The following is a 57671-nucleotide window of genomic DNA, read 5'->3' as shown; positions in this document are numbered from 1 at the left end:
GCGACCGCCGCGGTCGTCAGGATCGGCACAGCCGAGGCGACCGAAAGGAGCGCTATCCCCAAGAGTCTCGCAGCCAGGACGATCGCCCCAAGGCCAAGCGGCTGCGCCCCGGCCGAACTCACCGCCAAGCGCTTATCGAAGGCCTGCCCGAAGATCAACAGCCGGTGGCGGAGCGAATGGTGCGCGAGGGCGTCAGCTCGGTAGAGCAGTCTCTGCGCGACCAGCGCAAGAAGGCCCGCGATGCCGCCAAAGCCAAGAAGGAAGCGGACGAAAAGGTCGCCGCCGAAACCGCAGAAGAAACCGTAGACACTGAAGCATCAGCCCAAGAAGCCGCCGAAACCGCAGAAGAAACCGCAGACACTGAAGCAGCTGCCCCGACCATAGAGGAACCCGCGGAGGCGAAGTCGCCGGCCGAATCCCCGAAACCAGAGCCCGCCGACGACTTCTTGAGCGTTGCCGGCAAGCTGCTGTCCCGCATGCGCGCCGCTGAATGGCGTGATCGCGCCGACGCCGCGCTGGCCGGTATCCACGACATCGACCTGCGCGACCTTCGTTCGGTGGTAGTAGCCGCCGAGGCCGGAGCGGCCGACGAGGAAGCCAAGGCGATGGCTGAGGACCTTCGCACCAAGCTCACCGAGCGGGTCGACCGAGAGCACGCCGAATGGCTGGCTGAGGTGGCCGCCACGCTGGCCGACGGCCGCATGGTCCGAGCCTTACGGCTCAGCTCACGACCCCCTAAGGCCGGGGTACCCCTCCCCCAGGACATGGTCACTCGTCTGACTGAGGCAGCCAGCGCCGCTCTGACCAGCGATACGCCGACAAAGCGCTGGACCACTGTCCTCGGCGCGGTGGCATTCTCACCAGTACGCCGAACTGTGCAGCCCCAGGGCATCCCGGAAAAGCCCGACAAGGAGTTGGTTGACGAGGTAACCAAGCTCTCCGAGCGGGTTCCCCACATTGCGGCCTTGTTTGGGGTGGAGCCCACTCCGCCACCCAAGCGCGGCCGTCGGGGCGCGGGGAAGCAGGCCGCTACCTAGGGATCACCTGGTGGTCGGTCAGAAACTGGTGCAGGCCATCAACCAAGTCCCACTGTCCAAGCTCTTCGAACGATACCCAAGCGGCGTTCGATGCGTCGGTTCCGGCCACGGGTATCGCGTCGGGGTCAACCGCCACCCAGAAGTCCACCACCACATAGTGACGGCGCCGTCCGATCAGTTCGATCCAGCCCACGGCATCTCCCGCTTCCCCGTCCAAGCCCGTTTCCTCTCTCAACTCCCTTTGGACAGCATCAGCCAGGGTTTCTCCCCGCTGCACCCGACCTCCGGGTACTGACCACAGCCCCTCACCCGGCGGGGTGCCTCGACGAATGAGCAAAATGGCGCCGTCGCGCACCGCCACTGCGCCAACGCACAGCTCCGGCCCGTTCATTCCTCTTGGTCTTGTTCGAGGCGGGTGTGGACGATCAGCGCGTGAGCAGTCATCTTGAACGTCTCGAAAAAGTTCTTGGCCTCGCGGTGACCTGGCAGCACAAAGGCGTCCATCGCCGTCAACTGCTCCTCTCGGGCCCATTGAGCCAGGGCATTGAACAGCGACTCCCCCACGCCCACCGACCGGGCCTCGGGGGTGACGAACAACTCCTCAATCCGGGCAATGGGCGACCCGTCTTGGCGGACTATCCGACGAGCCCAGCTGTACCCCACCACAGCATCCTCCCAGACGCCGGCCAGCACGATGGCCCCGGGGTCGGCCATCAGCTCCTTCAGGTAGTCTTCCAGCGGCTCAGGAGCGGCTTCGGCGGCCATCCAGCGCGCCCCCCCTCGGTAGTCTCGAGCCTCGCGACGGGCTTCCCGGGCCAAGTCGGCAATCGTGCCAATGTCTCCGCGGCGGGCTGGCCGGGCTGTGCCCTGCTTTGGCCGCTCCCCCACCGCTCAGCCCGACTTCGGCTCAGCCGTGTTGTCGCTCGACTCTGACGGCGTCGAAGCGTGGCCTAAGGCCATGCGACCAAGCAGGCGCGCCGCCTCCACTTGCCGCCGACCCCGCTCCGCCAACTCCGAGGGCGGCGCGCCTGCCGAGAGGAACAGCCCCACAGGGGCATAGAGGACGGTATCCAGCAGCCGGTCCAGCGCCTCCCGAGAGGACTCAGCGCTGTCGGTAGAACTCACAGCCGGACCAGCGATGGGCAAGGCTCCTCCCCCGATGGGCAGCGGGGATTGTCGCGAGGCCCGAACTGGCTCGAGCTGACGATCAGAAAACACCCTTCGCAGGTCCACTCGTTATCACGTTTGGGTGCCACCTGACCTGAGGCCTCCGGGGACGGTTCAGGCGTCTCCTCGTCCTCGTCCTCATCGTCTCCGGCCGCCAATCGATCCTTCAGGATTGTGTCGAGGTCGGCCTCCACATTGTCGGGATCAATGTCCTCGCCATCGCCGTCATCGTCATCGGACATGGTTGCATTCCGAACCGGACCGTTCTTGCTGTCCTCTTCCTCTTCCTCGATTTCCTCGTCAAGGTCGTCGTCAAGGTCCTCGTCGAGGTCGTCGTCGATCTCGCCGTCTTCGATGACGGCATCGAATCCCTCGTCGAGGTCGTCGCCAACTTCGTCGCCGAGGTCGTCGATGTCTCCATCCTCGAACTCTTCGTCCGGAATCTCGTCGTGTTCGTCAGGGTCTGTCATGCTCCCCTGCTACCTCCTCAGGCATACCGATCAGCGCGGATCATAGACACCATTACCCCGGCCATGTGTGGTCTTCCTGGAAGAAACATTTTCTCATCCGAATGGAGCTCTCGGGCTCACGCCTGTTCTCGTACTTGACGCCGCTCCTCGGCGCGGCGCTCAGCATCAAGACGGCCCAGCGGAGGTTCTTCGCTGAGATCCACAAATCTCATCATTTCAGCCACCGCGGCATGGCCGGCCTCGTCGCGAATCAGACGCCACATCTCTTGTCCGATCCCTCGGTACACCGAATGGCCTTGCGGAGTGGTGCGCAATTCGATCAGGTGCATCGCCGCCCGAGCGTTGATGCTCATCGCGAAGCGCACCTTGTAGGCAAAGCTCACTGCATAGGAAGCCTGCTCGGGGAAGTCTCGATTCAGTATGTCGTACAGAGCGGCCGACCGCTCCATAACCTCGTCGAAAACCGGGGCATACCCCGAAGCTTCCACCGATTCGGGACGAGTGAACCCGTGTCGAGGACTGAGCTTCTGCCATTCCAGGGTCAGCATGCGGTGCCGTTGCAGATCCCGGAAGGCGCCGTAGTCTGCCAGAACGTCGAACCGGTAGAAGGGCCGTTCCAAGGCCCGTCCCGGCTTGTGACGCCGGTTGCTCCGGTCACCCACGTAGGCGCGCACCACCGAAAGGCGGTCTTCCACTCCCATCGCCTCGACCTCTCGCTCCAGCTGTTCCTCGGGCAGGTGGGTATAGGGATACAGCATGGAGGCCACCATCTTCTCTTCTGCATCCGGGTCGTAATCCACCAAGCGAACGATCGGGGCATTGTCAGCAACCATGTCGGCCGGCAGCAGAAAGGCGACCACGCTCTCCATCGACTCCTGAACGTCGCCCATATAGCTGGTCCATACCACTCCTCGATCCTCCAGATCCACCCGCTTCAGGAAGGATGGAATTACCTTGCGCAGCTCGGTCAGCATTAGATCGGCATAGGCCTGAACCTCGGGGAGGTCATGAGCCCGCATCCGCAGCAGCAACAGCTCATATGACTGACCGGTGCCGTAAATGCCCACGTTGGATACCGTCGCCGCGGGCAGCACCCCCCGAACCGAATCCAATGCCTTGGCCCGAACCGCCTGGCGATAGGCGAAATCGGAGGAATCTGGATCCCTTGGGGTGTGCTGGCGGAAGAACTCGGTTAGAGCGGGCAGAAGTTCGCCATAGGCCTCGAACATCCGATCCATGTCGCCCACGTAGCGGCCCGACAGAGGTGACTCTCCGACCTCGGGATCGCGGTAGTACCGATATCGGCCTCCGATGCGAGCCAGGTAATCGATGTATCGGGTGGACTGCTCCAAGTACGACATCAGCCGACCCCACTCGAGCACCTTGGTCAAGATGTTGGAGGCTTGCTCGCAGGCCAGATGGACACCGCCCAACTGGGCCACCGAGTCATCCCCGTACTCGAAAAAGACCCGGTCATATAGCTCCTCGGCCCGTCGAAGTCCCACCGTGGCATCAATGCTCACGTCACCGCTGATGTCCAATTCGCCGACGAATTCGTCCAAGAACAGCCGCCGGAGCGATTTCGCTGAACGGCTGTAGCGCGCGAACAGCGCTCCTTTGACCACCTCCGGCAGGTTCACCAAGGCGAACACCGGCTGGTCCAGATTGGTGAAGTACCGGCGGAGGATGTCCTCTTCCTCAGCGGTGAACTGTTCGGCGACGTACTGGCTCATCTCAAGAGGGCTGTTGCTGATTGGAGTTCAGCGGCGGAGAGAACATCTCAGGCCCGGGCATGGGCCAACTCTTCGGCCGCCCTACCAAGGACGTCGGGATTCAGCCACAGATCTGCGACCGTCATGGCCATGATCTTCGCCCCGTCGAGCACCGCTTGATCACCGCTCGGCGATTTCGCATAGTGGGCAAACTCCGGGGTGTGGATGGCCACATCATCGGGGGCCACCTTGATCATGGGATGGATCGAGGGTACGGCGTAGCTGACGTTTCCCATGTCGGTGCTGCCCACCACCGAGTATGAGGATTGCGGCTCGCTCACCACCCGTCCCTCTGCCGCGGCATTCCGGGCGTAGAGCTCCAGCATGGTTTCGCTGTTGATCATGTCGGCGTAGATGGGCGCTTTGCACTGGCACTCGATATCTACCCCAGCGGCGGTGGCACCGGCCTCGAGACAGGCCACCACCCTCTCTCGCAGCTCAGCCAGGCTGTCGAGTTTTGGCGATCTGACGTACCACTCCGCGGCCGCATCGTGGGGAACGATGTTCGGCTTGTCACCTGCTCGGGTGAAAATGCCGTGGATGCGCTCGTCGGGGCGTATGTGCTGACGGAGCGCGGCCACATTCATGTACCCCAACACCGCGCCGTCGAGGGCGTTTCGTCCCTTGTGGGGCGAGGCAGACGCATGGGCCGACTGGCCGGTGTAGGTCACCTCCAATTGCTCCACCGCAATGGCGCTCATAAGAGTGAGCTCATGGTTGGCGGGATGAACCATCATGGCCGCGCTGATGCCATCAAAAGCGCCCCGCTCAAGCAGGTAGCACTTGCCTCCGCCGCCCTCCTCCGCGGGAGTGCCGACAATGCTGACGCGTCCCCCAAGCTTTTCGGCCATGGTTGCCGCGGCCAGCCCGGCCCCCAAGCCAGCGGCGGCGATGACGTTGTGGCCGCAGGCGTGCCCGATCTCGGGCAGAGCATCGTATTCGCATATCACCGCAATATGGGGCCCGTCTCGGCCAGCCCTTGCCACGAAAGCCGTATCCAGGTCGTAGGCCGATCGCTCCACATCAAGGCCTTCTTCTTCCAAGACGGTACACAACAAGTCGTGGGCGGCATGCTCTTCAAAGCAGAGTTCAGGAGTCTCGTGGATCTGGTGGGAGACGCTGAGCAGACGGGCTGCTCGAGCATCCACCTCCGAGGCCATCTGCTGCTTGGCCACATCGGGTGTCACGGGCCGAATGCTAGTTGCCTTCCTGTCTTCCATTGCGTATCTGCCAACGCGGTGATCAGACCACCACGGTGAGCGCGGCCGGCTCCACCCGGATAGACAAATTGGAGGCCCGCTGGACCGGCTCCCCGTCCAACTCCACCATCAGCGGCCCCTGGAACTCGACTTGGAACGCGCCCGCGCGATGGCAGCGAATTTGGGGGTGGGGCAAGTGGTCCCCAGTGCCGACCCTTCGCAGGGCCCGCAGCCGATCTCCGGTCGACAAATGCCCGTGGGAGATGTCCAGCAACCCATCGCCGGGGTGGGCTTTGGGACCCAGATTCCAGGTCCCTCGCCAAGCCGCATTCATGGCCACGAGAGCCTCACCAACCCACCCCTTCCTCCGGGCAACAAGATGGGCGCAGAACCAGAATAGGCGACCGTCCAGCAATACGGCCCCCAGATCCACATCGAACCGCCACGCCTCCGGTGAGCGAATTGCCTCGGCATCGCCCCGACCTCCGAGCGTACGACACAAATCTCCTCCCAGCAGCCCGAGTTCGGGCAGCGGGCGATTGGTCCGGCGGGCCCCCTCTATCAGCCTTCGGGCTTCGGCATCGTTGTCAACTACCATGCCGTTGAGTCCCAACCCGCCGGTTTCGCCCCAGTCCTCCCCTCGACGGATTGGCATGTCGCTCAGTCTTCGCTGGGGGAACCAGCCGGTGTTGCCTCAAGGGCATTGGCGTCGGCCTCGTCGGTTGTCTCGCGGCGATCGCGGCGGTCGCGCAGCCAGCCAACGACGATTGCCGCCTCGTAGAACAAGTACATGGGCACCGACAGCACCATCAGGGTGAACGGGTCTCCGCTGGGGGTTATCACCGCCACGAGGGCCACAATGCCGACAATGGCGAAACGCCGCCACCGAATGAGCTGCCGGTAGTGGATAATCCCCGCGAACTGCAAGAACACCAGCAGTATGGGGAACTCGAAGCCAATACCGAACGCGGCCATCATCTTGATCACAAAGGACAGATATTTGGCCGGCGAAAAGCCGGTAACCAGGTCTTCGCCTCCGATGGTGGCCAGAAATTTAAGCGCTCGGGGGATGCTCCAATAGGCCAGGCCAGCACCAAGAGCGAACAGAAGGGCGCCGATCACGGTGAATGCCGCCGCGTGGCGACGCTCACGAGGGTACAGACCGGGCTGTACAAACCTCCACACTTGCCAGAGAATGATCGGAATGGCCAGGGTCAGCCCGCCGTAGCCCGCGACGGTCAGCCGAACGGAGAACGGCTCCAGCGGATCAAGCACCAAGAGCTCGCATCCTCCGAAGAGGTTTTGTCGGGCAGCCTCCTCAACCACGGCCTGTTCGGGAACAATGTCGCAGTAGGGCTGGACCATCAGGTCCAGGATCTGGGGATAGAGCACCCAGCAGGCCACGGCCCCGGCCGCCACCGCCAAAATGCACTTGATGAGTCGCGACCGCAGCTCAACAAGATGCCCCATCAAGGGCATGGTCTCGTCAGCCGAGCGGGCGCGGTCCATCCCCGTGTCGTTCACGGGCTGCTTTGCGGTTGGTCGAAGGACTGTGTTGCTCCCGGACCTTCCTTCTCACCGTCGGTAGTCGCTCTTGGCTCGCTTTCTTTGCCGCTGGCCAGCTTGTCCTCTTCGACGGCAATTCGGCCTCGACGGCGGGCTTCCTCCTCAATGGGCTCGTCGAGGGCATTTTGCAGTTCTTGCTGGAACCCGGTGGAGATCTTGCGCACCTGTCGGATTACATAGCCGATCTGACGGGCCGCTCCGGGCAGCTTTTCAGGCCCCAAGACCACAAGGGCCACCACCACGATCACCGCGATCTCAGCCCATCCGAGGTTGCCCACCCCCAGAGGCTACCGCTCTACTTGCTTTCTGAGGTTGTCCGAGCCCAAGGCAGCAGCCAATGATGAAGGCGTGCCTCCCCGGATATCTCCGCTTCGAATTCCGCCTCTGGGATTCGCCCATCGGGGCGCTCGAGCCCACGAGCGGGAGAACACCCTGGCTGCCTTCTCGCTTGCGTTGGAGATGGGAGCTGCCGGTCTGGAGAGCGATGTCTGGGTGACCGCAGACGGCCAGGCGGTGCTCGACCATGATGGCCTGGTTCGCTCATCCCGATGGCGTCGAAAGCGTCCTGTCTCTGATTGCCGCCGCGACGAACTGCCCGACCACATCCCGGCCCTGGTCGAGCTCTACAGCGAGTGCGGCGCCAACTTCGAGTTATCGCTCGACTTGAAGGATGCCGGGGCAGCGTCGGCGGTGGTCGAAAGTGTGGACGCGGTCGCCGCCGACACCGGCGAGGCACTCCGAGAGCGCCTGTGGCTGTGCCACCCCGATGTCGACACCCTGGTCCTTCTGCGGAAGCAATGGCCTGATGTGCGCCTATGCAATTCCACCCGGCTGAGCCGCATGGCCGGTGGGCCGGAGCGGCGAGCTGCGGTGCTAGCCGAATCCGGGATCGACTCGGTGAACCTCCATCAGACCGACTGGACCGGTGGCCTAGTCACATTGTTCCACCGGTTTGGAGTTATGTGCTTCGGATGGGATGCGCAGCAGCCCCGAGTGCTCAACGAATTGCTGGATATGGGAATCGACGCGGTATACAGCGACCACGTCGACCGCATGAGGGTGGCATTGGAAGGCTGGTATCCTGAACGGCGATGAGCGAGCGTGCCGCTTTCCTCAAAGCACTGGTTACTCACAACAGACAACCCTTCGACTTGACCAATGTTGCGGCAACCTACGGCAACGGCCACGTAGCGGTTCAGGGCGTCACCTGCCAGTTAGACCACGGCACTGCCACCGCTCTAGTCGGCGCCAACGGTTCGGGGAAGACCACCTTGTTGCGTTTGTTGGCTGGCCTCGCACAACCATCGGAGGGAACCATCGAACCCCGCCCATCCGAGAAATCGGTGGCGTTGGTACCTCAGCAGCATGGGCTGCGAACGTGGATGCCGTTGAGAGTGTCCGATGTGTTGCGGATGTCCCGCTTTCGGGACCGAGGTCTCATTAGGCGCTTTGGGCCAGCGGATCGGATCATCATTGAAGACGCGGCCGAGCGCATGGAAGTAGCCGATCTGGTGAATCGCCAGTTCGGAGAGCTGTCGGGAGGCCAACGCCAGCGGGTGATGGTGGCCCAAGCCTTAGCCCACGACGCCGATGTTCTTCTGATGGACGAGCCCATCACCGGCTTGGACATGCCTAGCCAGGAATCGATTATTCGAACTATTGACGATGAGCGCAGGCGGGGGCGGATCGTGGTCATATCAACCCATCACATGGATGAGGCCGAGCTCTGCGACCAGGTGCTTCTCTTAGCCAATCGGATGGTTGCGGCAGGAACACCCGGCGAGGTGCTTACCAACAAGAATCTCCAAGCAGCCTTCGGCCTCCACATGGCCCACGGCGACGAAGACGACTGTGTGTTCCACGGAGAGCACGACAGCCACGAGGGCGGTGTTCCCCACGTGTTCAACGACCACGGCCACGGTCACGAGCACTTCGACCGTTAGTGGTCTGCCTCAGCTAGAGGCGGCCGAAGTCCGTCATCGGCCACAGTCTCAGGAAGGCGTGGCCTACTATCAGGTCCTCAGAAATGGGGCCGAATGTCCGGCTATCGGTTGAGTTCGGCCGGTTGTCGCCCATGACGAACACCTCCCCGGCCCCAATCAAACATCCCTCGTCCACAATTGCCGCGCACCCGGAGGGCGTCTTGCCGGTAGTGATTCCCGACGATTCCAGATAGGGCTCGTGGAGCCTCCGCCCATCGATGTACACGTCCCCTTCGACGAACGCGATTACCTCGCCCGGCAAGGCGATCACCCTCTTTATGAGATCGTCCTCTTGGCGGCCACTTACCCCCCGGGGCCGCTCAAACACCACCAAGTCCCCACGATCGACGTCGCCGATGTCGTAGCCCAGCTTGTTCACCAGGACTCGGTCGCCGTTGCCCAGCGTGGGCTCCATGGATGTGAACCGGATGTAGTAGGCCTGGAAAAGCACAGAGCGCAGTATCAGGGCCAGTACCAGTGCACCGGCCAAGACCGCCACCCACTCCGCTATGGCACGAGCCGTGGACTTCTCCTTCTTGTCGTTCTCAGGGACTTCCTCGCCATCGGAAGTTGCTGAAAGGCCCCCCGGGGCCTCCGGCTGGTCGATACTCATGGCCCGCGTTTCCCCTAGCGGTACCGGGCCAGCACCCGCTGGGCGGCGATTCGGGCTTGGTCTGAGGCAACCGGCGGATCAGCTCTACGCAACTCGGCCTGGGGTCCGAGCTGGAGCAACAGCCGTTCCAGCCGGCTGATCTGGCTCACTGGCATTGTGGCATCGATCTCTCCGCTGTCCAGGACTACCTGCTTCTCGGTCGGGTATTTCTCAATTGCCCAAGAAGCGCCCGGGGCCAGACGCAGCACAACCCGGGGGTCGCTCGACCGGGCCTCAAAGGCCGACGGCTGGCGAGTCTCATCAGGCGGGTCAAAGAATTCCTCCAGCGCTTCGAGGGATCTGATTCGGTCGATGCGGAACACCCGCACGCCCCCGGCCTTCAGGCAGTTGCCCTGCAAATACCAGTTGCCCATCTCAGAGAAAACCCTGTACGGGTGGACGATGCGATCGGACTCCTGCCCTCTTCCGAAGCTGAAGTATCGAATTCGAACTTGGCGGCGATCGGCGACCGCACCCAATAGCGGCTCAACCCATTCCCCGGCTGACTCCCCCAAGCTCACCGCCAAATCCTCTCCGACACTCACTCCGAGGCCCGCAGCCAACTTGGCCAATCCGCGGCTCAGCGGACCATCGGGATCGGCATCGGACAGCAAGGCCTCTCCGGCCCCAATCAACCCGAGAGCCTGGCCGGACGTAAGCCGCAGCGGACGGGAGAAGTAGTCGGCGTTGCTGATTGCCACCCAACCGCCGTTGTCCTCTTCATCCAAGCCCATCACATTTATCAGCTCGTCAGGGGTGAAGGGGTGTAGCCCCACCACGAAAAGAACCCTCACTAGATCCTCTCTCAGCTCTGCCTCCGGATAGTCAAACCGCTGGGAAATCTCGTCTAGCTCTGCCCCGCCCTGAGACATAACCCAGGGAACGAGCTCCAGCATCCGCCGCAGGCGATCCCCCGCGCTCAGCCGGCTCAACGGCTCAACTCCTCGAGCCAGGCCACCACGCCAGCACGCAGTTCCGGGGGGCTGACGATCTCAGCGTGTTCAAGGAACTCCAAGACCAAAGAGCGAAAGGCATCTGTGCTGCGGACCACAACCTCGAACACCGCCGAGCCGTCGCCCTCTTTCGCCACCGGTTCTTGTCCGAGGCGCCGAGCGGCCCAGACTGCCTGCTCCGGGTCGACTCTAAGGCGGGCACTGACCGGTGCTTCGGTCCCAAATTTCCAAGGCTGAATGGGCACCCAGCCAGCAGCGTCGTCGGGCTGCTGGAAGCCGCCGGAGGGCCCCAGGGTCACGTCGCTTTCGATTCGGTCCACCCGGAAGGTGCGCTTGTCGTCGCGCGAGCGGTCGTGGCCCACCACATACCAGTGCCCCTGATCGAAGGCCAGGGTCCACGGCTCAATGGCGCGATCCTGCCCGCCGTAGGCGAACCCGGCCACTCGCTGTTCGGTGACTGCCTGGAACAGGTCTGCCAGTACGGGATGAACCGGCACCGCAGCCAATTCAGCCTCTGTCCCCTCCCCCACCCTCCCGCCCAGCTTCCACAGCGCCTCTGAACCGGAGACCCCGTCGAATCGGACTGCGGTGGCCGCCCGGTGCAAGGCGGCGAGTTCGTCAGCCTCGAAGTCCATGTCCGGCAGCGAGTAGTCCTGCTTGCGGATTCGGTATCCCCAGGTCTCCCGTTCCTGACCGGGCACCGGCCCGGAAATGACCGGGATTCCGGCGTCGGCCAACTCGTTCATATCTCGATGAAAGGCCCGCTTGGCGGCCGCCCCGTTCTCCGGATAGCCAGCCGAGTCGGCGCCGCGGGAGATTCCCACCCTCTTGTGGATCTCTTCGATGGAAAGAAAGCGAGGCGTGTCAATCAGCGCGGCAATGAGTCGAAGCAATCGCTCCAGCCTGACCTGCTCCGGTTTTCTTCTGGAACTGGCAGCCATCAGCGCGACGAAGACTTCACAGGGATTCGATCAGCTTTTCCACCCGTTCGTCGTGGGCTCGGAACGGATCTTTGCAAAGGACAGTTCGCTGTGCTTGGTCGTTCAGCTTCAGATGCACCCAATCCACGGTGTAATCCCGTTTGCGCTCTTTCGCCCTCCGTATGAACTCTCCCCGGAGTCGGGCCCGGGTGGTGGCTGGTGGGTTCTCCACTGCGTGGCTGATCTCGTCGTCCACGCACATCCGTTCGGCCATGCCCCGGTTCTGCATCCGGTAGAAGAGGCTGCGGGATCGATTCACATCGTGGTATTGAAGATCTAGCAGGGCCACCCGAGGGTCGCTCAGCCTTAGATCGTGGCGCTCCCGATACGCCTCCACAAGGTGGAACTTCATCACCCAGTCGCATTCTCGACTCAGGCTCAAGGGATCATCGGCGATTCGGGTCAGGCAGTGCTCCCACATTTGCAGGGCCTGCTTGTCTTGCGGCTCCAGCTCTCGACTGTCGGCGTACTTGAGGGCGCGGTCGAGGTATTCCGACTGGATCTCCAGCGCGCTTACCTCACGGCCGCTGGCCAGTCGTATCCGCCGCATGCACGTGGGGTCGTGGCTGATCTCTCTGATGGCCCTGATCGGATTGTCCAGGGTCATATCCCGCAGAGCCACCGAAGGGTCCTCCAGCATCCGCAGCAGAATGCTGGTCGCTCCTGCTTTCAAGAAGGTGGCGTACTCGCTCATGTTGGAGTCCCCCACGATCACATGCAGCCGCCGGTATCGCTCGGCGTCGGCGTGGGGCTCGTCTCGGGTGTTGATGATGGGCCGGGAACGGGTGGTAGCGCTGGAGACCCCCTCCCAGATGTGCTCGGCTCTTTGGCTTATGCAGTAGGTGGCTCCTCGGGCGGTCTGGAGTACTTTGCCTGCTCCGGCATAGATCTGGCGGCTGACCAGGAACGGGATCAGCACCTCGGCATATTCGGAGAAGTCATCCCGGCGGCTGGTGAGGTAGTTCTCGTGGCAGCCGTAGCTGTTTCCGGCCGAATCGGTGTTGTTCTTGAACAGATAGATGTCTCCCTGGATGCCCTCTTCCCGAAGCCGCTGCTCCGCGCTCTCGATGAGGGTCTCCAAAATGCGCTCGCCGGCCTTGTCGTGGGCTACCAGGTCGTAGACCGAGTCACACTCAGGGGTGGCGTATTCGGGATGCGAGCCCACGTCCAGATACAGCCGGGCCCCGTTGACCAAGAACACATTGCTGCTGCGCCCCCAGGACACAACCCTTCGGAACAAGTAGCGGGCTACCTCGTCGGGGCTCAGTCGGCGGTGGCCCCGCAGCGCGCAGGTGACGCCGTATTCGTTCTCGATCCCGAAGATCCGACGCTCCATGCCTATCCGCTTCCCATGCCGGAAGTCCGCCGTTCCATCAGCCCAATAGCCCAGTCAGCTCGTCGCCTTCGATTCTCTGGAACGCCCGCCTCCCGGTCTCGCGCACCAGGATGGCCACCTCGAGGTCATCGGCTTCCAGCGTCCGCTCATCGGTGGCCAGCGCTGCCGCCGCGGCTTGGACCGCATCGCCGACCGGCCAGTCCCGGTCGTAGGTCTCACCCAGCCTCTCGGCGATGGAATCGGCCTCACCACCTAGAACGGTGAAGCCCGATTCGTCGTTCACCGTACCGTCGTAGAGAACGTGGAACATCTGATCGCCGTCGGCATCGGTAGCCACCTCAGCCACCAGGATTTCCACCTCCATCGGCTTCATTTCGTGGGTAAAGGTCTGGCCCAGCACTTGGGCGTACTGGTTGGCCAAGCTCCGGGCATCCACATCCTCACGGCTATAGGTGTAACCCTTGAGGTCGGCGTGGCGCACGCCGGCAATGCGGAGCTGGTCGAACTCGTTGTAGCGGCCCACACCGGCGAAGGCGATGCGATCGTAAATCTCACTGACTTTGCGCAATGTATTGGAGCGGTTCTCGGCGCAGATCAAGATGCCGTCGCGAACGCTGAGCGCAGCAAGAGCCCGGCCGCGGGCAATTCCCTTGCGGGCGAAGTCGGCCCGATCCTTCATCAGCTGCTCGGGCGCTACGTAAAAGGGCATGGTCACTGTGAATTACCCCCTTGGTTCTCCAGACTGGTGAGGAGGTCGCGGAATCGGGTTTCGACTTCCTCATCGGCCACCCGCTGGAATCCGTCGGCCCCGATGACTGCCACCACCGGATAGATCCCCCGCACCAGATCGGGTCCGCCGGTGGCCGAGTCTTCCTCAGCGGTGCGGAACAAGGCCGAAACCGCCAAGTCGATCATTTCATCGGCATCGGCTTCCGGCCGATAGCCCAGCTTTATCACCGTCCCCGCGTGAAGGCTCCCCGAACCCCCCACTGCATATTCCCGCTCCTCGTAGCGGCCGCCGGTGACGTCGTACTGGAACAGGCGACCGACTTCGCGGTTGGTGTCATAGCCGGCGAAGAGCGGGACCACCGCAAACCCCTGCATGGCCGCTGGCAGGTTGTTCCTCACCATCATGCCGAGCTGGTTGGCCTTGCCGTCCAGGCTGAGGGCTTTCCCCTCCACCTTCTCATAATGCTCGAGTTGCAATTGGAACAGCCGAACCATCTCCATGGCAGGCCCAGCGGCACCGGCAATAGCCACCCCCGAGTAGTGGTCGGCGGGGAATACCTTTTCGATGGTCCGGTGGCTTATGAGGTGTCCGGCGGTTGCCCGGCGGTCTCCGGCCATCACCACCCCCTGGTGGCAGCGAATGGCAACCACCGTTGTGGCATGGGAAATGGCCATGTCGGCAGCCGGGACGTCGGGAACTGGCGGTACCAGCCCTGCGGACCGCACCAACTCCGCAAAGTTGGGGCCCGGGTCACCCCCGGCTTCAAAGAGGGGCAACGTCACAGTTTGCAGACTACCGCTACTGCCCGCCCTTTTGGATATAAGACTTGACGAAGTCCTCGGCGTTGGATTCCAGCACCTCGTCGATCTCGTCGAGCAGCTCGTCGAGTTCCGCCTTTAGCTCATCGCCTTGTCCCGAAGTTGCAGGGGCGTCTTCGACCTCCGATTCCTCTCGCTGAGGCGCCGGCTTCTTGATCTGCTCTCGTTCTGCCATCTCATCCCCCTGATACCCGGATGTGTGTCGATCACGATATCGCGCTGACCCGGAAGTGAGGACAATTTAGCGGGAGCCCGGCTCCCGCAGGCGGGTCAGCAGCTCGCCGGCCGAATCGCAATCAGCCAGGAGTTGGCCCACATGTTCCACCGTGCCTCGGGTGGGTTCCATCATGGGAACCCGTCGCAGCGGTTCGTCGCCCACATCGAAAACGATTGAGTCCCAGTTCGCCGCCACGATGCTGGGCGCCCACCGTTTGAGGCACTGGCCTCGGAAGAAGGCCCGGGTGTCCGTTGGGGGATCAGAAATGGCCGAACGGGCATCGTCGGCTGAAATCAGCGATTCCAATCCCACACGCGCCGCCACCGATCTCTCTGGCCGCAAGTCGTGGTACTGAAGGTCGAGAGCAGCCAGCCGAGAATCGTCGGGCCGCAGCCCATGGCGCTGCGACAAACCTTGAATCAACCGATACTTGGCTACCCAGTCCAGTTGGTCGGCCAGACTCATGGGGTCGGCCTCCAAGGCGGCCAACACCTGCTCCCACCGGTCGATCACCATTTCTCCAACGGGGCCGCCGACTGCATCCAGCCCATGGCTGTCGGCGTACTTCCGAGCCTGGTCCAACAGGTCCCATTGGATTTCCAGGGCAGTTGCGGCAGTGCCGTCGGCCAGTTCCAGAGGCTTAGTCAAGCTCACGTCGTAGGAGACTTGGCGCATGGCCTGCACCGGCGTTCGAAAGCGGAACTCCCGGGGCAACACATTGTCCTCGACCATGGCCAAGACGATGGCGGTGGTTCCCACCTTTAGAAAGGTGGCCACCTCCGACATGTTGGCATCGCCGGTGATGACGTGCAGACGGCGATAGTGCCGGGCGTCGGCGTGGGGCTCATCCCGGGTATTGATAATGGGCCGCTTGAGCGTGGTCTCAAGGCCCACCTCCTCCTCGAAGAAATCGGCCCGCTGAGTGATCTGGAAGGGCACCTCTGCAGTCGTCAGTCCGGGGGCTTCCGAACCAACCTTGCCTGACCCGGTGAAGATCTGACGGGTAACCAGATGGGAGGTTGCATGAACCACTATTTGGAAGAAGGGGGTTGTACGAGCCATGAGGTAGTTCTCATGGCAGCCGTAGCTGTTTCCCTTGCCATCAGAGTTGTTCTTGTAGACCACCAGTTCCTGGCCATGGGGCAGCAGCTGAGCGGCTGCCTCCATAGAACGGACCAGGATCAGTTCACCCGCCTTGTCGAATCGGGTCACGTCCAAAGCGTTGCTGCACTCTGGAGTGGACAATTCGGGGTGGGCATGGTCCACGTAATACCGGGCACCGTTGGTCAGCACGGCATTCACCAGGTGCGTCTCGATTTCGGGGGCCAGCGACCCCAGCGGGGCTATGCCTCGGATGTCGTTTCCGGGCATCTCGTCCTCGAAGTCCCAGTTCACTCCGGCGGCCGGTCCACCTTCCCCGGTGCGCTCCACCTCTGCCAGATAAGAGTTGATGAGCAGCGATGACGCAGCGATCGGATTGGCGTCCTCGGTGCCAGTGTGGGCAATCCCGTACTCGGTCTCAATACCGCAGATCTTGGGAACCGCCATGCTCGGCACGCTACATGACTTGAACTGATAGTCGGGCGGTTATCGAGATTAGAGATATTGGCCGGGGCCTATTGCCTCGATTGAGCGTCCGCCCTGGCTCGACTCCTCGTCGGACAGCAGCGTGCGGACAAACACGATCCGCTCCCCCTTCTTGCCCGAGATCTTGGCCCAGTCGTCGGGGTTCGTGGTGTTGGGCAGATCTTCGTGCTCGCGGTACTCCTGGTGAACCGAGTCCAGCAGATCGTTGAGATGGATACCTGGAGACCCGCCCGCCAGCAGACGCTTGATGGCCAGTTTCTTGGCCCGGCGAACCACGTTCTCGATCATGGCACCGGAGGCAAAGTCCTTGAAGTACATGATTTCTTTGTCACCGTTTTGGTAGGTGACCTCCAAAAACTGGTTGCGCTCCTCTTCCAAGAACATCTCGGCCACCGCTTGCTCGACCATGGCCTGGATGGCCTTGTCTGGATCCCCACCCCCCAGCCCTTCCACCATCTCGACGGCAATGGGCAGATCGGAGGTGAGATAGCGGGAGAAGATGGCGCAAGCCGCATCGGCGTCAGGACGCTGGATCTTGATCTTCACATCCAGACGCCCCGGCCTCAGAATGGCTGGGTCGATGAGGTCCTCGCGGTTCGACGCTCCTATCACAATCACGTTTTTCAGTGCCTCTACGCCGTCAATCTCCGCCAGAAGCTGAGGTACCACGGTGGACTCCATGTCAGAGCTGATACCAGTGCCCCGAGTGCGGAAGAGCGATTCCATCTCGTCGAAGAACACAATTACCGGCCAGCCCTCAGCCGACTTCTCCCGAGCCCGCTGGAATACCAATCTGATCTGGCGCTCGGTCTCTCCCACATACTTGTTGAGCAACTCGGGTCCCTTGATGTTCAGGAAATAGGACCGGGCCTCTCGGTCGGAGCTCATCTCGGCCACCTTGCTGGCCAGCGAGTTGGCCACTGCCTTGGCAATCAGAGTCTTGCCGCAACCGGGCGGGCCGTACAGCAGTATGCCTTTCGGTGCCGGCAGCTGGTACTCGGCAAACAGATCATGGTGTACGAAAGGAAGCTCGACCGCGTCGGTAATCTGCTCGATCTGCTCGTCCAGTCCGCCAACCTGCTCGTAAGTGATGTCGGGCACCTCTTCCAGCACAAGGTCTTCGACTTCGGGGCGGGGCAGGCGCTCGACGAGCAGGCCTGACCGGGAATCCATCAGCGCGGTGTCCCCGCTCTTCAGAGGCTGGTCGATCAGCTCGGTGGCCAGCTCCACCACCCGCTCTTCGTCGGCCCGTCCGACAATGAGAGCCCGCAGGCCACCGGCCAACAGCTCCTTGATGGTCACTACCTCGCCGGTGCCGTCGCCTACCCGGGACAGAACAACGTTCAGCGATTCGTTCAGGACCACCTCTTGGCCCCGGCTCAGCTCCTCCGACTCGATCTCCGGGTGAAGCGCAACCCGCATTTTGCGACCCCCGGAGAACACGTCCACCGTGCCGTCGTCGTTTCGGCCCAGCAGTGTCCCATAGGCTGATGGGGGCTGCGTCAGCTTGTCCACTTCATCCCGAAGGGCGGAAATGTGCTCGCGGGCCTCGCGCAGCGTGTAGGTGAGCTTCTCGTTCTGAGAGACGGCTTTGGCCAATTGCCCCTTGGTTTCCAGCAACCGCTCTTCCAGGGTGCGCACTCGTTTCGGAGCGTCTTGAAGCCGCTGGCGAAGGACAGCCACCTCTTCTTGCAGCGCCTCAACCTGCTCTGTCGGAGGGACCTCCTCCTGTGGCCCTTCCGCTGTCGCTGCTGCCTCGCCGTCTGTCATACCAACCCGACTTTACACGCCATCACCTGCCTTGCTGATGTGAGGTCCCGGCCCGACTCGTTCCTGCCCAGGCCAATTCCCGCGGTGTAGAGGAGATCGGCTGTGCGTCGGTTACACTGAGAGCGCAGCCAGCGTCTACCATGCTTGCCGTCCGCTGTCAGCCAGGAAAGGGCCCCAGCACCGATGCAAATGAAGGTTTGGATCGATCAAGATCTCTGCACTGGTGACGGTCTCTGTGAAGAGATCGCCCCCGATGTCTTCACTCTGCTCGACGATGGTCTTGCCTACGTGAAAGAAGGCGACAAGGTTTTCAGCGAGCCGGGGGGAGTCGAGGGTCTGGCCATCGTCCCCGAAGGTCAGGAAGAGGCCACCATCGAATCGGCCGAAGAATGCCCTGGAGAGTGCATCTTCATCGAGGTCTAAGCCTCACGTTCCAGTTCTCGGCGCTAGTCCGCGAGTCGCCGAGCAGAGGTAACAAAGCCGGTATGGCCCACCATTCGATGCTCGGGCCTCACCGCGTCGCCCTTGATGTGCCAGTCGCGGTGGAGTATCTCCACAGTAGACACCGATGCCCAAGGACCGGGCTCGCAGGCTTCACGCAACTGCACCGCTTGAACGATGCTCGGCGTGTAGGCCACCAGGATGCCGCCGGGGAGTAGAGAGCTCTCCGCATGGGGTATCACCTGCCAGGGCTCGGGCAAATCCAACACCACTCGGTCCAGTCCCTCGGCCTCGATCCCCAGATAGCAGTCCCGGATCTCTACCTGGTAGCTGTCAGCAGCCTCAGGGCCGAGAAAGCTGGTCACGTTCTCGATGGCCCGTTGGGCGAAGTCCTCTCTGATTTCGTAGCCCATCACCAACGCGCCGGCTCTCACCAGGCTCAGTGACAGCGCCCCTGACCCCACACCCGACTCCAGCACTCGTGCGCCGGGAAAGACATCGGCATGCATGAGGATGGCCGCACTGTCTTTGGGATACACCACCTGTGCTCCCCGGGGCATCTTCAGCACGTAGTCACGCAGGGTGGGACGCCAAACAGTCAGTTCGGCATTGCGGGTCGTTCGCACCTGCATGCCTTCGGTGCCACCAATCAAATTGTCGTGGGCCACCGAGCCCGCGTGGGTGTGAAAATCGCAGCCCTCAGTCAGCGTGGCCAGATAGCGGCGGCCCTTCCGGTCGGTGAACAGGACCATCTCGCCGGCCTGGAGCACTCGGCTCACTGTGAATCGTCGGACAGATGGGAGATGTGCAGGCTCTCACCAGGGCGAAGTTCCTCAACGAGCACTGTTCGCATCCGACGGGTGCTCGCCACCCGGCTCAGCAGGCGGAGACCCCATGCAACTCCCCCCAGGAGGAGCCATACCCGGCTGCCTCCCATGATGCCGCGTCGAATGGCTTGGCGGCGTAGATACCTCAAGGGATCGGGCATGTTGATTCAGACTCGGCGGACTTCGACCACGGTCCGGCTGGCGCGGCCGCGTCTGCGCCCCAACCAGAAGGCCAGCACCGCCAAAATCACAAGAGCCACCATTCCCGCTCCCAGAACCGGGGTGCGAGCCGCTTCCGCAGTGTGGTCCAAGCCCCCCTTCAACTCCTGGAACTTGTCCCTGATTTCGTCCCGGTCGATTGGACCGCGGTCCAAATTCACATCACTCACGAGCGGTCTCCCTTCGATAGCCGAGCTCTGATCACAACCGCCGCGGCCAGCACCACCACCACTCCGGCGAGCACAACCACGTAGGGCAAAGCGCTCATGTTGCCGTCGAAGACACCCGAAGCCTCAGTCTGGAGCAGGCGCAATCCGGCAATGACCAAGAAGACGAGGCCCACGCCGATGCTCAATGCACCGAGAACGCCGAACTTGAGCGTCTTGGCGAGTCTCGTCAGCGGCGTCAAGATCTCTTGGCGGGCATATCCGATCAACAGGTCTTTCAGCTCTTCGACCACCTTTTTGGGCAAATTGCCGTTCTTGGCGGCTGTTGAACGTTTCGACAATTGTCCTCCTGTAGGTCTTTCCGGCAAGTAGCCAGCCTATCCCGGCGGAATCCGCTACCCCATTTCGATTCTGGCCCGAATGATCTCTTCGGCATCGGCCAGGAATTCCGCCAGCAGACCCAAGCGATGGGCGGCGCTGTCCGCCGTCAACAGCCGCTGGCGGTCAAATGGGCCCATGGGCGACAAAGACGCAAGCTGCCAAACGGCGGTCGAGGGGTCATCGGACACATCAAGGGTTGCCGGGGGCCCGGGAGCCCCCAATTCGGACTGCAAGGCCAGTACTCGGCGCCACGCGGCCGCTACGGGGGGCAGACCAGCGGCCACTTCTGCCTCCGCGTCGCGGCCAAGCTCGGTATCGGGCCAGTCTTGAACCTCGGCCTGAGGATAGGGATCGTCCTCCAGCCACTGGGAGACCTGAATGCGGCGCATGCCTTCGGCAACCAGACCCCACCGCCCATCGGGAAGCTCTTGGGCGTTGATGATCCTGGCCGCGGTTCCGGTGTCGGTTCGGGTGTCTCCACCGCCGACTTCACTGCCTCGTTCAATCAGCACCACGCCGAATTCCCGGTCCCCTTCCAAGCAGTCCTTTGTCATCTGCCGGTACCTGGGCTCGAAAACGTGGATAGGCGCCACCATCGTGGGCAACATCACCATGCCCAGTGGGAACATCGGCATCGTCGGGGTTTTGGTCATGACGAGAACATCCGCAGGGTGGTGGTTGTCTTGGTAGCCCGCACAACGCTCGGTGCCGTCAGCCGACTTGGAGCGGTTCGAGGCCGATGTCGTCGAGGCTCGGCTTCGCCCTCAGGGTGGCCAGATGCCGGACGATGCGGTTCTCCAGATCCCGAAGCGCCTTATTGTCGGACGCGTCTTGCTGGTTGGCGATAAAGGCGAATGTCATCTCCTGGCCTCGGCCTATGTCGATATAGCCGATCATCGCGGTGGCGTTCGATGAGCCGCCCGAAAAGGCTTTGATCCTCCCGGGATCTTCGACACCGGCAAACCGGCTCTGAAGCGAGGGGTCCTCGGCAGCGGTGGGCAGGAGTTCATGGAAGAAGGGACTGAACTCGTCGCTGTCGAGCAGTGTGGTGAACACCGAACAGGTTGCGACATTGGCCGGATCTAGACCAGAGCCATCGAACTGTAGGAATTGAGATTGTTCGGAGTCAATCCCAATCCTAGCCAGCACATTGTCGATCGCCTGAAGCCCGGCTCGAGTGCTTCCCACCCCCGTCGTAAATCGTCCAATTGTCTTGACCAGCAACTCAGTGGTCTCGATGTCTCGATTGTCGAGGATCTGGTCGTAGTAGTCGGATAGGGGCGCCGACTCGATGCTCCCCAGTATGTGCGTTACATCTTGCTCTGGGATGGCCTCCGAGCGAGGACTGCGGCGAATCACCACATCTCGGGCTTCGAGCATGTCGTCAAAGAGCGCAGCAGCAAAGAACGGTGGATCCTCAGCCACATGGTAACCGGCTGCTTCTTCCGTAGCCTCCTCGACCACTTCTTCGCCTTCCTCGGCCAAGTCCGGAACTGGGAACTGCACCCAACCGTCATTAAATTGGAGCCCTAGTTGAGTGCCGATCTGCTGATCTTCGATAACGCTCGCTGGCCAAGAAGGCACATAAGGCAACTCGCTAAAGAGAGTGGCATCTCCTACCACCGCGCCCGTGACCAAGACCAGCCCGAAGTCCACTAGCTGTTGGGCTAGAGCCTCAATTGGAGTGTGAAGCCGATTCGCCCCCTCGTCTAGCGTCGCCAAATAGTCTGGCGTCAGCAGCAGCGGGTCGCCTCCACCGACCAGGTAGATGTCGCCATTTACTACCCCATCTTCCTTCGGCGCAATGGACATAACCCAAGTGGTGAACGTGTAATCAGGACCGAGTTCTTTGTGTGCGGCAGCCAGAGTGGGTAGCAACAGAGCCTCAGTTGGCATCACCTGGATGCTCGCGTTGCTCTCGTGGAACGTAGTGCCTCGGCCGTCGAGGGTCACGTGGACACAGGCCGACGAAGGCGCAGTTGCCATCAGTTCGTCCAGAACGTCGAAGAAGTCAGACTGGGTCAGCGAGGGAGCCAGCAAGGGGGTGAGGCGGCGGGTGGAGACGAGAGGGGTGCCAACGCCGGGGGGTACTGAATCGTCGGTGGCCACCTCACCCAAGTTTTCGTGAAACTGATTATTGAGGTAGTTGGAGCCGAGTAGCGCTGCGAAGGCGACCGCAAGCAGCAGTACTGGCGTTACGATTCGACGCACTGCGGTCATCCTAGGTTGCGCTTGCGCGGGCCGACGCACCTCTTGGCATCTCGCAGGTCACGATGCCGCGGAACAATGCCGGTTGCGCCACCGAGCGTGCCACCACAAGTGGTCTAGGGCTCGCACCGCGCGGTCAGCGGAGGGAAAGCAATATCGACCCTCAGCAGCCATTGCGACCGCGCCGGCATTGCCCGGTTGGGTGACGGCCAATTCGGTCGCCGCCAATATCGGCTTGCCGGTCCTGACTGAGGCTTCGGCTGCCGCTTTGGCAAAGCGGCCGTCTTGACGCTCGTGGTACTCGCATATTCGAGCCAGATCAGCCGACTCAAAATACGGGCCCGAACGCAAATGGGACGCGGTATTGGCTTGAATGCCCATACCGAGGTAGATCACCGCGTCGACCTCCGGGTGGTCGGCAACCAGGTTGATGGCGTCGGGAATGGTGTCGCGGCTCTCACCCCCGGCCAGGTCGATCGGATTGTTGCGGCTCCAGCGGGGCGGAACGAGGCCGTCAATGGCCGCTTCCAGATCAGAGGGCAGGGGAATCAGTTCCAAGTCAGAGTTGGACACCGCATCGGCCGCGATCACACCCCAACCACCCGCGCTGGAAAGAACCAGGGTGCGCGGACCGGCCGGCAGCGGCTGGGTGGCAAAAGCTGCCGCCGCGTCATACGCCTCTTCGATGGTGGCGGCTCTGACTGCCCCGCTTTGACGGACCATGCCGTCGAATAAACGGTCGTCGGTGGCCAGCGCCCCGGTGTGGCTGGCTGCGGCCTGAGCTCCCCGCGCGGTAGTCCCCCCTTTGACCAATACAACGGGCTTGGCCGCAGCGGCTTCCCGGATAGCCGTCGCAAACCGCCGGCCGTCACCCACTCCTTCCACATAGGCAGCCATGGCCTTGGTGAAGGGGTCGTTGGCAAACCAGCCCAGATAGTCGACCACCCCCACCATGGCGGCATTGCCCGCGCTTACTGCCCGGCTGATGCCCACTCCGCTGTGAGCGGCATAGTTCATGAAGGCCGACACCAGGTTGCCTGATTGGCTGGCCACCGCGATGGGACCAGCAGGCGGAACTGGAGCCACGATCTGGGCGGCGAGCTTGGCCGGGGTGGAGATCAGCCCCTGGCCGTTGGGCCCGGCTACGACAATTCCCAGCGAATGGGCCAACTCGATCAACTGGTCTTCCGCTCGGGATCCCTCAGCCCCTGCCTCTCTGAATCCCCCGGAGGCGATGAAGGCCGCGCCGATTCCTCGGTCTGCCGCTGACCTCAAGATGTCGGGGCAGGCTTGCGGCGGGGTGCAGACCATCACCAAGTCAGCTGCTCCGTGTGGTACTTCATCGACCGAGGCCAGAGTCTCGACCCCCAGAATCGTGGGCTGCTCCGGGTTGGTGGCGAACAATCGCCCGCTGAAACCGCCCGCCAGCACATTGTGGAGGGCTACGAAGCCGAACTTCCCGGGATGGGTGGAGGCCCCCGCCACCACAACTCCCCGGGGATTGAAGAAGAGGTCGAACGGTGATGGGCTCATGGATTGCTCATCACTACAAGGCCATCCACTGCCACCGGTTGACCGTCCCTAATCACCAGGGGATTGACGTCGATAGCCTCGATCCCCTCCCTGCAACCTGCCTGAGCCAGGCCCAACAGGGTGGCTGCCAGAGCACTTTGGTCCACCGCGGGCTCACCCCGCAGCGGAGCCAGAAGAGCGGATACCTCCAAGTCGTCGATCATGTCTTGGCAGTCGGCTTCGCTCACCGGTAGAAGTCGGAACACCACCTCTCCGACCGCCTCGGCCAGCACCCCTCCCAAGCCGAGCATGAGCGCGGCTCCGAACTGTTCGGTTTGCACTACTCCAGCAATGAGCTCCCGGTGTCCTTCGACCATCTCCGATACCAACAAGGCCACCTCTCCGTCGTCTGCGGTGGCCAGTGCCAACAGGTCCTCGGCCGCGGATCGCACTCCATCGGGGTTGTCCAGTCCCAGACGCACCAGTCCGCGCTCGCTCTTGTGGGCTAGCGCCGGACCGCACAGCTTCACTGCCACCGAGCCCCCGATTTCCACCGCGGCATCGACCGCCGCTTCCGCAGAATGGGCCAACTTGTCTCGGCTCACCTGGATGCCGTGGGTGGCCAGTAGCTGCTTCGACTCGAATTCCGACAACGTCTCCATTCCCATCCAAGCTATCTGGCTGCGCCGGTACCGCTCACTCCGGTAGCTGCTCTCGGCCCATTGCTGCTGGGACAGTACTGCTGGGCGATACTGTTAGGTAGCCCAGAACCTGATGTAACCCCCGTGCGTGCTCTAGGGTCACACCCGTGGTTGCCGCAATCGGCAGTCGTACCTGACTCGTTGGGAGTTCAAGCAGTGCAGTTTGTGATCGCGGTCGCGGTAGGAATCGCCCTAACTCAGTTGGCCAATCTGGCCACCACGGTGTACCTGCATCGCGATTTGGCCCACAAGGCTGTGCAACTCCATCCCGCGCTTCGCAGCATATTCAAGGTGTTCTTGTGGATGGCAACCGGGATTTCTGCCCGGCAGTGGGCCGCGGTCCACCGCAAGCACCATGCGTACACCGACACCTCTGAAGACCCCCATTCACCCGCCCGGCTGGGCTGGCTGCGGGTGCAGCTCACAAATGCTGCCCTCTATCGGCGATCGGCTCGCGATCCCCGGACTACAGAGCGTTACGCCAAGGACATCCCGGTGACCGCGCCCGATCGCTGGCTGCTCAACCGCGGCATCATCGGACTCGCCCTGGGTATCGCCATCCTCATTTGGTGGCTGGGAGTCGTGCCCGGCATCGTGGCCGTGGCAATCCACACCGTGGGCTATATCGGCCTGGGAGGCTCGGTGAACGGGGTGGCCCACACCTTTGGGCGCCGACCGTTCGACAACAGCGCCACCAATGTCACCTGGCTGGCGTGGCTTACCTGCGGCGAGGGCTACCACAACAATCACCATGCTGCGCCAACGTCAGCCCGCTTCGCTCGCCGCTGGCACGATTTCGACCTGGGCTGGTGGTTCATCAGCGTGGCCAGCATGCTGGGTTTGGCTCGAATCCGACACGCCAATGTCGACGCCCTGGCCTCTCGTGCTACCACCTCTGTCCAGGTTTGATCCCGGATCTCCCCCGGGTTGATGTAACGTAGCGTTTTTTCCGCTGTCGGAGCCTCCTGCCGGGCTAGCGTGCAGGTGTGAGCAGGTATGGGGCCGCTTTGTCCGAGCATCCCGATTCGGCCAGCGCCGTTGGCGAGGTGCTAGGCGAGATACTCGAAGTAGTAGGCCCTTCTCCTGATTTGGCCGTGGTATTCACATCGGCCTCCCATCGGGAGGCGATAAGCGAAGTGGCCGACGCCATCCATCAGGTGTTGGCCCCTTCGGCACTTGTCGGAGCTACCGCAGTATCGGTGATTGGCGGGCCCCTCGAGGTGGAGGAGCGCCCGGCCCTGTCCCTCTGGGCCGCTGCCCAGTGCCCGTCCCAATCTATTCGGCTTGAAGCTGTTCGCGGCCCCGACGGCTGGGCCGTGGGTGGGATGCCGGCCAATGCCACAGGAACCCTCTTGGTGCTCCCCGACCCGTTCACTTTTCCCAGCGAAGCCCTGCTGAACGCAGGACCTGAGATGACGGTAGTGGGGGGACTGGCTTCAGCTGCCGGGCGACCGGGGGATAACCGCCTGATCCTGGGTCGGCAAGTTTTCGACGACGGCGCGGTCGGGGTTCTCCTAGACCCCGAGGTCGAAGTGCGCACCGTCGTATCTCAGGGATGCCGCCCCATAGGCCAGCCCTTCACCATCACCAAGTCGGAGGGCAACATCGTCTCAGAGATGGGGGGCCGATCAGCGGTAGACCGGTTGCGGGAGACGTTGCTGAGTTTGGACGAGGCCGAACGGGCACTGGTGTCAAAGGGCTTGCATATCGGAATCGTCATCGACGAGCACAAGTCTGAGTTCGGCAGAGGCGACTTTCTGATTCGCGGTCTGATCGGCGCTGACGAGGCCACTGGCGCGCTGGCCGTAGGCGATTCCCTCGAAGTGGGGACCACAGTTCAGTTTCAGGTCCGCGATGCGGCTACCGCCGACGAAGACCTACGCGAGCTGATGGCTGATGCATCAGCGGCATCAGCCCTGGTATTCACCTGCAACGGCCGGGGCACTCATCTATTCGAGGGACCCGACCACGATGCCGCCGTTGTCCACGAGGCACTGGAGAGAGCGCCGGTGGCGGGGATGTTCTGCGCCGGCGAGCTCGGCCCTATTGGCGGACGCAATTTCCTCCATGGGTTCACCGCCTCGGTGCTGCTGTTCCCATGACCACCTGAAAGGATCGATACTTCTATGGCTGAGTTCCCTGCTGCTCTCGAAGCCCAAGGCATCAGCGTCATCCGCGGTCTGGCTATGGACGCTCCCCACCAAGCCCGCTCCGGGCATCAGGGAACAGCCATGGCCATGGCACCGCTAGCCCATGTGCTCTGGACCCGCATCATGCGCTACGACGCTGACGACCCGGGGTGGCCCGACCGTGACCGCTTCGTCCTCAGCGCGGGCCATGCGTCAATCCTCTTGTACTCCATGCTCCACCTGACCGGTCAGGGACTGTCCCTCGACGACCTCCGGGACTTTCGCCAATGGGGCAGCCGTACTCCCGGACACCCCGAAACCGGCCACACCGCGGGCGTTGAAGTCACGACCGGCCCGCTTGGGCAGGGCATCGCCAACGCGGTGGGGATGGCGGTGGCCGAGCGCTGGCTGCGCCACCGATTCGGCGCCGACGTCTGCAACCACCGAGTGTTCGCCCTGTGCAGCGACGGTGATCTCTCCGAGGGCATCAGCCATGAGGCTTCCTCGCTGGCCGGCCACCAGCAGTTGGATCGCCTGATCTGCATCTACGACGACAACCGGATCACCATCGACGGCTCCACCGGCCTTTCCCTGTCCGACGACGCCGCCCAGCGATTTGCCGCCTATGGCTGGCACATTGTGAATCTGGGGGAAGCGGCCGAAGACCTTGACGCCCTCGAAGCGGGCATCCGCGCGGCTATGGCGGTTGGCGACGCCCCGTCTCTGATCGTCCTGCGTAGCCACGTCGCCTACCCCTCACCCGGACAGACCGACAACCACGAGGCTCATGGCTACTCGCTATTCGACGACGAGATCGCCGCCACCAAAGCAGTGATGGGGCTGCCCGCCGATGAGTCGTTCTATGTCCCCGCCGGCGTGGCCGACGCCTACCGGGCTTCCGGCCGCCGGAGCGCTCCCGAACGAACCGCGTGGCAAGAGCGGGTAGATGCCCTGGGTCCCCAGCGCTCGGAGTACGAGGCCTGCCTGGCCGGCCGTGGCCTGCCCGGCTGGGAGAACAAGCTGCCGTCGTGGCCGGCGGGCGAGTCGGTTGCCACCCGCAAAGCCAGCTCCGCTTGCCTCAACGCCATGGCCGACGCGGTACCCGGTCTGGTGGCGGGGGGAGCCGACCTCACCGGCAATACTGGCACCAACCTCTCCGACACCGAACCGCTGAACTCGGCCCATCCTGCGGGGCGCCAGCTCTACTTCGGCATTCGGGAGCATGCCATGGGCGCCCTGCTCAACGGGGCCGCTCTGCACGGTGGCTTGGTTCCGGTGGGCGGCACGTTCCTGGTTTTCAGCGACTACATGAGGCCCGCAGTTCGCTTGGCTGCACTGTCGGGGGCCCACAGCATCTTTGTCTGGAGCCACGACTCGGTAGGCGTGGGCGAGGACGGCCCCACCCACCAGCCCATCGAGCACGTCATGTCGCTGAGAGCCATCCCTGGCCTGCGGGTATTTCGTCCGGCTGACGGCAACGAGGTAGCCCAAGCATGGCGGCTGGCCGTCGATAACGACGGCCCCAGCGCCATGATCCTCACTCGCCAGAATGTGCCCACCCTGGAAGGTTCCTCGGCCGCCGAAGGAGTAGCCCGAGGCGCCTATACTCTGGCGGACTGCTCTGAGCCCGATGTGATCCTGGTGGGCACGGGCAGCGAGGTGTCGGTTTGCGTGGACGCTGCTGCTGCTCTGAGCCAGCAGGGCATTGCCGCCCGAGTGGTCTCGATGCCCTGCTGGGAACTATTCGCCGAACAAGATCCGACCTATCGAGATGCGGTGCTGCCGGACCAGGTGCCCAAGCTGTCGGTGGAGGCCGGGGTGACTCTGGGGTGGGAGCGATGGGTGGACCATCCGGTGGGAATCGATCGATTCGGAGCATCGGCGCCAGGGTCGGTTGTATTGGAAAAGCTGGGCATCAACCCGGACAACGTGGCCGCCCAGGCCGAATCGCTGGTCAGGAGCAAGGAGTAACGACAATGAGCAGTCTCGATGACTTGTATCGCGACTACGGACAGAGTCCATGGCTGGACAATCTGCGCCGTGAGTGGATCAACAACGGAGAGCTGTCCCATTGGGTGGAGCGGGGGGTAAGGGGGTTGACCTCCAATCCCAGCATCTTCCAGAAGGCCATGACCTCGGGAGACGAATACGACGAGCAGTTTTCCAGGCTGTTGGCCGAAGGCATGAGCGTTGCCGATGCCTACTGGGAACTCGTTCTGACCGATATCAGCGGAGCACTCGACGCGCTCGCCCCGGTACACGAGGAAAGCGACGGGATTGACGGTTTCGTCTCCGTGGAAGTTGATCCGAAGCTGGCCCGCGACACCGACAGCACCCTGGCCGCGGCCCGGGCGCTCAACCAGCGCGTTGACCGTTCCAATCTCTATGTGAAGATCCCCGGAACGGCCGAGGGACTGCCCGCCATACAGGCCATGACTGCCGAGGGTCGAAGCGTCAACGTGACCCTGCTGTTCTCCTTGTCCCGCTATGCCGATGTCATCGAGGCCTATCTCTGCGGCCTAGAAGAATGCGAGGGTGATCTGTCAACGGTGTCCGGGGTGGCGTCGTTTTTCATCAGCCGCACCGACACCGAGGTAGACCGCCGACTCGAGGCCATCGGAACCCCCGAAGCCCTGGCCCTGCGGGGCCAAACCGCGGTGGCTCAAGGCCAAGTGGCCTATCAGATCTTCAACCAGAAGTTCTCAGGCCCGCGCTGGGAGGCCCTGGAGGCGCGGGGAGCGCGCGTGCAAAGGCCTCTGTGGGCTTCCACTTCCACCAAGAACCCGGCTTATCCTGACACCCTCTATGTCGACCAGCTCATCGGACCCGACACCGTGAATACGCTGCCCGATGCCACCCTGGAGGCGTTCTTGGACCATGGCGAGCTGGCCCGCACCGTGGATGCCGACCCCTCCGCCGCTCAAGCGATTCTGGATAGAGTCACCGACGTGGGTGTGGATCTGGAGGCAGTGGCCAGCCGTTTGGAAGACGAGGGAGTGTCCGCATTCGTGAAGTCATTCGATGACCTGATCGAGAGCTTGACCGCCACCGCTGACCGATTGATGGAAGGCCATCAGTGACCTTTGTCGATTTCGGCAGCCGGGACTTGTTGGAGCTGGACCTGGCCGAGCTGATGGCCCGAGCCCGGTCGATTCGCGATCGGGCTCACGGAACGCGGGTCACCTATTCCCCCAAGGTGTTCATCCCCCTCACCATGCTTTGCCGGGACAAGTGCGGCTACTGCACCTTCGCCCAGCCTCCCGCCCGCCTGGAGTCGCCCTATCTGAGCGAACACGAAGTTCTGGCCATAGCCGAGGCTGGAGCGGCCGCCGGCTGCCACGAAGCTCTGTTCACCCTGGGTGAACGCCCCGAGTTGCGCTACCCAGACGCGGCAAAATGGCTTGCTCGTCACGGCTTCGAGTCCACGGTGGACTATTTGGCCCACGCCACCCGGCTGGTGGTGGAGAAATCCGGGTTGCTGCCCCACGCCAACGCCGGTGCGCTCTATCCCGAGGAGCTGGCCCTCCTCCGCAAGACCGCGCCGTCGCAAGGGATGATGCTCGAGACACTGGCCGATCTGGACTGCCACCGGGGATCACCCGATAAGACGGCTGAGCGACGTCTGGCCACTCTTGATGCCGCGGGAGAGCTGGCCATCCCCTTCACCACGGGCATCCTGGTGGGCATCGGAGAGACCAGGGTCGACCGAATCGACGCCCTAGAGGCAATCGCCGAGTCGCACCGGCGCTGGGGGCATGTCCAAGAGGTCATTGTCCAGAACTTCTTGCCCAAGCCCGGCACGGCCATGCACAACGCCCCGCCCTGCCAGCACGAGGAGTACCTGGAGGCCATTGCCCTCGCCCGCTTAATTTTGCCTGAGGAAATCCATCTCCAAGCGCCCCCCAACTTGTCTGACGATTTCGGCCAGTTGCTGGACGCCGGCATCGACGACTGGGGCGGCATATCCCCGGTCACTGCCGACCATGTGAATCCCGAGCGCCCCTGGCCGGCCGTCGACCGCTTGCGAGCAGTAACCGAAACCAAGGGGTTCTCCCTCGCACCCCGGTTGACCGTATACCCCGAATATGCCCTCGATCCGGAACGCTGGCTCGATGCCGACATGAGGTTTCCGGTGCTCGACCGCAGCGACGCCGAGGGGCTGGGCCGTCCTGACGACGGCGGCTGGTACTCCGGCGCGGACGCCGCACCGCCGGTGCTGTTGGCCCCGGCCGGCCAGAACGGCTCTGGCGACGGCCGCACCATCGCCGAAGGGGCGGTGGCCGAGGTACTGGCCGGAGTGCGCGACGGCCAGGAGGTCGGGGTGGATGAGATCGTCACCCTGTTCAGTGCCCGGGGATCCGAGGTAAGAGCAGTCGCCTCGCTGGCCGACGAGCTCCGCCAGGCCGCGGTGGGCGACGAGGTGACCTGGGTGTCCAACCGCAACATCAACTACACCAACGTGTGCACGTTCAAGTGTCGGTTCTGCGGGTTCTCCAAGGGGCCGCTTTCCCTCAACTTGCGGGGCGACCCCTACCTGCTGACCTTGGACGACATCGCCGAGCGCACCGCGGAGGCGGCTGATGCAGGCGCTACCGAAGTATGCCTGCAAGGCGGCATCCACCCCAGCTTCGACGGCGACTATTACATCGACGTCACCCGGGCGGTGAAGGACGCGGTGCCCGGCATCCATGTCCACGGATTCACCGCTCTCGAGGTGACCGAGGGCGCTCGCCGGCTGGAGGAGCCCCTGGCCGACTATCTGCGCCGTTTGATAGACGCCGGCCTGCGCTCGCTTCCCGGCACCGCGGCGGAGATCCTCGATGATGACATCCGAGAGGTGATCTGCCCCGACAAGATCGACACCGGCGAGTGGCTGGAGGCTCATCGCACCGCCCACGGCCTCGGTCTTCGGTCCAACGTGACCATCATGTTCGGGACGGTCGAGCAGCCTGTTCACTGGGCACGTCATCTGGTCCGCACTCGCGAGCTCCAGAGGGAGACCGGCGGGTTCACCGAGTTCGTGCCCCTGCCCTTCGTCCACATGGCTGCACCCATCTACCTGCAAAGGCGCTCCCGGCGGGGCCCCACCTTCCGGGAGGCGCTGCTGATGCACGCCGTGGGGCGCATCGCCTACCACGGCTGGATTCACAACATTCAGGCATCGTGGGTGAAGCTTGGAATGGCCGGAGCGGCCCAGATGCTTCAGGCCGGGGTCAACGACTTGGGTGGCACCCTCATCAACGAGAACATCTCCCGCGCGGCCGGCGCTTCCCATGGCCAAGAGGTGACCGAGAGCGATCTCCGCGAGCTGTGCGCACCCCTAGGCCGTCCCTTGCGCCAACGCACCACTTTGTACGACGCGGTGGCTGTCTAACTCAAGAGCTGGATCGCCTTCTCGACAGAGCGCCGGGCCCGGGTCAGCTTCTTCTCCTCCTCGGGGCGCGACGTCGCTCCCTCCTCCACCGCGTCGCGCAGCATCGCCATGGCCAAGTCGTCCAGTTGCTCGGCGATTTGCTCTAGCTGCTCGCGGATGTGCTCAGCCGTCATGGCCAATCGCCTCGTCCACGATTTCCAGGGGGTGGCGCACCACGACTCCAGCGTTGGCCAAATGGATGGTGCAGCCGGGATTGGCGCTAGCCACGATTTGGGCACCGGTGCGTTCAATGGCCTCCAGCTTGCGTTCTCGAATCGATGCCGCCAGCTCGGGCTGCATGGCAGCGTAGGCTCCACCCGCTCCACAGCACAGACCCTCGTCGTCCAAGGCCACCACGGTGGCAACGCGGGCCAGAACCTCGGCCACCGACTGGTGGGCTCGCTGAACATGGCGCAAATGGCAGGGATCGTGTACCGCCACCACCGTGTCCGAGCTCCTCACCGCCACACCTGGCAGCTCTTCGAGGCGTGGTGCCAGCCACTCATGCACATCCATAACCCGCCGGCTGAATGCAGCGGCCTCCGGGGTGCCCACCAGCTCGCCGTACTCCTTGAGAGCTGCACCGCAGCCAGCTGAGTCCACCAGAATCGGCGCTGAACCCTCCAGCGCCCTCATTGTGCGAATCGCCAGGGCGCGGGCATGGTCCTCCAAACCGGCGTGCAGCGACAACGCTCCGCAGCATCCCGCACCGGCACCCGGCAGAGAGACGCTGGCTCCGGTGGCCTCCACCACTCGCTTTACCGCGGCATGGGTTGACCGCTGCCAGGCATCCATCACACACCCGGTGAACAGCCATACGTCGTCACCAGATGCTCGAAGTCGCTCCTGGGCCAGAGGAATGAGGGGTAGGCCCAGCCGCCTGGAGGGGATTAGCCGCAATCGCTGGGCTACAGCCAAGATTCGCGAAAGCAGGTTCAACAGCCGCGGATGGCCGAGTACCCGGAATCCCCACCTCCGCCAATCACCCCGCCGCCTCCGAGCCAGAGAAGCTTGGGTAGCCTCCATCAGAGAACCGAAGGGAACCCCTGACGGACAGGCCGGTTCGCAACCCCGGCACTGCACGCAGGAATTCATCGAAGCTGAAAAAGCAGCGTCGACCGCTGCACCGTTGTCTTGCACCTCGCGCATTGCGCTTATGCGTCCGCGGGGCGACGCCCATTCCTCTCCGGTCACCCGGAATGTCGGACAATGGGGCAAGCACAGCCCGCACGACACGCACGAAGCCAGTTCCTCGGGGTCGATCCCCAAGGTAGGCCTTGAGGCTGATCCTTCGGGGTCGACCCCCAGAGAGACCTCCGCGCTCACGTCGCCGCCAACGGGTCGCGCCCGGGATTGAGCCGACCGCGGGGATCGAATTCCGCTTTCAGTCGCCCGTGGAGAGCCACAACAGCCGGATCAGGGCTAGGAAACGGTAAAGGCTCGTGTACATAGGCCGACCCGGTGCCGAACTGCACCAAATAGCTGCCGGAGAGTCTCCCGGCTTCCAAGGCCGCCGTGGGCACCCGATGGGCCGGCAGACTTGGGGGGCCGTCGGTCGGGTTGCAACCCAGCGACCGCGCCAGTTCGGCCTCAGACTCCACGTCCGGCTCATGGCCCTCGAGATGAACCCACGACGTCTGGCCGTCCCACAGGATGGACGAGGGCCAATACAGCTCCCGGCGAAGCACTGCGGGGTCGCAAGGACCCGACAGCCATTGCTGCACAGCCGGCCGAGGCCAGGTGCGCAGGATCACCTCGCCCACCAGCCCCAACGTGCCCAGCGATCCCACGAGCAGCCGGCAAAGGTCGAACCCCGACACGTTCTTCACTGTCGGGCCGCCGACTTTGACCAGCCGGCCGTCTTCGGCCACATAGACCGCCTTTAGCAAGACATCGCGGAGTCTCCCCCGGCCTAGGGCATGAATGTCGTCACGGCCCACGGCCAGCACGCCGCCCACAGTGGCCCCTGGCACCATCGGCAGGTTGGCTCGCTGTCCGGCCTCGGCCAGAACTGCGTCCATCTCTTCTACCAGAGTCCCGGCCCCTACTCGAATGGTCATGTCGGCGGGATCAAAGGAGCGCACCCCACTTGGGGCCCGCACGAGGCGAGTTTCGTCCGGGCAGGGTCCGCCGACCTCCCAGTGAGTGCGCCCCCCTACCACGGCCACCGGACCAGCTGATCCCACCTCGGCGGCAAATGACTCCAGCGCCGCTCCGGTCTCCTCGTTGGGCACCTATCCCCAAACTCCTTCGGGGACCTTGTCGAGCGCGTTCACATCGGCGCAGCTTGCCCCGGTGGGCAGCACCTTGCCGGGATTGGCCATCTCATCGGGATCGAACGCCCGCCGCAGTCGGGCCTGGGCGTCCAAATCGGCCTCGCTGAACATCAAAGGCATGAAATCGCGCTTTTCCATGCCGATGCCGTGCTCGCCCGACAGCACCCCACCCACGGCCAGCGAGGCCTCGATGATGGCTGCCCCCGCGGCATGAACCCGGGGCATTATCCCTGGCTCGCGGCGGTCGAACAGCAACATTGGATGCAGGTTGCCGTCACCGGCGTGGAATACGTTCATCACTTGCAACTCGTGCTCTTCAACAATCTCGTACACCTGTTTCATCACCTCGGCCAAGCGGGTCCGGGGAACCACCGTGTCATGCAGGTAGTAGTTGGGCTTGATCCGGGCAATGGCGCCGAACGCGCTTTTTCGACCCTTCCACAAGAGCGCCCGCTCGTTGTCATCGGCTGCCCGGCGGACACTCCCGCCCAACCCCACGGCCAGTTCCGCTACGCGGTCGGCTTCGGCTGCCACCCCACCGGGCAGGCCGTCCACTTCAACGATGACCACCGCGGCCGCGTCGGTGGGAAACCCCGCCCCCACGAACTCCTCCACTGCCCTGATGATGTTGTTGTCCATCATTTCTATGGCGGCAGGCACAATCCCATCGGCAATAACCGCGCTCACAGTCTGCGCCGCGGAGTCCACAGAGTCGAAGGCCAGCAGCAAGGTTTGCACCGCCGGCGGATCGGGGGTCAGGCGCACAGCTATGGCAGTGGTTATGCCCATCATCCCCTCCGACCCCACATATGTCCCCCGGAGGTCCAAGCCAGGGGCCCATCCTTCAGATTCGCCCAACACCACGGCTTCACCTGACGTAAGCACAACCTCCACCGCAAGCACGTGAGCACTGGTTACCCCATGGGCCAAGCAGTGAGGTCCTCCGGCGTTGGTGCCCACGTTGCCCCCCAGAGAGCACACCTGTTGGCTGGAGGGATCGGGAGCGAAATGCAATCCATATGGCGCGGTGGCCCGGCTGAGATCCAGATTGATCATACCCGGCTGCACCCAGGCCACCCGCCGGTCGGCGTCCACCGACAACAGGCGGTTCATTTTGGTGGTGACCACAACCAATGGCTCTTCCAGGGGTACCGCTCCCCCGGCCAACCCGGTGCCCGCTCCTCGGGGAACAACGGCCCGGTTGTGGCGCCGAGCAGCGTCCACACAACCCTGCACCTCCTCGGTGCTGACCGGGAAGCACACCGGCCCGGCCCGGCCTCCCTCGAAGATCGAGGCATCCCGGCCCATAAGCGACCGCTCCAGCGAAGCTGACCTAATCCGGTCGGTAGGCAGCACTCGTCGAAGATCTCGTACCAAGGGGTCATCCGTGGTGGTCCGCCAAATCCTCATCGGCCAGTAGGATACCGCCAGTGAGTCGAACAGAATGCAAGCGCTCCAAGCTCTGTTAGGAGGCAGGATCGCCCGGTCGGGGGTGGAGCTGCTGGCCTCCTTCCGACCACGACAGGCCTTTCCCGCTGTGATGGTGCTGTCCATCATCACCGGTGCCCTGGTAGGACTACTGGTAGCCGGGTTCGAACAGCTCACTGTCGAGGTGCTGTTGAAGCGCCTCCTGGACGGTCCCTTGTGGTGGCAGGCGGCCGCCCCGGCCGTGGGGCTGGCTGCCGCATTCGCCATTCTGCGCTACTTCGGCCGAGGGGCCACGCCGTCAACCTCCGACGAATACGTTCGGGCCTTCCATGAGCGCTATCCCCGGCTGCCCCTGTCCCAGCTCCCAGCCAAGCTGATGGCAGGTGTGGCCACCATCGGCCTCGGCGGCTCGATGGGACTGGAGGGCCCCTCGGTGTACGCCGGTGCGACTGTCGGGCACAGCACCCAGGGACTCTTCGGCCGGTGGCTGCGCCGGGAGGAGACCAAGATGTTGCTTACTGCGGGGGCGGCCGCCGGCATCGCTGCGGTGTTCAAGACCCCGGCCACCGGTGTCATCTTCGCCCTGGAGGCCCCCTACCGCGACGACGTTGCCCGCCGGGCGCTACTGCCCGCTCTAATGGCTTCGGCATCGGGGTACTTGGTGTACGTCGCCGTGCTGGGAACCGACCCGGTCATCGATCTGGGCAGCCACGACGGCGGTCTCAGCATCATCCACCTGGGCGGGGGGGCGCTGCTCGGCTTGGTGGCCGGTCTAGGAGGCCGAGGGTTCGCATGGTTGGTTCGCCAGGCCAAAGGTCTGGAGCAGCAATTCCCCATCGGGGTCAGGATCCTGTTTGGCGGGGCGGTGCTGGCCGGACTTGTGGTGGCCACTGAGGCGGTCTTCGACCAGCCGTTGAGCCTGGGGCCAGGAGTGGAGGCCACCGAATGGCTTCAAGACGGCGATCACACGCTTTTGCTGATCGGGTGCCTGTTGGCCTTCCGAGTCGTCGCCACCCTTACAACCGTGGGCGCCGGGGGCACCGGCGGGCTGTTCATACCTCTGGCCGTCCAAGGGGTGATCGTGGGCAGCTTCGTGGGCCAGGCTCTGGGAACAGCCGACATTGGGCTTTACCGCACGTTGGGACTGGCCGCCTTCCTGGGTGCCGGTTACCGAGCCCCCATCACCGCGGTGATGTTCGTGGCCGAGAGTACAGGAACCTCCGCGTTCGTGGTTCCTGCGCTCATCGCCGCCGCCGTTTCGCAGCTTGTGGCCGGATCCAGCTCGGTGGCCTCCTATCAGCTGGACAAAAGAGAGGGCCTAGTAGAGCGCCGGCTGGCCCTACCCCTTACCTCCGCGCTCACCACCGACACCCTCACCGTGCCCCCCGACGCCACGGTCAGCGAGCTGGTGTACATCCACCTTCTCGGTCGACGCGAGCGGGAAGTCCCGGTGGTCGACGGAGGGGTCTACATTGGTATGTGCGGACTGGAGCAAATGAGCGACTTGGAGCGCGACGCATGGAGCGACACGCTGGTGGCCACCATTTCCCGACGCGACCTGCCCACGGCTCGGCCGTCGTGGACGTTGCGTGACGCGGTAGCCCAGATGGATACCAACGACACCGACCAACTCCCGGTGACCGACGACGACGGCACCTTCATCGGGGTGGTGCGCGCCGACGACATTCTTCGGCTGGATGAGATCCTGGATGAGACCGAGGGAATTTAGTCAGACAGCCTCAGTTGGGAAATAGCTCATCGACGCTGTCATCAGTTGGGGTGTCTCGGTACTCGCACCAAGGCTTGGCCCCCACTTTGACGAGTCGGCATTCCTCTCCGGGGATGGCTCCACACTCCACGCATGGATCCTCGTTCTCTTCGAACATGACGTCGAAGTCGTCGCTTGTGTGCTTCAGCGCACGAGCCTCTTCGTAACGACGGTGGCGTCCCTTTTTCATGGGCGGCTCCGCAATATCAAGCCAGCAGCCATCAGCGCTGGCAGCAGGGGGAACTCCGCCCCCTAATGTCTCATAGAGGCCAGTCTAACCACTCTGTTCTGGCATATGGCACACCGCCGATTTCATGATGGTCCCCGCACGGACGAGTCTTCAGGCATCAAGCACTTTGTGCCGGGCATCTTCGGCGCTCACCAAAGGCCGATCGGTTGACCATGGGAAATTGATCCACTGATCGGTTCGCCTCCATACATAGTCGCACTTCACCAGGGAATGCGACTTTTCATAGAGCACCGCCGAGCGCACATCGCCAACCCGCTCCACACAGAAGTCGTAGACCATTTTGAGGGTGTGGCCGGTGTCGGCGACATCGTCGGCGATAAGGATCTTGGAATTGCGATGATCCACCAGGTCGACGGCGGGGGGCAGCATCACTGGAACGGGGAGACGCTCATCCACCCCGGTGTAGTACTCGCAATTCATCACATAGATGTTCTTGATCGACAGCGCATAGCCCAGTGATCCCGCGCAGAACAGGCCTCCCCGGGCAATGGCCAGAATCATCTCCGGTCGATAACCGTCGTCTGCCACCATCGCCGCCAATTCCCGCACAGCCCGGCCATAGGAATCCCAATCGAGCCATTCTCGTTCAGTCGCCTCGCTCATGTGCTTCCTTTCGGTGGATCAGCGGAAATCGGTCGCCCTGATCGCTCTTCAAGGGTGAGCTTGCCCTGGTCGTCGAAGGCTACCGCTGCGGTTCCCTCCAATAGCTGTTGGACCGGCGCGGCAATTATGTCTGCCCGCCATCCCTTCAGGGCGCGGCAGTCGGGATCGCCCCTCAACAGTGCCTCTATGTCGCCGCGGGTCGCAACCAGTGCTGGATCGAGATCAGCTTCGATGGCATGCTGAGCAGCCCACAATGTGATGAGGCTGACCGCTGGCTTCAGCGCAGGATCCAACGTCGGAGGTTTGCCAGCCGGCTCCACCGCCAAATCGGCTCCACTGATCTCCTTGAGAAACGCCAGCAGCTCCTTGTCGGCACCCTTGCGGAGATTGCGGGACTCCACTCCCCTGATCTCCCGCAATTGGTCAAGGGTTTTCGGCATGCGTTGAGCCACAACAGCCACTCCGAGATCGGACAGCACATGGCGTACGGGCCGGTTCTGTCGGGCGGCATATTCCTCCCGCCATCCAGCCACCGCTTGGGCCAGTGCCCGCGGCCGACCCTCCATGCGGCGCACCTCCTTGATTCGGAGCCAAGCGGCTTCCGGAGACCGGCCGGAGCCGGCCCGCTCCAACAAAAGCGCGCACTCTTCCTCGGCCCATTGGAGGCGTCCCCGGGCGTGCATCTCCTTTTGCAGTATGTCGCTGATCTCCAGCAGGCGCTCCACATCGGCCGCGGCGTAGGCCAGCATATGATCGGGCAGCGGCCGTTGAAACCAGTCAGACAGACGAGCTTCTTTGGCCAACTCCACCCCCAGCAGCCGCTTGTGCAGCGTGGCCAGCGACGGCGAGCTGTACCCGATGAACCCGGCCCCGATCTGCGTGTCAAAGATTTTTCTAGGCCGTGTCCCGCATTCGTAGTAGAGCACTTCCAAGTCCTGCTCGGCGGCGTGTAGTACTGCGATGCCGTTGCCCTCCAACAGACGGGCCAGCGGGGTGACGGGCACCGCCAAGGGGTCGATAACGGCAAGCTGGTCGTGCCAGGCGATCTGGACGAGCGCCAATCGGGGATAGTAGGTGCGCTCTCGGTGGAACTCGGTGTCGATGGCGTAGGCATCGGCAGTCGCGGCGTCGGCCACCACCTCCGACAGCTTGCGCCGTGTGGTAACCGGCTCGGGAAGGCTGGCCTTGCGACTCAATCGACAGGGGACCCGGAGTCGTAGGGATAGCCGGCCTCCACCCATCTATTGGTGCCGCCGGCCACATTGGTGCATGCCCAGCCGCGGGCAGTCAGATACTCCGCAGCCTTGAGGCTGCGCCCGCCCAAGGCGCAGATCATGTACAAGTGTTCGCCGGGCAGTTCTGAGATGCGCTCGGGGATGGTGTCCAGAGGAATGAGCACCGCGCCGGGCACACGAGCTTCGGCGTACTCGTCGGGCTCCCGTACGTCGATAAGCACAACGTCCGCTGACAGCAGCTCGGCAAGCTCTGCGATGCCGATCTCGGGGATTTCCACCCCGTTGAGGTTAGTGGGCCAATCACAGGTCTTCGGGACTGTCGACATCTGCCACTGCCGAAGGAGACGCGGGAACGTCGACAACGGCCACTTCATCCAGAAGCGAGGCCACCGCGCGCTGGCCCGACTCGAACAAGCGCTCGGCCAGCGTCCCCGAACGGGTTTCGATGGCCAGGGGCAGATAGTGACGGCGGCGGTCAGTGAATACCGCCGCCGATGAAGCAGGGCTGGGAGGAGCCTCTCGGACGGCTTTCACTAGCACCGCCACATCCTCAGCGCTGATGGCCGGAAGATCGCAGGGCAAGATCACGGTCACAGGATGGCGAGCCAAGCCCAACGCGGTGGCCACTGCCCCCAACGGGCCCTCTCCGGGCCAGCGGTCAGCCAGATGCTGAGCACCGGTGGCAGCCGCGGCCTTCGCCAGCCTCGGATCAGTCCCCCCGACGATGAGATGTTGCGAAGCGCCGACCAGTGCCTTCAGCGCCCTGATTATCAGCCATTGGCCCTCCACCTCGATGAAGGCCTTGTCGGTGCCCATGCGCTGACTCATCCCCCCAGCCAGCACTACACCCGTGAACCCTCCCTCGATGTTTAGCCCCCGTAGTTCATGCGGGTGTCCTCCATGCGCAGAACAGGGGTGTCCTCGTCATGCTGGAAGCCGCAGTCAACCACTTCGCCGATGAACAGGGTGTGTGCCCCGGTGACCACCGAGTGGCGGACTTCGCAGTCGAGATAGGCGGGCGCGCAGTCCAGAATGGGCGCGCCGGTGACACCGTCATGGAAGGCGAAGCCATTGAGGGTCATAGCCGCCAAATCAACCTCGACCGGCTTGGTGAACTTGCGCACAATGGCCCGGTCCTCCCGGGCGACCGTGCACAGGCTGAACACCCCGCCCTCAGAGATGAGTCCGTGGGTGTAGGCAGGCTGCTCGACTCCGATGCCCACCAGCTTCGGCTCGAAAGCCAGCTGGGTGGCCCAGTTGAGCGTCATGCCGTTGCGCCGTTCTCCCGCCCGCGACCCAACCACGTATAACCCATAGGGCAGGCTCCACAAGACCCGTCTGCGCAGCCGGTCGTAGGAGTCTTGGGCCTCGGGGTCGTCCCCTACACGATCCGGGAACGGGCCAATAGGTCCGGTTCCGCCCGGAGCTGCCATCTCACTCTCTCCAATCCGTAGCGGGCCAGGACGGATCGAGCTGGTGCAGAAAGTGCAGGCAGCGCTCCTCTTCATCCCTCTCTCCGATGGCTGCTGCGGTGGCCTGCAATCCGGCAAGGGCTCGTAGAAAGCCCCGGTTCACCTCGTGAGTCCAACGTACGTAGCCCGAACCCCGCCACCCGTTTTGGCGCAACCGGTCCAATCCTCGGTGATACCCCACTCGGAAGGCGGCATAGGCCTCGGCATGGTCGCGGGCCAGCAGCCCCAGTCGGGCCCAGCCATCGAGAAATCGGGGAAATTGAGACACCACTTCAGCTACCGCGGCCCGCCTTCGATCCTGAGGTTGGCCCATAGCCTGGGCCAATGCGGCCACTGCTTGGGGCGGCTCCGGGTCCAAGATCGTCTCGGGAGGACCCGATCGGGTCAGATTCACCGGCGCATCAGTCATGGGCGCAATCCTTCTATGGTCAGCGGACGCGCACCAAGCGCAGCACATCGGTGGCTTCGGCCATGCCAGCCACCACCGCAACCACATCGCCGGGTACAACATTCCCCGACTCCTTGGCCAGGCTCAAGGCCTCTCTGACCCGGGCTTCGTAAGTGCCCGATTCAAGAGCCAGCATCGGAGTGACTCCCCAGCTCAACGTCAGTTGCTGAACGGTGCGCTCCGATGTGCTGAATCCCAAAATGGCAGTTTGGGGCCGGAAGCGAGCCATGGAGCGCACCGTGAATCCCGATGCCGATATGCAAACAATGGCGGCCAGATTCAGCTCGTTGGCCGTGGTCGCCGCGGCCCCGGTCATGGCGTCGGTCACCGAAGTGGGGGCGTCGACGTCGGTCATGCGCAATCGCCGGATGTTCTCCCCCCAGCGGACGTAGTCGAATTCGTCATCAGCCCGTTCGGCGATTCGGGCCATGGTGGCCACCGTGGCCGCGGGGTGGGCGCCAATGGCGGTTTCAGCCGACAGCATGACCGCACTGGTGCCGTCGAACACCGCATTGGCCACATCCGACACCTCCGCCCGGGTCGGCGTTGATGCCTGGACCATGGAGTCCAGCATCTGGGTGGCGGTTATCACCGGCAAGCCACCAGCTATGCAGTCTCGGATAATCCGCTTTTGGAGGTGAGGGGTCTCTTCCAAAAGGCATTCAGTGCCCAGATCGCCGCGGGCCACCATGATTCCCGCCGAGGCATCGATGATGTCTTCCAAGTTGCGGATAGCTGCCTGGGTCTCGATCTTGGCGATCACCAGCGGTCCAATGGGGTGGGGCTCCACGTTCACCCGGCGAATGTCGTCGCCCGACCGAACAAACGAGATGGCCACCATGTCCACCGACTCGGCTACAAACGCCTCCAAGCCTTGGAGGTCTTCGGGCGTCGGCGTGGACATGCTGAGTCGGTCAGAGGGTATGCGGAACCCAGGACGACCATGGATCACATCGCCGTGGAGAATGATCCCGGTGGCCTTGTCGGTCCCAACATCGATAATCTGCAACAGCACCTGACCGTCTCCCAGCGCAACCTGGTCGCCGGCCGCGATGTCGTGGAGGAGGTTCTCATAGTCAACCTCAACCACCTCGGCGGTGCTCTTGGCATCGCCCACCCTGATCTCCACCTCGGTGTCCACTCGCAACTGCACACCGTTTTGGCCAAAGCTGGCCGTGCGCACTTTCGGGCCGGGCAAGTCCACCAACACCCCCACGCGCCGGCCAGCCTCCTGGGCAACCTGGCGCACAAGACGCATCCGACCGAGAGCCTCGTCCAGCGTTCCGTGAGCCAGCCCAATGCGAGCCACGTCCATACCCGCGTCTACCAAGGTCCGCAGTGCCTCGGGTGATTCCGATGCCGGGCCTATGGTGGCGATGATCTTGGTACGGCGGGGCACGGTCTTTAACGCTACCGCCCAACTCGGCTGATCTAGCGGTCTACCTGGCCCCGAGTTGCCGATTAATTCATGCGGGCTCGGGCCAGCGTGGCCAGCCGCCGAAGCTGCTCCTCGTCATCGTCTTCGGCAACTTGGGCCAGCTCATCGAATCGGCGGGCTGCTTCGTCGAATCGACCCCGCTCCATGTTGATCATCCCCAATTGCTTCGCCTCGCCAGCCGGCACAGTTGGGCACATCGTCCTCAGTTCCAACACCCACTCCAGGTTGGCGTAGTCCTTGTTCTGGGCGTAGATGGCCCGGAGATTACCCAGCATCCGCTCCATAATCGACGAGTGGTCCACCGGAGCCAAGTACGCGAGGTTGAAGCCCTTATCCCCTCCGGCGATCTGGTGGAACAGCTCCTCGCAGCCCTGGGCGTCGAGTACCGCGCCTCCAGCGAATACGTCGATGAACGCGTCGGGTTCATCGCGGTCCCTGATCAGGAAGTGACCGGGTAGGCCGATACCCTCGAACTGGTAGCCACTTTGCCTGCCGATGGCGATGACGAGCACGGCCAGGCTGATCGGGATTCCGGTGCGCCGGCGCATGACCTCGTTCAGAAATGAGTTTCGGGGGTCGTAGTAGTCCACCCGGTTGCCGTGAAAGCCCAACTCGCCGAAAAGGGAGTGCAGCATTTGATCTCGGCTCGAGCCGTCACATCGCTCGGCTAGCTCGCCCAACTGGGCGACTTCGGCTTCGAAGTCCATGTCGGGACAACCGTGGGCCGCTATGCACAAGGCGCCCTCATGCAGCGCGAACTCCTCGTCTTGAAGCAGCTGGCCGAATTTCGCCGCGGGATCCCAAGCCACGAACGCAATCTACCTTGGCCGCTAACCTTTCGGCGGTGTCTCGTTGGCCGTTCTTGGATCACGACGGCCCGATCCCCATCGCCCATCGGGGCGGAGCCTTGGAGGGGCCGGAAAACACCATGGCCGCGTTTGCCGCCGCCATTGACCTCGGCTTCCGATACGTGGAGACCGATGTGCATGCCACTCGAGACGGCGTGCTGGTGGCGTTCCACGATGAAGGACTGAAGCGGCTCAGTGGACGCCCGGAGGCCATTGCCGACCTCGCCTGGCGAGATCTTGAAACGGTGCGGGTCGGCGGTGGACACGCCATCCCCCGCTTCGAGGACCTCTTGGAAGCCTGGCCCGATCTCCGCATCGCGGTCGATCCCAAACATGACCAGGCCACTGTTCCGCTCATCGGCGCTCTTCAGCGGTTTGATGCCATCGACCGTGTCTGCGTCGGATCATTCTCTGGGCGCCGCCTGGCCACCGCCCGCCAGCTTGGCGGACCTCAGTTGTGTACCGGACTCAGCCCGAAGGAAGTCGGACAGCTTCAGGCCGCCTCAGCCGGCCTGCCGGTAAGGATCAAAGCCGGCGCGTGTGCCCAGGTTCCCCCGACGGTCAAAGGTGTTCCGTTGGTCCACCAGCGGTTCGTCGCCGCAGCCCATGCACAAGGACTGGCGGTGCACGTTTGGACCGTTGACGACGCCGAAGAAATGCAGCGGCTCCTCGATATCGGGGTGGACGGCATCATGACCGACCGGCCTACTGTCCTTCGCGAGGCGCTGATCGAACGCGGCATGTGGAGGTGAGTGCCCATTTAAGGCCCAAAATCGAGTTCTGCCCTGTGGTTAAATCGGTGGTTCTTGGGGATTTCTACTCACAGCAGTGGAAAACCCTGTGGATTTAATATTTTGGCTTGACCTGGGTTTTTTGCGCGCTATGGTATGCCCACCTACCAGAGACAAGCGGAGGTAGCTGACCGAGCAGTAGTCCGCAAGGGCGAGGGTTCGACAGAGTTCCGCAGGGTCACTGGAACGGGCCGAGGAAGTCGGTGGCACCACCGAAAGCCGAGGGCCGGGAAAGAGACCAGGTGCCGTGAGGATCTGGGGGGTAGGGACCGGGGAACCGGAGGGCGCAAGCCAACCGGGGAACCGAGACCGAACGGGATGGCCCCGAGAAGTCGACCGGTTTCGGCCGGGAGGTTACTCGGGGCCTCCTGCTTTTCTCCGGCGCTTCGCTATTTGCTCCCCACCCATTACTAGTCTGAGCGCCGTGAGCGGACCCGCGGTTGCATTGCTGCACGGGCTGGCCGGCTCGGCCCGGAGGACCTGGGGGGACAACGCCTGGTTCGACCTTCTGGCCGATGCGGACCGAGAGGTCATTCGGATTGACCTGATGGGTCATGGGAGCGCCCCCAAACCCCACCATCCCAAGGGTTACGCCGAATTCGAACAGCACGTGATCGACCACTTCCCTGACGAACCCATCGACGCCATCGGGTTCTCACTGGGGGCCTACACCCTGTTGTCCATCGCCTCCAAGGCCCCGGAGCGATTCCACCGGCTCGTGGTGTCCGGGGTGGGCAAGAACCTGTTCGAACGGGATGAGGGCCAAAGCCGCATGATCCTTCACGCCGTGACTGGCGAGCCCGATCCCGAGAACCCCGAAGCGCTCCACTTCTCCACCCTGGCCGACGATCCCGAGGCCGACCGAGAAGCACTCGCTGCCCTTCTAGCCAGCCGCACCGCCTTCGACACCGGTTGCCTGGCCGATGTCGCCGTGCCCACCCTCGTTGTGGTGGGCGACAAGGACTTTGCCTACCCCGCCGACCAGTTGGTCGACGCCCTCCCCGACGCCGGCCTGGTCGTCCTTCGGGGCGTCGACCACTTCGCCACCCCCAAGTCCTTCGACTTCATCGACGCCGCGCTCGACTTCCTCGACGCCCGACCGTTCTAGCCCGAAAGGCGAGCCAGTTCAGCGGAGTTGCTGTGCGGTCGGAACCAGGGGGACGGGTAGAAGGGTGTCGCCGCTGAGATATTCGTCAACTGCGGCGGCGCAGGCCCGACCCTCGGCGATGGCCCACACGATGAGGCTCTGACCCCTGCCGATGTCTCCGGCCACAAACACGCCAGGCACCGAGCTCATCCACTTCTCGTCTCGGGCCACGTTGCCCCGGTCGGTGATCTCCACCCCCAACTCCTCGAGCAAACCGCCGGTCTCGGGTCCTGTGAAGCCGAGGGCCAACAGCACCAGGTCGGCCTTGAACTCACGCTCCGTGCCTTCGACCGGGTTGAAGGTCATCCGCCCGCCCTCGAACGACTGCTCCACATCAATGGTGCGCAAAGCCTCCACTTTGCCGCCCGACCCGGTGAACTCCACGGTGTTGATGGCATAGACCTGGGTGCCCCCCTCCTCATGGGCCGACGACGACCGGTACATGAGCGGCCATGTGGGCCACGGCGTGGACTGGTCCCGCTCGTCGGGGGGGCGGGGCAGAATCTCGAACTGGTGGATGGAGGCAGCCCCGTGGCGGTGGGCGGTTCCCAGGCAGTCGGCGCCGGTATCACCCCCGCCGATGATGATCACATGCTTTCCAGCGGCTGAGAACGGGTGCTCTTCCAGATCGCCCTCCTGCACCCGGTTGGACGGCGGCAAGTACTCCATGGCCTGATAGATGCCTTCAAGCTCTCGACCGGGAATGGGGAGATCCCGCCATTGGGTGGCCCCGCCGGCCAGCACCACGGCGTCGTGTTGCTCGGTCAGCTCAGCCGCGCTGATGTCAACGCCTACGTTCACCCCTGCCTTGAATACCGTCCCCTCAGCTTCCATCTGGTCCAGCCGGCGGTCGAGGTGGCGCTTCTCCATCTTGAATTCGGGGATGCCATAGCGCAACAGCCCGCCAATGCGGTCGGCCCGCTCGTACACCGCCACATCGTGGCCCGCCCGAGTGAGCTGCTGGGCCGCAGCCAGACCGGCCGGCCCCGACCCCACCACCGCCACCGAGCGACCGGTGCGATCGTCGCACACCACCGGGGTGATCCATCCCTCTTCCCAAGCCCGATCCACAATCTCCACCTCGACCTGCTTGATGGTCACCGGGTCCTCGTTGATGCCCAGCACGCAGGCCGCCTCGCACGGGGCCGGACACAGCCGTCCGGTGAACTCGGGAAAGTTGTTGGTGGCGTGCAGCCGCTCGATGGCCTCTCGCCAGTTGTCTTGATAAACGAGGTCGTTCCAGTCGGGGATCAGGTTGCCCAGCGGGCAGCCGTTGTTGCAGAACGGAATCCCGCAGTCCATGCAGCGTGACGCCTGGGTGCGTACCGACTCGGCATCGAAATCCCGGTAGACCTCGTTCCAGTCCTTGATCCGCACCGGCACCGCCCGGCGCACCGGCAGTTCGCGGCCGTGCTTGAGGAACCCCCGAACATCACCCATGGGCAGCGGCCTTCAGGAGCAGAAACGGCACCTGTTCACGATGGGCTTCCTGCCTAGCCCTACCCATGAGAGGCCGCCATGATGGCTGCTTGCGCATCGGTGCCGGTCCGCTCGGCTTCGGCCAACGCCCCCAGCACCCGCTTGTAGTCCTTGGGCATCACCTTCACAAACCGGTCGGCCTCAGTGGACCAGTTGGCCAGGATCCGCTCGGCCACCGTGGAGTCGGTATTCACCATGTGATGGCTGATGCGGTCTCGAAGCCACTCCTGGTCTCCGTCGTCGGGCGACTCCAGGTCCACCATCTCCAAGTTCACCTTGGTGGGGAACACGCCGTCGGGGTCATACACATAGGCAATTCCGCCCGACATACCGGCACCGAAGTTCCGCCCGGTGGGACCAAGCACCACTGCCCGTCCACCGGTCATGTACTCGCAGCCGTGGTCGCCCACTCCCTCCACTACCGCGACGGCCCCGGAGTTGCGGACGCAGAACCGCTCCCCCACCAGCCCCCGCAGGAAGATGTCGCCGCTGGTGGCGCCGTAGCCGATCACGTTGCCCGCGATCACGTTCTGCTCAGCAACGAACCGGGCCTGCGGGTAGGTGGTGACAATGATTCGCCCGCCCGACAGGCCCTTGCCCACATAGTCGTTGGCGTCGCCGGTCAGCTTCATGGTGATGCCCCGCGGTAGGAACGCCCCGAAGCTGTTGCCGGCCGACCCAGAGAAATTGATGTGAATGGTGTCGTCGGGCAGGCCCTCGGCACCCCACTTGGACGTCACCTGATGGCCGAGCATGGTGCCCACCGTGCGGTTCACGTTGCCGATGGGGAGCTCAATCTCCACCGGTAGGCCGTCTTCCAAGGCGGACTCGGCCATCAAGATGAGCTGCTGGTCGAGTGCCCGGTCCAGTCCGTGATCTTGGGGTTGCGTGCAGTGCCGGTCGTCGCCAGGATCAATATCAGGGGCGTACAGGATGGGCGACAGATCGAGGCCGGATGCCTTCCAGTGGTCCACTGCGTCGCTCACGTCCAGGCACTCCACGCGGCCGATGGCCTCGGCCAAAGTGCGGAAACCGAGCATGGCCAGCATTTCGCGGACCTCTTCGGCGATGTACTCCATGAAGTTGATGACGAATTCGGGCTCACCGGTGAACTTCTTGCGCAGTTCGGGATCCTGGGTGGCCACCCCCACCGGGCAGGTGTCCAAGTGGCAGACCCGCATCATCACGCATCCCATGACCACCAGCGGAGCGGTGGCGAACCCGAACTCCTCGGCCCCCAACAAGGTGGCGATCATCACATCCCGGCCTGTCTTGAGTTGGCCGTCGGTCTGCACCACTATCCGATCCCTCAGCCGGTTCAAGAGCAGGGTCTGCTGGGTCTCGGCCAGACCCAGTTCCCAAGGGGTGCCGGCGTGCTTGATGGAGGTAAGCGGCGAAGCACCGGTGCCGCCGTCGTGGCCCGAGATGAGCACCACATCGGCGTGAGCTTTGGACACCCCGGCAGCCACCGTGCCCACGCCCAGCTCCGACACCAGCTTCACGTGGATGCGAGCTTCGGGGTTGGCGTTCTTCAGGTCGTGGATGAGCTGGGCCAGATCCTCAATGGAGTAGATGTCGTGGTGGGGCGGCGGGGAGATCAGTCCCACTCCGGGCGTGGAATAGCGAACCTCGGCTATCCACGGCCACACCTTGTGGCCGGGAAGCTGACCGCCCTCGCCCGGCTTGGCGCCCTGGGCCATCTTGATCTGGATGTCGTCGCTGTTGACCAGGTACTCGCTCGTCACCCCGAACCGCCCCGATGCGGCCTGCTTGATGGCCGAGCGGCGCAGATCGCCGTTGGGATCGGGCACATAGCGGGCGGGATCCTCGCCTCCCTCGCCGGTGTTCGACTTGCCGCCGATCCGGTTCATGGCGATGGCCAGGGTCTCGTGAGCCTCGGCCGAGATCGATCCATACGACATGGCCCCAGTGGAGAACCGGGTAACGATGCTGGAGATCGGCTCCACCTCCTCGATGGGAATCGGTTCTCGCAACCCGGCGCGGAACCGGAACAATCCCCGGAGGGTGGCCAAGCGCTCTGACTGGGCGTCGACCTTCTCGGTGTACTGCTTGAAGATGTCGTAGCGCTTCTCTCGGGTGGCGTGCTGGAGCTTGAACACCGTTTCGGGATTGAACAGGTGATATTCCCCCTCGCGGCGCCACTGGTACTCCCCTCCCCCCTCGAGGGTTCGGTGGGCCCGCTCATCGGGGTTCTCCGGATAGGCGATGCGATGGCGAAGCCGTACTTCCTCGGCAAGCTGTGGGAATCCGATACCGCCCAGGCGGCTGACCGTGCCGGTGAAGCACTCCTGGATGATGGGGTGTCCCAAGCCGATGGCCTCAAATATCTGGGCCCCCACATACGACTTCACCGTGGAGATCCCCATCTTGGACATGACCTTCAGCACTCCCTTGTCGCAGGCCTTGATGTAGTTGCGATGGGCCTGATCCCTGTCATCGTCGGGTGAGAAGCCGCAGAGGTTCTCGTCGATCATCTGGTCGATGGTCTCGAACGCCAGATAGGGGTTGATCGCGGTAGCCCCGTAAGCCAGCAACAGGCAGATGTGATGCACCTCCCGGGCGTCTCCGGTCTCCACCACCAAGCCCACTCGGGTACGGGTCTTCTCTCGAATGAGGTGGTGATGCACAGCCGCAGTGGCCAGCAGCGAGGGGATCGGCGCCGAGTCGGAGTCGGCACCCCGGTCCGACAGCACGATGATGTTCTTGCCCGCCTTGATGGCCCGGCTGGCCTGTTCTCGAATGCGCTGGATGGCGATGCGCAGCCCCGGCCCACCGTCGTCCACCGCATACAGACACGGAACCACCTCGGTGGACCAATGGTCGTGGCCTCCGGGTCCGTCAACTTCCACTATGTTGGCCAACTGCTGGTCGGTGATAACTGGGTGGGGGGTGAAGATCTGACAGCATGAATCGGGCCGGGGATCGAGCAGATTGCCCTCGGGGCCGAGCCAACCGCAGGTGGCCGTGATGATCTCCTCCCGAATGGCGTCCAAGGGCGGATTGGTCACCTGAGCGAAGAGCTGCTGGAAGTAGTCGTACAGCAGCCGGGACCGATTGGAAAGAACGGCCACCGGGGTGTCGGTGCCCATCGACCCCAGGGCCTCTTTGCCGTCTCGGGCCATCGGAGCCAAGAGAACCTTGAGCTCTTCATGGGTGTAGCCGAACATTTGCTGGCGAATCAGCAGCGGAGTCTCGTCCGGCTCGGGCAAGGGCCGATCGACCAGGTCATCGAGATCCACCTGATTGTCAGCCAACCACTGCTCGTAGGGATGGGCCGAGGCCAGCTTTGCCTTGATCTCGGTGTCCCGCACGATGCGGCCCTCTGAGGTGTCGATCAAGAACATGCGTCCTGGTTGTAGGCGGCCCTTCTCCACGATGGCCACCGGGTCGACGTCCATCACTCCCACCTCAGATGCCATGATCACCAGGTCGTCGTCGGTCACCCAATAGCGGGAAGGACGCAGGCCGTTGCGGTCGAGGACCGCGCCGATAAGGGTGCCGTCGCTGAATACGATGTCGGCCGGACCGTCCCACGGCTCCATCAGCGAGGCGTAGTAGCGGTAGAAGGCCCGCAGCTCCGGCGACATCGACTCATGGTTCTCCCATGGCTCGGGGATCATCATGAGCACTGCCTGGGGCAGTGAGTAGCCGCCCATGTACAGCAGTTCCAGCACCTGATCGAAGCTGGCGGTGTCGCTCACCCCCTCGGCGCACACCGGGAACAGCCGCTCCAGGTCGCCGGGCAGATGGGGCGAACTCAACAGCGCCTCTCGGGTCCGCATCCAGTTGCGGTTGCCCTGAACGGTGTTGATCTCGCCGTTGTGGGAGATGAAGCGATAGGGATGGGCCAGGGGCCAGGAGGGGAAGGTGTTGGTGGAGAACCGGGAGTGGATCATGGCCAAGGCGCTGGTCACCCGGGTGTCGCTCAAATCGGTGTAGAACTCGCCGAGCTGGGGCGTGGTGAGCATGCCCTTGTACACGATGGTTCGGTTGGACAGGCTGGCGAAGTACCCGTAGGTCAGCTTGCGGGTCTTGGAGCCCAGTGCGCCGATATCGGCCTGGTCATCGGTCTCGTAGGCGACCTCGTTGCGAATCCGGGTGCGCACGATGTAAGCCCGCCGCAGCAGCGCGTCGACGTCAAGCCCGTCTCCTTTGTAGAAGGGCTGCCAGAACGATGGCATGGTAGCCAGCGCGCCGGCCCCTAACTCTTCGGGACAAGTCGGTACCTCCCGCCATCCCAGCGGGGTCAGCCCTTCCTCCTGGGCAATGGCGTCCATGGCCTGTCGGGCATGGACGGCGGCCTCCGGAGCGTCGGGCAGAAAGCCGATGCCGGTGGCGTAATGCCCTGCCGGAGGCAGATCGAAGTCGCACACTTGGCGGTAGAAGTCATCGGGCACCTGGATCAACAGCCCGGCCCCGTCGCCGGTGTTCACCTCTGCGCCCAGGGCTCCCCGATGCTGGAGGTTGCACAGCGCCCCGTAGCCCACCGATACGATCTCGTGGCGCGGTCGGCCCTTCAGATCCACCAAGAACCCGACCCCGCAGCCATCGTGTTCGTTGCGGGGGTCGTAGAGGCCCTGGGGATGTGGCAGCTGCGGCCAGTTCCTCATTGCGTCCTTTCCAGCGGGTTTGCGGCGTGTTTGGAGTGCGCGCCGAGACGACATTGGCCAGCGGCAGGGGTGCAATTTTACCGCCGCAGTTCAGTCTCCTACCAAGTCTGTTCTGCTCGGGAGACTCCCAAGAGGCATGATTACGGGGTGGAATCGCCTGTTGATGATGGGGCTGGAGTGGCTGAAGTAAGCGAAGACCGCGGCATTCGAAGCCTGCTCGACTTTATCGACGCCTGTCCGACGCCGTTCCATGTGGTCGACCGGGCCGCCGCCGTCCTGCGGTCTTCCGGATTTATCGAAATGAACGAAGCTGAGGAATGGGCCGATGCCACCGGCAGCCGCTTCGTGTGCCGGGGCGGCAGCCTGGTGGCCTGGCGGCACCGGTCCCACGAACAGGGGTTTCGCATCATCGGCGCCCACACCGACAGCCCCAACCTGCGGGTAGCCCCCCAGCCCGACACCGGCCACACCGGTTACCGCCAACTCGGAGTGGAGGTGTACGGGGGTGTGCTGCTCAACAGCTGGCTTGACCGCGACCTCGGGGTGGCCGGCAGGGTGGCCACATCCTCAGGCACCCGGCTGTTCCGAATTGACCGACCGGTGCTGCGGGTACCGCAACTGGCCATTCACCTCGACCGTGAAGTCAATCAAGACGGGCTCCGACTCAACCCCCAGACTCATTTGACGCCGGTGTGGGGGTTGGGGGTGCCAACCCTCGGCGAGTTCGCTCAAATGGCCGCTGAAGCAGCCGGACTCAATGCCGATGAGGTTCTGGCCTGGGATGCCATGCTCCACGACCTCACACCCTCGACCATTGCCGGCATCGACGAAGAGTTCATCCATGCCCCCCGCATCGACAACCAAGTGTCGTGCTGGGCCGGGCTTCAGGCCCTGATCGACGCTCCGGCTGACTCGCCTCCCAGTGTGGTGCTGTGCCTGTTCGATCACGAGGAGGTGGGCAGCACCTCGGCCCAAGGAGCTGCGTCCACGCTGCTGCCTACCGTGCTGGAGCGGATCGCGGGCAGCCGCGATGCCCTGCATCCCGCATTGGCCCGTTCTCTGTGCGTGTCGGCCGACGGAGCCCACGCCACCCACCCCAACTATCCCGAACGCCACGAGCCCGACCACCACATCGCCATGGGTGACGGGCCGGTGGTCAAGCGCAATGCCAACCAGCGCTACGCCACTGACGCGGTGGGCGAGGCCGCGTTCGCCGCTGCCTGCGAGAAGGCTGGGGTGGGCCACCAAATCTATGCTCACCGCGGCGACATGCCGTGCGGCAGCACCATTGGTCCGTTCGCTGCTGCGGCAACCGGTGTCACCACCGTCGATGTCGGCGTGGCCCAGCTCTCTATGCACTCTGCCCGTGAGATGTGCGGCGCCCAGGATCCCCTCGACTTCGCGCTGGCCCTCAGCGCGTTTCTCAGCGTCGCAAATTGACTCGGGCCAGCCGACGGGTTCGCTCGTAGGCCGACACCGCCACCAAGAAGATGGCAAAGAACTCCAAGCGACCGATGAGCATAAGCGCCATCAGCACTCCTCGGGCTGGCCGACTGAACACCAAATAGTTGGAGGTGGGCCCGGCGTCGCCTAGAGCAGGTCCCATGTTGCTCAACGCGCTGATGGCTCCAGACGAGGAAGTGATCAGGTCTTCACCCAGCGCGGCCAGCACAAAGGTGGCCACCAGCGCCGACAGCGCGTAGAGGGCCACCAGCCCTGCCACCCGCTGAAGCACCGGTTCGGACACCGCCATTTGACCCAGCTTCACCCGGGCTACCACCTGAGGGTGCTTAACCCGCAATAGCCCTACCCGCATGTACTTCGCCATCACCTGGGCTCTCAGTACCTTCAGCCCGCCGGCAGTGCTCCCCGTCATGCCCCCCATGACCATCAGCGGCAACAGCAGGGCCTGCGCGCCCGGAGTCCAAGCGGCGAAATCACCTCCCGGATTGGCGTTGGATGCATTGGAGAATCCACCGCTAGTGCTCAGGGTGATGGCACCAAAGAACCCGTTGCGAATGCTGTTGGGCAAATCGGACAGGTCGTCCGCCCAATTCAACAGTGACATAACCACCGCCGCCGCCACGACCGCTACGAAATATGTGCGGAACTCTGACGACCGCCCATAGGCCCGGGGATTGCCTGACATGGCCCGCCAGTGGAGGGTGAAGCTCACCCCGCCCACCAGCATCCCGGCCATCATTACCGCCTCCACTGCCGTGCTGTCGAAGTGTCCAATGGAATGGTCGTAGGGTGAGAAGCCGCCGGTGCCGGCGGTGGTGAAGGCATGGGCCACTGCGTCATACAGGCTGAGGCCGGCGATCATCAGGGCAGCCGCTATCGCCACGGTGATGCCGCCGTAGAGCGCCCACAGCCGCCGAGCGGTGGAACTCACGCGAGGCGCCAGTCGGTCGGAGGTAGGCCCAGGAGCCTCCACAGTGATGAGGCTCAGCCCGCCGACGCCGAGGAACGGCAGAATGGTCACCGCCAGCACCACCATGCCCATGCCGCCGTACCACTGCATGATCTGGCGCCACATGAGTACACCCCGGCCCGTCCCCTCGATAGGGCTGAGCACAGTGGAGCCGGTGGCGGTCATGCCGGACACCGCCTCGAACAGCGCGTTGTCGAAGCTTCCCAACGCGCCCGAGAACCACAGCGGTAGTGCTCCGAAAAGCGAGCAGCCGATCCACGTCCATGCCACTGCGGCAAACACGGACGCGGGTGGCAAGTCCTCATCCAGCCGGGTGAACGTCACCAACAGAACCCCCGCGGCCAACGCGATCAACGCCCCCAAGCCCAAGGCCACCTCGTGGCTCGACGTCGACGACCCCCACTCCACCAAGGTGGCAAAGAGCATCCCCGGCACCAGGAACAACAGGCCCAGCCCGACCACGAACCCCACTCTGCTGGTCACATTCCAGGGCCGGTCTGCCACCAGTTGGAGGATCGCCCCTTTGGCCACCGCCCTCGCCTGTCGGGCCGCCGACAACACCGCGGTCATGGTCCCAGCCTCATCGCCGCAGCCTCATCCGCTGAATCTCGCCTATACCCCAGCCGACCACCACTACCACCGGATAGATCGACAGCCGGCCCAAGAACATCAAGGCAATCAACATCCCCCGGGCCGGGGCTGCCATCACCTTGGCGTCGGCGAAGCCCGAGAGATCGCCCAAGCCAGGTCCGGCTGTGGCCAGGGCAGAGATCGACCCCGACACCGCGGTGGGCAGATCTCCTCCCAGCGAAGCTATGCCGAACACTCCGAAAGCGATGGCCAACACCCACAGGATCTGGAAGTTGTGGACCCGGGTGAGCGATGCCTCCGAAGCCACCGCCCCCGATACCCTCACTGGGACCACCGCCCGGGGATGGAGTTGCATCACCAGTTCCCGCCGTACGATGCCAAAGATCTCGATTACCCGGAGCAGCCGGAATCCTCCCCCGGCCGAGCCCGCCATTGAGCCCATCCCAATGAGCACCAGCAGCAGGATCTGGGGGGCGGCCACCCAATGGCCCCAATCAGCAGCTCGGAAGCCGGTGGTGCTGATCGATGAGGTGACAGCGAAAAACGACTCTCGAATGGTGTCCGCACCCCCGCCGGTATCGGTCCACGTCCAAGCCGTCACTAGCACCGTCGCCCCGAGGATCAGACAGGCGTAGAACTTCAGCTCCGTCGATCGCCACAGAGCCAGGACCTGCCCCCGCACCATCCACACCAGCGCGGCCACCGATACACCGGCCAGCGCCATAGCCCCGGCGCCAACCCACTCGATTGCCGCCGAGTCGAAGTGGGCGAATGAGTCTCGGTAGTTGGCGAATCCGCCGGTGGAGGCCGTGGTGAGACTGAAGGTGGCAGCATCGAAGGCTCCCATACCAGCTGCGGTGTAGGCCGCAAACACCAGCACCGTGAAGCCCACATAGGCTGAGACCACTCGTTGCGTGTTGTGTGACCATGTCCTCGCCAGCACCGCCTTGCGGCCCCGGCCCTCGGCCACCTCGCTCAACCGCCGCTGGCCCCCGAAGGCGGGCACCACAACCAGGGCGAACGCTAAACCTCCCAATCCTCCCAGCCACTGGGTCAATGCCCGCCATACGAGCAGCCAGGCAGGCAGTTCCTCGGGGTCCACCACGGTGAGCGAGGTGGTGGTGAAACCGGCCATCGACTCGAAGATGGCGTCGTCGACCCGGTCGATTTCTCCAGAAGCCAGGTAGACGACGGTTGAGATCACCACCAATGAGGCTGCCGTGGCCACCACGGTGGTCAGTACTCTGACCGCGGAGCGGTGCCAGGGAAAGCGAACCCGAGATGGGTCGCTCATCGACGGATCACCCGAAGAAGCGCTTCACTTCGTCAATGGTGTCGGGACGGGCAAAGACCACAATGTGGTCTCTGCTGCGAAGCTGGCTGCGGCCCCGGCCGATCTGTGGTTTTCCGTCACGCACGTAGGCACCTAGGAGCACATCTTTGGGCAGGCCCAACTTGTTCACCACTGCACCATCGGCCGCCGACCCCGACTTGATCTCGGCCTCGATGATCTCGAAATCGCCCGACAAGTAGGTAGCCACCTGGGCCACCTCACCCCGCACATAGCGGAGCACGCCGTTGGCGCTGGCCGTGCGGGGCGACAACGCCACATCGATTCCCACATCCCGCAGCAGCGTGCGCAGTGCCAGGTTGTGGAGTACGGCGATGGTTTCGTCCGCTCCCATCGACTTGGCGTACAGGCAGGCCAGAATATTGGCATCGTCCTTGCCGGTGAGGGCGATCACCGCGTCGAACTTGCCGATGTCCTCGGATTCCAACAGCTCGGCGTCGGTGATGTCGCCGTGGATCACCAGCACTGCGTCGAGCTCCTCGCTCAACTGTTGGGCCCGCTCCAGGTTCCGCTCAATGAGCACCACCTCGGCATGGCGCTCGCTCAGTCGCCGGGCCACGATCTCGGCTGTCCGGCCTCCGCCCAGCAGCATCACCCGGCGGTGGGTGCCCGGCGCTAGGCCCAGAAGCGGAAGCAGCGTGTCCCTGGCCCGCCGCTTGCACACCACCCGCAGGAGGTCGCCGGGCTCCAGGGTGGTATCGGCTCGGGGAATCCGGGTTTCGCCCGCTCGGGTGATCACCGCCACCAAGAAGTCCCAATCGGGCTCGTACTCCTCAGCGATGTCAGCCAGCCGCCGGTTGGCCCAGGGAGCGTCGGGGGTGAGCTTGGCCCCCACTACGAACACCTCGCCCTCGGCCATCACCGTCACGTCAGTAGCCCCTGGATACGACAGCAAATCCATGATCTCGTGGGCGGTCTCCTCGTCGGGATCGATGATGGTGTCAGCCTTCATCGCCTCCCGCAGTTCACGGGCGTCTTTCTCCCACAAGTTGCGCGATTGAATGCGGGCGATGGTGCGTCCCACTCCGTGCTGCTTGGCCAACAAGCAGGCCACCAGATTCACCTCGTCGCTGGCGGTGACCGCCACCAATAGGTCGGCCTTGCGGATTCCCGCCTCTCGCAGAATGTGGGGGTGGGAGCCGCTTCCCTCAACCGCCAGCACATCGAGGTCTTCGGCCAAATCGTGCAGCCTCTTGGCGTCGACCTCCACCACTGCCACCGTGTTGCCCTCCTCGCTCAGAATCTGG

At 63.6% G+C, this 57671-nt stretch carries 56 protein-coding genes (1 of these 56 running past the window's edge); 13 read left to right on the top strand and 43 right to left on the bottom strand.

Features of this window, described 5'->3' with window-relative positions; all coding sequences use genetic code 11:
* Positions 1-1037 carry the 3' portion of a hypothetical protein gene (locus tag OXG30_05765; protein ID MCY4134404.1) on the top strand. It extends 316 nt beyond the left edge of the window, so only the last 1037 of its 1353 coding nucleotides appear in the window; its start codon lies off the left edge, out of view; the stop codon is at positions 1035-1037.
* Here OXG30_05765 and OXG30_05760 read toward each other — a convergent pair.
* The 9 genes from OXG30_05760 to tatB all read right to left on the bottom strand — a co-directional run bounded on the left by OXG30_05760 (position 1030) and on the right by tatB (position 7489).
* Positions 1030-1428, bottom strand: coding sequence for an NUDIX domain-containing protein (locus tag OXG30_05760; GenBank protein ID MCY4134403.1), 399 nt, complete (start codon positions 1426-1428; stop codon positions 1030-1032). The two genes, OXG30_05765 and OXG30_05760, sit on opposite strands and share 8 nt — an antisense overlap.
* Complete coding sequence (locus OXG30_05755; protein ID MCY4134402.1) at positions 1425-1802, bottom strand: GNAT family N-acetyltransferase; 378 nt, start codon at positions 1800-1802, stop codon at positions 1425-1427. Before OXG30_05755 ends, OXG30_05760 begins: the two co-directional genes overlap by 4 nt.
* A 126-nt stretch (positions 1803-1928) precedes the next feature.
* Positions 1929-2162, bottom strand: a complete 234-nt coding sequence (locus OXG30_05750; GenBank protein ID MCY4134401.1) for a hypothetical protein — start codon at positions 2160-2162, stop codon at positions 1929-1931.
* The gene (locus OXG30_05745) at positions 2159-2674 is read right to left on the bottom strand and encodes a hypothetical protein (protein ID MCY4134400.1); all 516 of its coding nucleotides are present in this window, start codon (positions 2672-2674) and stop codon (positions 2159-2161) included. Before OXG30_05745 ends, OXG30_05750 begins: the two co-directional genes overlap by 4 nt.
* A gap of 116 nt (positions 2675-2790) precedes the next feature.
* The gene (locus OXG30_05740; protein MCY4134399.1) at positions 2791-4407 is read right to left on the bottom strand and encodes an FAD-dependent thymidylate synthase; all 1617 of its coding nucleotides are present in this window, start codon (positions 4405-4407) and stop codon (positions 2791-2793) included.
* Between the two features lie 47 nt (positions 4408-4454).
* Positions 4455-5633: a M20 family metallopeptidase gene (locus OXG30_05735; protein ID MCY4134398.1), complete on the bottom strand. Its 1179-nt coding sequence runs from the start codon at positions 5631-5633 to the stop codon at positions 4455-4457.
* Positions 5634-5688: 55 nt separating this feature from the next.
* Positions 5689-6300, bottom strand: coding sequence for a hypothetical protein (locus tag OXG30_05730; protein MCY4134397.1), 612 nt, complete (start codon positions 6298-6300; stop codon positions 5689-5691).
* A 5-nt stretch (positions 6301-6305) separates the two neighbouring features.
* Positions 6306-7169 (bottom strand): twin-arginine translocase subunit TatC, encoded by an 864-nt coding sequence (gene tatC, locus OXG30_05725; protein MCY4134396.1) that lies wholly within the window; start codon positions 7167-7169, stop codon positions 6306-6308.
* Complete coding sequence (gene tatB / locus OXG30_05720; protein ID MCY4134395.1) at positions 7166-7489, bottom strand: Sec-independent protein translocase protein TatB; 324 nt, start codon at positions 7487-7489, stop codon at positions 7166-7168. Before tatB ends, tatC begins: the two co-directional genes overlap by 4 nt.
* A 70-nt stretch (positions 7490-7559) precedes the next feature.
* Between tatB and OXG30_05715 the strand changes: the two genes are divergently transcribed.
* Both OXG30_05715 and OXG30_05710 read left to right on the top strand, forming a co-directional pair.
* On the top strand, positions 7560-8306 hold the full coding sequence (locus OXG30_05715) for a glycerophosphodiester phosphodiesterase (protein MCY4134394.1): 747 nt from the start codon (positions 7560-7562) through the stop codon (positions 8304-8306).
* On the top strand, positions 8303-9154 hold the full coding sequence (locus OXG30_05710) for a metal ABC transporter ATP-binding protein (protein ID MCY4134393.1): 852 nt from the start codon (positions 8303-8305) through the stop codon (positions 9152-9154). Before OXG30_05715 ends, OXG30_05710 begins: the two co-directional genes overlap by 4 nt.
* A 13-nt stretch (positions 9155-9167) precedes the next feature.
* Here the strand turns inward: OXG30_05710 and lepB are convergent, their stop codons facing one another.
* From lepB to arc, 9 genes are all read right to left on the bottom strand, one after another.
* The gene (gene lepB, locus OXG30_05705) at positions 9168-9806 is read right to left on the bottom strand and encodes a signal peptidase I (protein ID MCY4134392.1); all 639 of its coding nucleotides are present in this window, start codon (positions 9804-9806) and stop codon (positions 9168-9170) included.
* A gap of 14 nt (positions 9807-9820) precedes the next feature.
* Positions 9821-10777 (bottom strand): WYL domain-containing protein, encoded by a 957-nt coding sequence (locus OXG30_05700; GenBank protein MCY4134391.1) that lies wholly within the window; start codon positions 10775-10777, stop codon positions 9821-9823.
* A complete protein-coding gene (locus tag OXG30_05695) occupies positions 10774-11691 on the bottom strand; it encodes a WYL domain-containing protein (protein ID MCY4134390.1) in 918 nt (305 codons plus the stop codon). The genes OXG30_05700 and OXG30_05695 overlap by 4 nt, the downstream gene beginning before the upstream one ends.
* A 64-nt stretch (positions 11692-11755) precedes the next feature.
* Positions 11756-13114, bottom strand: coding sequence for a Pup--protein ligase (gene pafA, locus OXG30_05690; protein ID MCY4134389.1), 1359 nt, complete (start codon positions 13112-13114; stop codon positions 11756-11758).
* A gap of 37 nt (positions 13115-13151) precedes the next feature.
* On the bottom strand, positions 13152-13823 hold the full coding sequence (gene prcA / locus OXG30_05685) for a proteasome subunit alpha (GenBank protein ID MCY4134388.1): 672 nt from the start codon (positions 13821-13823) through the stop codon (positions 13152-13154).
* 2 nt (positions 13824-13825) lie between these two features.
* A complete protein-coding gene (gene prcB / locus OXG30_05680; protein MCY4134387.1) occupies positions 13826-14626 on the bottom strand; it encodes a proteasome subunit beta in 801 nt (266 codons plus the stop codon).
* A 16-nt stretch (positions 14627-14642) separates the two neighbouring features.
* A complete protein-coding gene (locus OXG30_05675; protein MCY4134386.1) occupies positions 14643-14837 on the bottom strand; it encodes a ubiquitin-like protein Pup in 195 nt (64 codons plus the stop codon).
* A 66-nt stretch (positions 14838-14903) separates the two neighbouring features.
* Positions 14904-16427: a depupylase/deamidase Dop gene (dop, locus tag OXG30_05670; protein ID MCY4134385.1), complete on the bottom strand. Its 1524-nt coding sequence runs from the start codon at positions 16425-16427 to the stop codon at positions 14904-14906.
* A 48-nt stretch (positions 16428-16475) separates the two neighbouring features.
* Entirely contained in the window at positions 16476-18236 is a 1761-nt protein-coding gene (gene arc, locus OXG30_05665) for a proteasome ATPase (protein MCY4134384.1), read from the bottom strand.
* A 189-nt stretch (positions 18237-18425) separates the two neighbouring features.
* On the opposite strand from arc, the gene OXG30_05660 reads away from it, so the two are divergent.
* Complete coding sequence (locus tag OXG30_05660; GenBank protein MCY4134383.1) at positions 18426-18659, top strand: ferredoxin; 234 nt, start codon at positions 18426-18428, stop codon at positions 18657-18659.
* A gap of 23 nt (positions 18660-18682) precedes the next feature.
* Here OXG30_05660 and OXG30_05655 read toward each other — a convergent pair whose 3' ends face one another.
* From OXG30_05655 to OXG30_05625, 7 genes are all read right to left on the bottom strand, one after another.
* Positions 18683-19456, bottom strand: a complete 774-nt coding sequence (locus OXG30_05655) for a tRNA (adenine-N1)-methyltransferase (GenBank protein ID MCY4134382.1) — start codon at positions 19454-19456, stop codon at positions 18683-18685.
* 215 nt (positions 19457-19671) lie between these two features.
* Positions 19672-19893 (bottom strand): hypothetical protein, encoded by a 222-nt coding sequence (locus OXG30_05650; GenBank protein MCY4134381.1) that lies wholly within the window; start codon positions 19891-19893, stop codon positions 19672-19674.
* On the bottom strand, positions 19890-20231 hold the full coding sequence (locus OXG30_05645; GenBank protein MCY4134380.1) for a hypothetical protein: 342 nt from the start codon (positions 20229-20231) through the stop codon (positions 19890-19892). The genes OXG30_05650 and OXG30_05645 overlap by 4 nt, the downstream gene beginning before the upstream one ends.
* Before the next feature lie 54 nt (positions 20232-20285).
* A complete protein-coding gene (locus OXG30_05640; GenBank protein ID MCY4134379.1) occupies positions 20286-20924 on the bottom strand; it encodes an LON peptidase substrate-binding domain-containing protein in 639 nt (212 codons plus the stop codon).
* A gap of 58 nt (positions 20925-20982) precedes the next feature.
* Positions 20983-22482: a D-alanyl-D-alanine carboxypeptidase gene (locus OXG30_05635; GenBank protein MCY4134378.1), complete on the bottom strand. Its 1500-nt coding sequence runs from the start codon at positions 22480-22482 to the stop codon at positions 20983-20985.
* A gap of 57 nt (positions 22483-22539) precedes the next feature.
* Positions 22540-24012, bottom strand: a complete 1473-nt coding sequence (locus tag OXG30_05630; GenBank protein MCY4134377.1) for a CoA-binding protein — start codon at positions 24010-24012, stop codon at positions 22540-22542.
* Complete coding sequence (locus OXG30_05625) at positions 24009-24653, bottom strand: acetate--CoA ligase family protein (GenBank protein MCY4134376.1); 645 nt, start codon at positions 24651-24653, stop codon at positions 24009-24011. The genes OXG30_05630 and OXG30_05625 overlap by 4 nt, the downstream gene beginning before the upstream one ends.
* A 195-nt stretch (positions 24654-24848) precedes the next feature.
* Between OXG30_05625 and OXG30_05620 the strand changes: the two genes are divergently transcribed.
* The 5 genes from OXG30_05620 to cofH all read left to right on the top strand — a co-directional run bounded on the left by OXG30_05620 (position 24849) and on the right by cofH (position 32195).
* The gene (locus OXG30_05620) at positions 24849-25601 is read left to right on the top strand and encodes a fatty acid desaturase (protein ID MCY4134375.1); all 753 of its coding nucleotides are present in this window, start codon (positions 24849-24851) and stop codon (positions 25599-25601) included.
* A 77-nt stretch (positions 25602-25678) separates the two neighbouring features.
* A complete protein-coding gene (locus tag OXG30_05615) occupies positions 25679-26794 on the top strand; it encodes an FIST C-terminal domain-containing protein (protein ID MCY4134374.1) in 1116 nt (371 codons plus the stop codon).
* A 24-nt stretch (positions 26795-26818) separates the two neighbouring features.
* Positions 26819-28792, top strand: coding sequence for a transketolase (tkt, locus tag OXG30_05610; protein MCY4134373.1), 1974 nt, complete (start codon positions 26819-26821; stop codon positions 28790-28792).
* Positions 28793-28797: 5 nt separating this feature from the next.
* Positions 28798-29901, top strand: a complete 1104-nt coding sequence (tal, locus tag OXG30_05605) for a transaldolase (GenBank protein MCY4134372.1) — start codon at positions 28798-28800, stop codon at positions 29899-29901.
* Positions 29902-29954: 53 nt separating this feature from the next.
* On the top strand, positions 29955-32195 hold the full coding sequence (cofH, locus tag OXG30_05600) for a 5-amino-6-(D-ribitylamino)uracil--L-tyrosine 4-hydroxyphenyl transferase CofH (protein MCY4134371.1): 2241 nt from the start codon (positions 29955-29957) through the stop codon (positions 32193-32195).
* Here the strand turns inward: cofH and OXG30_05595 are convergent.
* The 4 genes from OXG30_05595 to OXG30_05580 all read right to left on the bottom strand — a co-directional run bounded on the left by OXG30_05595 (position 32192) and on the right by OXG30_05580 (position 35920).
* Positions 32192-32368: a hypothetical protein gene (locus tag OXG30_05595; GenBank protein MCY4134370.1), complete on the bottom strand. Its 177-nt coding sequence runs from the start codon at positions 32366-32368 to the stop codon at positions 32192-32194. The genes cofH and OXG30_05595 overlap by 4 nt on opposite strands.
* Entirely contained in the window at positions 32358-33152 is a 795-nt protein-coding gene (locus OXG30_05590; protein ID MCY4134369.1) for a heterodisulfide reductase-related iron-sulfur binding cluster, read from the bottom strand. Before OXG30_05590 ends, OXG30_05595 begins: the two co-directional genes overlap by 11 nt.
* Positions 33153-33556: 404 nt before the next feature.
* Positions 33557-34468: an FAD-binding protein gene (locus OXG30_05585; GenBank protein MCY4134368.1), complete on the bottom strand. Its 912-nt coding sequence runs from the start codon at positions 34466-34468 to the stop codon at positions 33557-33559.
* The gene (locus OXG30_05580) at positions 34469-35920 is read right to left on the bottom strand and encodes an FAD-binding protein (GenBank protein MCY4134367.1); all 1452 of its coding nucleotides are present in this window, start codon (positions 35918-35920) and stop codon (positions 34469-34471) included. It lies immediately after the preceding gene.
* A 34-nt stretch (positions 35921-35954) separates the two neighbouring features.
* On the opposite strand from OXG30_05580, the gene OXG30_05575 reads away from it, so the two are divergent.
* Positions 35955-37667, top strand: coding sequence for a chloride channel protein (locus OXG30_05575; protein ID MCY4134366.1), 1713 nt, complete (start codon positions 35955-35957; stop codon positions 37665-37667).
* A gap of 10 nt (positions 37668-37677) precedes the next feature.
* Here the strand turns inward: OXG30_05575 and OXG30_05570 are convergent, their stop codons facing one another.
* The 9 genes from OXG30_05570 to OXG30_05530 form a co-directional block, all read right to left on the bottom strand.
* Positions 37678-37896, bottom strand: a complete 219-nt coding sequence (locus tag OXG30_05570) for a hypothetical protein (GenBank protein ID MCY4134365.1) — start codon at positions 37894-37896, stop codon at positions 37678-37680.
* 150 nt (positions 37897-38046) lie between these two features.
* Complete coding sequence (locus OXG30_05565) at positions 38047-38559, bottom strand: phosphoribosyltransferase (GenBank protein ID MCY4134364.1); 513 nt, start codon at positions 38557-38559, stop codon at positions 38047-38049.
* A complete protein-coding gene (locus OXG30_05560) occupies positions 38556-39755 on the bottom strand; it encodes an HRDC domain-containing protein (GenBank protein MCY4134363.1) in 1200 nt (399 codons plus the stop codon). The genes OXG30_05565 and OXG30_05560 overlap by 4 nt, the downstream gene beginning before the upstream one ends.
* A complete protein-coding gene (locus OXG30_05555; protein MCY4134362.1) occupies positions 39752-40066 on the bottom strand; it encodes a rhodanese-like domain-containing protein in 315 nt (104 codons plus the stop codon). The genes OXG30_05560 and OXG30_05555 overlap by 4 nt, the downstream gene beginning before the upstream one ends.
* A gap of 28 nt (positions 40067-40094) precedes the next feature.
* Complete coding sequence (locus tag OXG30_05550) at positions 40095-40637, bottom strand: molybdenum cofactor guanylyltransferase (GenBank protein MCY4134361.1); 543 nt, start codon at positions 40635-40637, stop codon at positions 40095-40097.
* 26 nt (positions 40638-40663) lie between these two features.
* Complete coding sequence (locus tag OXG30_05545; protein ID MCY4134360.1) at positions 40664-41227, bottom strand: flavin reductase family protein; 564 nt, start codon at positions 41225-41227, stop codon at positions 40664-40666.
* Position 41228: 1 nt separating this feature from the next.
* Positions 41229-41675: a DUF3151 family protein gene (locus OXG30_05540; GenBank protein ID MCY4134359.1), complete on the bottom strand. Its 447-nt coding sequence runs from the start codon at positions 41673-41675 to the stop codon at positions 41229-41231.
* 19 nt (positions 41676-41694) lie between these two features.
* On the bottom strand, positions 41695-43113 hold the full coding sequence (gene pyk, locus OXG30_05535) for a pyruvate kinase (GenBank protein ID MCY4134358.1): 1419 nt from the start codon (positions 43111-43113) through the stop codon (positions 41695-41697).
* A 62-nt stretch (positions 43114-43175) separates the two neighbouring features.
* Positions 43176-43961, bottom strand: a complete 786-nt coding sequence (locus OXG30_05530; GenBank protein MCY4134357.1) for a transglutaminase-like domain-containing protein — start codon at positions 43959-43961, stop codon at positions 43176-43178.
* Positions 43962-43996: 35 nt separating this feature from the next.
* On the opposite strand from OXG30_05530, the gene OXG30_05525 reads away from it, so the two are divergent.
* Positions 43997-44752 carry a glycerophosphodiester phosphodiesterase gene (locus tag OXG30_05525; protein ID MCY4134356.1) on the top strand — a complete coding sequence of 252 codons (756 nt, stop codon included), beginning with the start codon at positions 43997-43999 and terminating at the stop codon, positions 44750-44752.
* A 463-nt stretch (positions 44753-45215) separates the two neighbouring features.
* Entirely contained in the window at positions 45216-45899 is a 684-nt protein-coding gene (locus tag OXG30_05520) for an alpha/beta hydrolase (GenBank protein MCY4134355.1), read from the top strand.
* 18 nt (positions 45900-45917) lie between these two features.
* Here the strand turns inward: OXG30_05520 and OXG30_05515 are convergent, their stop codons facing one another.
* Both OXG30_05515 and gltB read right to left on the bottom strand, forming a co-directional pair.
* Positions 45918-47378 (bottom strand): glutamate synthase subunit beta, encoded by a 1461-nt coding sequence (locus tag OXG30_05515; GenBank protein MCY4134354.1) that lies wholly within the window; start codon positions 47376-47378, stop codon positions 45918-45920.
* Between the two features lie 59 nt (positions 47379-47437).
* Positions 47438-52030: a glutamate synthase large subunit gene (gene gltB, locus OXG30_05510; protein ID MCY4134353.1), complete on the bottom strand. Its 4593-nt coding sequence runs from the start codon at positions 52028-52030 to the stop codon at positions 47438-47440.
* Positions 52031-52252: 222 nt separating this feature from the next.
* Between gltB and OXG30_05505 the strand changes: the two genes are divergently transcribed.
* Positions 52253-53488 (top strand): M18 family aminopeptidase, encoded by a 1236-nt coding sequence (locus OXG30_05505; GenBank protein MCY4134352.1) that lies wholly within the window; start codon positions 52253-52255, stop codon positions 53486-53488.
* Here OXG30_05505 and OXG30_05500 read toward each other — a convergent pair.
* From OXG30_05500 to trkA, 3 genes are all read right to left on the bottom strand, one after another.
* A complete protein-coding gene (locus OXG30_05500) occupies positions 53472-55052 on the bottom strand; it encodes a TrkH family potassium uptake protein (protein MCY4134351.1) in 1581 nt (526 codons plus the stop codon). The genes OXG30_05505 and OXG30_05500 overlap by 17 nt on opposite strands.
* Before the next feature lie 10 nt (positions 55053-55062).
* A complete protein-coding gene (locus OXG30_05495) occupies positions 55063-56367 on the bottom strand; it encodes a hypothetical protein (protein ID MCY4134350.1) in 1305 nt (434 codons plus the stop codon).
* A 7-nt stretch (positions 56368-56374) separates the two neighbouring features.
* Positions 56375-57671: Trk system potassium transporter TrkA (gene trkA / locus OXG30_05490; GenBank protein MCY4134349.1), on the bottom strand; the 1297-nt coding region annotated here is incomplete at its 5' end.

This window comes from bacterium (assembly GCA_026708015.1).
GTDB lineage: Bacteria > Actinomycetota > Acidimicrobiia > Acidimicrobiales > Bin134 > Poriferisocius.
The sequence above is the reverse complement of the archived record's forward strand: the minus strand, read 5'-3'. Positions and strand labels throughout refer to the sequence as shown.

Bases quoted from the DNA above. Each gene is read 5' to 3' on its own strand.
- prcA (MCY4134388.1), bottom strand. From the start codon at position 13,823: ATGCCCTTTTACGTAGCGCCCGAGCAGCTGATGAAGGATCGGGCCGAC.
- cofH (MCY4134371.1), top strand. From the start codon at position 29,955: ATGGCCCGAGCCCGGTCGATTCGCGATCGGGCTCACGGAACGCGGGTC.
- OXG30_05755 (MCY4134402.1), bottom strand. From the start codon at position 1,802: ATGGCCGCCGAAGCCGCTCCTGAGCCGCTGGAAGACTACCTGAAGGAG.
- OXG30_05740 (MCY4134399.1), bottom strand. From the start codon at position 4,407: ATGAGCCAGTACGTCGCCGAACAGTTCACCGCTGAGGAAGAGGACATC.
- dop (MCY4134385.1), bottom strand. From the start codon at position 16,427: ATGGCGGTTCCCAAGATCTGCGGTATTGAGACCGAGTACGGGATTGCC.
- OXG30_05710 (MCY4134393.1), top strand. From the start codon at position 8,303: ATGAGCGAGCGTGCCGCTTTCCTCAAAGCACTGGTTACTCACAACAGA.
- OXG30_05580 (MCY4134367.1), bottom strand. From the start codon at position 35,920: ATGAGGATTTGGCGGACCACCACGGATGACCCCTTGGTACGAGATCTT.
- arc (MCY4134384.1), bottom strand. From the start codon at position 18,236: ATGACAGACGGCGAGGCAGCAGCGACAGCGGAAGGGCCACAGGAGGAG.
- OXG30_05675 (MCY4134386.1), bottom strand. From the start codon at position 14,837: ATGGCAGAACGAGAGCAGATCAAGAAGCCGGCGCCTCAGCGAGAGGAA.
- OXG30_05630 (MCY4134377.1), bottom strand. From the start codon at position 24,012: ATGAGCCCATCACCGTTCGACCTCTTCTTCAATCCCCGGGGAGTTGTG.
- OXG30_05575 (MCY4134366.1), top strand. From the start codon at position 35,955: ATGCAAGCGCTCCAAGCTCTGTTAGGAGGCAGGATCGCCCGGTCGGGG.
- OXG30_05760 (MCY4134403.1), bottom strand. From the start codon at position 1,428: ATGAACGGGCCGGAGCTGTGCGTTGGCGCAGTGGCGGTGCGCGACGGC.
- OXG30_05540 (MCY4134359.1), bottom strand. From the start codon at position 41,675: ATGACTGATGCGCCGGTGAATCTGACCCGATCGGGTCCTCCCGAGACG.
- OXG30_05545 (MCY4134360.1), bottom strand. From the start codon at position 41,227: ATGGCAGCTCCGGGCGGAACCGGACCTATTGGCCCGTTCCCGGATCGT.
- OXG30_05570 (MCY4134365.1), bottom strand. From the start codon at position 37,896: ATGAAAAAGGGACGCCACCGTCGTTACGAAGAGGCTCGTGCGCTGAAG.
- tal (MCY4134372.1), top strand. From the start codon at position 28,798: ATGAGCAGTCTCGATGACTTGTATCGCGACTACGGACAGAGTCCATGG.
- OXG30_05500 (MCY4134351.1), bottom strand. From the start codon at position 55,052: ATGACCGCGGTGTTGTCGGCGGCCCGACAGGCGAGGGCGGTGGCCAAA.
- OXG30_05515 (MCY4134354.1), bottom strand. From the start codon at position 47,378: ATGGGTGATGTTCGGGGGTTCCTCAAGCACGGCCGCGAACTGCCGGTG.
- OXG30_05730 (MCY4134397.1), bottom strand. From the start codon at position 6,300: ATGCCAATCCGTCGAGGGGAGGACTGGGGCGAAACCGGCGGGTTGGGA.
- pafA (MCY4134389.1), bottom strand. From the start codon at position 13,114: ATGGAGCGTCGGATCTTCGGGATCGAGAACGAATACGGCGTCACCTGC.
- OXG30_05595 (MCY4134370.1), bottom strand. From the start codon at position 32,368: ATGACGGCTGAGCACATCCGCGAGCAGCTAGAGCAAATCGCCGAGCAA.
- OXG30_05660 (MCY4134383.1), top strand. From the start codon at position 18,426: ATGAAGGTTTGGATCGATCAAGATCTCTGCACTGGTGACGGTCTCTGT.
- lepB (MCY4134392.1), bottom strand. From the start codon at position 9,806: ATGAGTATCGACCAGCCGGAGGCCCCGGGGGGCCTTTCAGCAACTTCC.
- OXG30_05745 (MCY4134400.1), bottom strand. From the start codon at position 2,674: ATGACAGACCCTGACGAACACGACGAGATTCCGGACGAAGAGTTCGAG.
- OXG30_05640 (MCY4134379.1), bottom strand. From the start codon at position 20,924: ATGACCAAAACCCCGACGATGCCGATGTTCCCACTGGGCATGGTGATG.
- OXG30_05565 (MCY4134364.1), bottom strand. From the start codon at position 38,559: ATGAGCGAGGCGACTGAACGAGAATGGCTCGATTGGGATTCCTATGGC.
- OXG30_05625 (MCY4134376.1), bottom strand. From the start codon at position 24,653: ATGGAGACGTTGTCGGAATTCGAGTCGAAGCAGCTACTGGCCACCCAC.
- OXG30_05495 (MCY4134350.1), bottom strand. From the start codon at position 56,367: ATGAGCGACCCATCTCGGGTTCGCTTTCCCTGGCACCGCTCCGCGGTC.
- tkt (MCY4134373.1), top strand. From the start codon at position 26,819: ATGGCTGAGTTCCCTGCTGCTCTCGAAGCCCAAGGCATCAGCGTCATC.